Here is a 56679-nt window from a genome sequence, read left to right on the forward strand (position 1 = left end):
CAACGCGATACCAACGACCGCAACGGCCAACGAAACGACGATGGCGACAATCTGCATGGAGTGAGGCTCCTCGTGATCTGGTGCGCGTACGGGCGCCGGTGGGTCTGCGCGTCCGCGAGCCTATGCGCAGCCGCGGGGCACGTCAGTGCCGCCACGGCGTGAGAAGGATCCTACCGAGGGGTAACTTCAGCCGCGCAGGCCGACGACCCGGCCGCTCTGCGAGAAGTCCACGGTCATCATCACCTTCGGGTCGGCGGCCGTCCTCGCGCAGAACCGGTACGTCGTCCCGAGCCGCTCGTAGGGCTGGCCGACGGCCTTCATCACGGCCCTCGTGCTCATCCCGCGGTGGATCAGCCCGTCGACCTTCTTGACCCCCTTGCGGAGGCCGGGGTTGCGGCACGAGTCCGGGGCGATGCCCTGGGCCCGCTCCCACATCTGCAGGTAGGCCTCGGCGCCGCGCGCCATGTCGTCCTGGATCGCCGCGCCGTCGCCCCGGTGCTCGGCGTCGGCGACCTTGGTGAGGTCCTCGATCCAGTCCGGGTAGAGGCCGTACTGGGCGACGCCGTCCTTGTTGATGTCGTAGACGCGCTCGCCGGCGTGCTGCTGGCCGATGGTCACGCCGCCGAGACCGGTGAAGGGGTAGGTGACCGGGTTCGGGACGTCGGCTCCCCGGGGGTCGCCCTGGGCGCCGAGCCCGTTCATGTCCGCGCCGTACCCGATGCCCCAGTAGTAGTGCTTGTCGGCCCAGCCGACGTGCGCCTTCCACTTCTCGACGAAGCCGGTCGAGTCGCCGGCGTACGGCGTGATGAAGCCGCCCTCCTGGTAGATCCGCGGGTAGGCGTCGGCCGTCGACCACGAGTGCGAGGACACGATGCCCGGGTAGTTCATCTCGTCGACCTGGTCGAGCGACGACTGGCGGGCCTTCACGCTCATGTGGTCCGGGTCGAAGATCATGTGCCGCTTGGCGAGGCCCTTGATCGTGTACTCGCCCAGCGTCGTCAGGCCACGGCTGTTGCAGTGGTCGGGCGGCGGGTAGACCGGCGCGGCAGGCAGGTCGGCGAGCTCCGCGATCGCCCCGAAGAGCGCGTCCTGCTGCCCGGCCGAGATGTCCGGTGCCGCGATCTGGTTGTGGTCGTGCGCATCGGGGTTGGCCGGCTCGCAGTGCTGCATGTCCCAGTAGGTGCCGGTCTCCAGGAAGTTCGCCGAGTTGACCGCGGCACCCACCTCGCCGTTGTCACCGGCGATGCCGGAGAGCGCGTTGTCGAACTTGTTGACGAGCTCCATCTGGCGCACGCCCATCTTCTTGACCGCGTCCAGCTGCTGGTCGAGGTTCTCGGGCGTGCAGGCCGCCGCGGGGACGTCGCCACCGGGCAGCGCCTTGAACGTGCAGCCGAAGGGCACGCTGGTCTCGATGCCCATGATCACGGCCATCTTGCCGCTGTCGATCACCGCGCGGGCCTGGAACGGGTTCTTCACGATCCGGTAGAAGCCCTTGCCGGGTCCGCCGAACTGGGCGTCGATGTAGTCCTGCATCCGGTACATGTCCTTCGCCTGCAGGCGGATCGAGTCCATGTCGTCACAGGAGTTGTGCTTGATCGGGTAGAGCTGGCAGAGCTGGTTGTTCTCGACGAGCAGGTTCACGAAGATCCGCTGCCCGCCGCGCCAGGACCGCTCGAGCCACCGGTAGTAGGTGCCCTCGTGCGTCAGCGAGTTGGGGGCCGGCCAGTCCTTGAACGTGGGCCAGCCGATCGGGTCGTGGTGCGGCTCGCCGGACAGCACCGACTCGAGCACGCCGCCGTACCCGCCGGTCGTGGAGTGGTCGGGGCAGTCGACGAGGGCGTACGGCGCGCCGTACTGGTCCCACGGCTTGCCGCAGTGGGCGTCGCCGCCCAGGAACTCGAACGCCATGCCGTGGGTGTGGGCGTCGACGTAGCCGCGCACCTCCTGGTAGGGCGTGATGCCGGCGTGCGGGTCGCCGGAGATGTCGATCTGGGACTCCGGGTAGGCCGCGCAGCCGGTGGTGCGGGTCGGTCGGAAGCGGGTCGCGCCGTCGAAGGAGAGCCCGCCGGTCGCGTTGGTGAACGCGTAGCGGCCGTGGGCGAGCGGGGCGATCCTCCACACCGTGTCGGCGCTCGGGGTGTCGGCGCGCTCGCCGCCGGCGGTCACGAACGCCCGGTCGGTGTCGTAGATCAGATACCTGCCGAGGTCGGTCGGCTTGAAGTAGAAGGCCTCGCCGCCGGGGGTGAGCGTGTAGCAGCCGTTGGCGAGCGCGTAGCGGTTCTGCGGGTGCCTCAGCCGCGGACCGGTGAGCGGAGCGGTGGTGAGCTTCGGGTCGGGGAGGGCCCGCTCGCTGGCGACGTACGCCGCGCTCGCGGCCTTCTCGGCCGCGGTGGTCGGGTCCTGGGTGTCCTCGCCGAGGTCTCCGGCCCGGGAGAGGGCGTTCTTGTCCTGGCTGAGGTTGCCGAGGGCGTTCTGCGCGAAGGCGTAGCGGGCGTTCAGGCTGCCCTGCCGCAGGCCGGCCGCGCCGCCCAGGGAGATGGCCGTCGCCAGGACCGTGACACCCACGACCAGGGCCCAGGTCAGGCGCCGGACCGCACTCTTGTCTCTCACCGTGGTGACTCCTTCGCGTCCTCGTAGGCGTCCAACGAGCGGGGCGGACCCGGGTCATGGTCTTCCCGCTCCCCGCCGCGCCCAATCGCCCGGCGGTGCCCGGCCTAGGCCGGAGGTACGGCGGGCTCGCGGCGACCCAGCCCGGCGACCGCGGCCAGGATCAGGCAGGTGCCGACCACGCCGGCGACACCGAGCCGCTCGCCGAGGAACACCGCGGCCAGGACCGCAGCCGTCACCGGCTCCAGCAGGGTGGCGATCACCGCCGAGCTGCCGGGCGTGGTGCGCAGGCCGGCGTACAGCAGGCCGTAGGCGAGCGCCATCGTCAGCACGCCGAGGTAGACGAGCGTGCCGAGCACGAGCGGGTCACCGAGCGAGCTGCCTGCCGGGCCGGCGACCAGTGCGAACGGCACCAGCGCGATCGCCCCGACCGAGGTGGTCGCGGTCGTCAGGGTGAGGGGCCCGGTCGACTGGGCGAGCGGTCGCCCGAGCAGGGTCGTCGCCGCGTACGCCGTGCCGGAGCCGAGCGCCGCGAGCACGCCGAGGACCGGGTGCGGCCCGCCGCCCGCCGTCCCCGCGGACGCGCTGACCAGCAGCAGACCCGCCAGCGCGGCGCCCAGCACGGCCAGCTCGCCCGGGCGCGGCAGCACGCGGCGGTGCACGCTCTCCGCGATGGTGAGCAGCACCGGCGCCAGGCCCAGGCTGACCACCGTCGCGACCGTCACCCCGACCATCACGACCGAGGCGAAGTAGAGCGCCTGGTAGGACGCGGTGCTGACCCCGACGGCGACCACGTGCAGGGGACGGCGGCGCAGGAGGGCGACGACGCCGCCCAGCTGGCGCAGCGCCAGCAGGATCGCGATCAGGACGACCGCCGCGATGAGCATCCGGTAGGCGCTGATGGTGAGGACGGACATCGGGGTGACGTCGCGGATCACCTGGACGGCGAGGCCGCCGGTGCCCCACAGGACACCGGCGAGCGAGATCTGGAGCAGGCCGACGTGGGCCCGCGTGGTGTGTGACATGACGTGCTCCTGGCATCGGTTCCGACGGGTGGCGTGGGAGCACGCCGAGGCGGCTCCGGTCAGGCGACCGGAGGCGGCAGGATGCCGAGCTGCGTCACGAGAGGTGTCACGGGGCCATCGTGGCGGATCGGGACCTCCTTGGTCGAGCAGGTTGCTAGGCGGCGCCGCCGATGCGGCGGGTGAGCGCGGCGGCGGTGGCGGCCACGGCGTCGCTCAACCCCGCGGTGGCGTCGGTGTCGGGGTAGGTGACGGCGACCGCGGCGACGGGGTGCTGGTTGTGGTCGACCACGGCGACGGCGATGCTCGACAGGCCCGGCGTGATCTCGCCGTCCTCGACGGCGTAACCGCGCTGCCGGGTGTCGGAGAGGACGGTGCGCAGCGCGCTCAGCGACCGCGGCCCGACACCGTGCCGGTCGACGAACTCGGCCGGGCCGGGGTAGAGGGCGCGCACGTGGTTGGCGGGCAGCAGCGCGAGCACCGCCCGGCCGCTGGCCGTGAGGTGTGCCGGCAGCCGGACCCCGACGTCGGTGACCAGCGGCGGCCGCCCCGGTGCGCGCTCCTCGATCACGTAGAGCACCTCCCGGCCGTGCAGGATCGCGAGGTGTGCGGACTGCCCGACGCGGTCGACCAGGTCCGCCAGCGGGCGTCGCGCGATCCGCTGGAGCGGCTCCTGGCGGGCGTAGCCACTGCCGAGCTCGAAGGCCGCGAGCCCCAGGCCGTACCGGTGGTCGTCGACCAGGTGCACCACGAAGCCCTCCTCGATCATCGCGTTGAGGAGGTGGTACGTCGTGCTGCGCGGCAGGTCGCACGCGCGCATGATCCGGTCGAGCGGCACCGGGTCCGGCTGGCCCGCCAGGAAGCGCAGCACCCGCAGCGCGCGTGTGGCTGCGGGCACCTGGCTCATGCCCGGAGCCTACTGAGCGGCGGGGGTCAGGCGTCCCGGCTGCCGGCGGCCCCGGGACGGTAGCCGTCGGAGCGGTGGTCGACGTCCGGGTCGACGGCGTCGGCCTCGCGCAGCGCGTCCTCGCGGCGCGCCTCGTCGACGTCCAGGGTCTGCCGGGCCTCGGCTGCCTGCTGCTCGGCCCGTGCGGCCTCGGCCCGCGCGACCTCCGCCCGTGCCTCGGCAGCGGCGGCGTCCTGGGCCGACACGTCGACGGCGCCGAGCTGGGCGTCGGCGAGCGTGCGCAGCTCGCCGGCCTGCTGGCGGCGCTGCTCGGTGCGTCGCTTGCTCGCCGCGACCGCGACGGCGGCCACGATGGCGATGACGACGACGATGGCGATGACGAGAACGATGATCGCGGTGGTGTCCATGGGTCCCTCCCTGGGATGTCTTCGAGAGTCCGTACCCGGAAATACCGCGTCGAACCCTCAGGAGGGCCTAGCTGAGCTCGCGCTCCTCGCGCACGGGGACCAGCGGCGCCGCCAGGACCGGGAAGAGCGCGCCGATCGCGAAGGCCGCGGCGTACCCGGCGTGGGCCACCGCCAGGCCGGCCAGCGGGGGGACGGCGGAGGCGGTCAGGAACTGGGCGGTGTTCTGCACGCCGAGTGCCCGGCCGGACCAGAACGGGCCGGCCCGTTCGGCGACGGCGGTGAACGCAAGGCCGTTGTCGGCGACCGTCACCAGGGTGGCCACCACGACGAGCAGGACGGCCACCCCGAGGTCGAGGGCCGCGGTCAGGCCCAGCAGTGCCATCGTCGCCGCGGCGGCGAGCGCGACCCACCGCAGGGGGCGCATCCGCGAGCCCACGACGTCGGAGAGGTGGCCGGCGGCGATCCGCCCCAGGGCGCCCGCCACCTGGGCGATGGCGACCACGCCACCGGCAGCGGCCGGCTCCCAGCCGCGGTCCTGGACCAGCCAGACGAGGGCGAAGCTCCACACCAGGAACTGCGGCACGACCAGCAGCACCGAGACGCCGTGGATGCGGGCGAGGTAGGAGTCCTCGCGGTAGGGGTTCGCCGCGACGCCGTCCCGGGGCTCGGGGCGGGGCGGGTCGATGACGACCGCGGCCACCACGACGACTGCGAGGGCGCACGCGATCGTCGGCACCCACAAGGCGGCGTGGACTCCGGACGTGTCGGCGACGACGGCGATCGAGATCGCCGCGACACCGACGCCGACCGGTTGGGCCATCTGGCGGATGCCCATCGCGAGGCCGCGTCGCTCGGGTGGGAACCAGCCCACGACGACCCGGCCGCTCGCGGCGTTGGTGCTCGCCGCCGCGGCGCCGGCGAAGAAGAGGGTGATGGCGAGCAGGACGATGCCACCGCTCAGGGCCGCGGCCAGGCCGAAGACCACCGTGGTGCTGAGCCCGGTGAGCAGGACGAACCGCTCGCCCTGGCGATCGGTGACGGCGCCCCAGGCCACGAGCGTGAGCATCACGCCGATCGTGGGACAGGCGGCCACGAGGCCGGCCTGGGCGAGGTTCATGCCCTCGCGGTCGTGCAGGGCCGGGATCAGGAACGCCGGCCCGTGCATCATCACCGCGGCCGCCGCCTGGGCCAGCGTGCTGGCGCCGAGCATCGACCAACGACGCACGGCGCCGACGTCGTGCTGCTCGGCGGTCAGGGTCATGGACCCCAGTCAACGCCGAGCGGCACGACGTACGACGCCGTGTCTTGCAGGGTGGCCTGTGACAAACCCGTCACGCCGCTCCTGCGGGTGTGTCAGTGTGCGCGGATCGCGATCTTGGCCTGGCCCAGGTCGATGACCGAGCCGCTGCCGTCGAGCAGCGTGATCCGCAGGGCGATCACCGAGATGCCGTTGCGGGTCCTCTCGGTGATGAACCGCTCCAGCTTGGCCACACCGGGGATGGTGAACATGTCGGTGTCGGGGAACTGCTGCTCCTCGCCGTCCGAGGTGATCGTGCCGACCGTCGAACCCTTGATGGTCTTGGTGACCTTGCCGCCCTGGCGGATGGCCTTGGCCTTGCCGATGACGCCGTCGACGTCGAGCTGGTCGCCGCCGAAGGTCAGGTGGGAGACCGAGCCGCGCTCCCAGGCCACGCTCTTGTTGGCGCGGTCCTCGGCGAACTGCTGGGACTGCAGGTCCGAGGCGATCACGCCCCCGCCGAGGTCGCTGTGCTGGATCTTCTTGGTCGTCACCTGGCCGTCGGTGCTCTGGCACGGCATCAGCGAGAGCGGGGTGCGCCCGTTGCTGACGTTGCCGTTGGCGCTCAACGACGAGCTGCCGGCCGAGTAGCCGTGGAAGGTGCCGTGCGTGACGCCGTTGAGGACCTGGGCCTTCGCCTGGCCGACCTTCGACTTGGTGCCCGACGCGGTCTTCGTGATGATCAGCGCGTTGGCCTGGGCCTGGGCGCCGTCGGCGTCGACGTGCTTCTTGGACCGGCCGACGGTGATCGTCGCGAGGCCGGGGATCTCGAGGGGGTTGCCCGGGGTCGGGATGTCCATCTGCTGCGGCGCGCCGCCGCCCGGCGGGACGAACTGGATGCTGCCGACATCGGTCCTCGTCTCGGCGTGGAAGCCCTTCTGGTCGTGGAAGGAGTGGGCCCAGGCGGTGATGGCCTTGATCTGGATGCTGCCGGCGCCGCTCTGGGCGATCACCAGCTTGTTGGTGGTGTTCTGCGCGTACGTCGACACGACGCCGTTGACCTCGCGGGTCCACAGCTCGGTCTTGACGTCCGTGGCCTTGCCCAGGCCCGGGGCCGTCGACTCGGCCTCGTGGTTCTCCTTGTCGATGCCCACCTTGGTGGCACAGCCGACGGCCATGAACGCCGTCTGGCCGGAGTCCGTCGGGACCTGGCCGCCGGTGGTGGCCGAGCCGTAGCCCGACGCCTTGAGGGCGAAGTCCACGTAGTGAGGCTTGGCAGCTGCGCGCTGGTCAGCGGCCGCTCCGGTCGAGGGGCCCGCTGCCAGCAACGTGCCGGAGAGCGTGCCCACGGCCACGAGGGCCAGGGTGGTCGAAGTAAGGCGTCGCATAGTGCACATCCCGATCTGTCCGAGTTGGAGATCGTCCTCCCCTGCAAAACGATCCTTGCTAGGAGTGTTGTTTCCTTGGCTCCTACCCGGTAAACGGGAAGCACTGCGGTCGCGTTATGTCGTTCTGGGACAAGTCTCGGATGCCAGACCGAGGCGGACCGCGCGGTACGACACCGCGCGGCCCGCCGAAGGGGTCGGTCAGTGTGCGCGGATCGCCAGCCGGGCCTGACCCAGGTCGACCACCGCACCGGACCCGTCGAGGAGCGTGACGCGGAGCGCGACGATCGAGGCGCCGTTCTTGAAGGTGTCCTTGACGAACCGTTCGATCCTGGCGACGCCGGGCACCTCGATGACACCGGTGTCGGGGAACTCCAGGCGCTCGCCGTTGGCCGTGACGCGTCCGACGGTCGAGCCCCGGAAGCTCTTGGTGACCTTGCCTCCGTCGCGGGTGACGCTCACCTTGCCGACGATCGCGTCCACCGCGAGCCGGCCGTCACCGATGTCGATGCCTGCCACGGCACCTCGCTCCCACCCGGTGCTCTTGCCGGGACGCTGCACGGCCATGTGGGTGGCCTCCACGGCGGAGACGGCGACGGCGCCGCCCAGGTTGACGCTCGCCAGCTTCTTGCCGGTCACCTTGCCGTCCGTGCCCTGGCAGGGCATCAGTGCGAGCGGGGTGCGACCACTGGTGAGGTTGCCGTCCAGTCCGCGGGCCTCGGTGCCGGCCGAGAACCCGTGGAAGGTGCCGTGCTTGACGCCCGTGAGGACCTGCGCCTTCGCCTGGCCGACGGTGACCTTGCTCCCGGTCGCCAGCTTGTTGACGACCAGCGCGTTGGCCTTGGCCAGGGCGCCGTCGCTGGTGGCGCGCTTCTTGTTGACCCCGACGGTGATCTTGACCAGGCCCGGGATCTCGACGGGGCGGCCGGGAGCCGGCAGGGCGAGCTGCTGCGGCGCGCCGCTGGCGGGGACGAACCGGAGGCTGCCGAGATCGGTCCTCGTCTCGGCGTGGAAACCCTTCTTGTCATGGAAGGAGCGCGCGTAGGCGGTCACGGCCGAGAGCTCGACACGCCCCAGGCTGCTCTGCGCGATGACGACCTTCCCGATGGTGTTCTGGGCGTACGACGAGACGACGCCGCCGACCTCACGGGTCCAGAGCCGGGTCTTGACGGCGGAGACCTTGCCGAGGCCGGGGACCTGCACCGCGGCCTCGTGGTTCTCCTTGTCGATGCCCGCCCGGGTGGCGCACCCGACGGCCATGAACGCCGTCGGAGCCGATCCCGCCGGGAGCTGTCGCCCCTCCACCTTGGTCCCGAAGCCGGAGGCCTTGAGCGCGAAGTCGACGTTGTGCGGCGACCTGGCGCGAGCGTCCGAGGTCGCGCCCGACGCCGTCGCGGCACCGGCGGTGAGAAGGGTCCCGGCCAGGGCGCCCACCGCGCCGAGGACGAGACCTTGGGTGCTGATCTGTCGCATGTTCCACATCCCGATTCTGTAGAGCGCTGCCGTCTCGCCCTCCGCGAGACGGGTGGTGATGTGGACCCGTGTTTTCCGTCGGCCACCCTCCGTAAACATGGCGTAACCGGAACGTGATGTTGGGGGGCCGCAGTCTCGGATCCCAGACGGTCGCGGGTCGCGAGGTCTGGTCGGCTGCGGGCGCCGGCGGAAGGATCGAGGCATGAGTCAGTCGGTCGGTGTCGGAGTCGGTGCGGTGTCCTTCGACGAGCTCGTGGCGGTGGCCAGGCACGGGGCGCCGGTCACGCTGACGGACGACGCGCTCGCCGCGATCGCCCGGGCCCGCGACGTCGTCGACGAGCTCGCTGCGGCGACCACCCCGTCGTACGGGATCTCGACCGGGTTCGGCGCGCTCGCGACCCGACACATCCCGACCGAGATGCGAGCCCAGCTCCAGCGCTCGCTGGTGCGGTCGCACGCCGCGGGCTCCGGGCCCGAGGTCGAGCGCGAGGTGGTCCGGGGGCTGATGCTGCTGCGCCTGTCGACCCTGGCGACCGGTCACACCGGGATCCGCGCCGAGACCGCGACCCTGCTCGCGGCCCTGCTGGAGCACGGGATCACCCCGGTCGTACGCGAGTACGGCTCGCTCGGCTGCTCCGGCGACCTGGCCCCGCTCGCGCACTGTGCGCTCGCGCTGATGGGCGAGGGGGAGGTCCGCGACGCCGCCGGCACGCTGATGCCGGCTGCGGAGGCACTCGCGGCCGCGGGGCTGGAGCCGGTCGAGCTCGCCGCCAAGGAAGGCCTCGCGCTGATCAACGGCACCGACGGCATGCTCGGCATGCTGGTCATGGCGATCACCGACCTGCGGATGCTGCTGAAGACCGCGGACATCGCCGCCGCCATGTCCGTCGAGGGGCAGCTGGCCACCGACCGCGTCTTCGCCCCCGAGCTGCAGACGATCCGGCCGCACCCCGGCCAGGCCCTCTCCGCCGCCAACCTGACCGCGGTCCTGGCGGACTCGGGCGTCGTCGCCTCGCACCGCGGGCCCGACTGCAACCGGGTCCAGGACGCCTACTCCCTGCGCTGCTCGCCGCAGGTGCACGGCGCCGCCCGCGACACGGTGGAGCACGCCGCGACGGTGGCCGGCCGCGAGCTCGCCTCCGCGGTCGACAACCCGGTCGTGCTCGCGGAGGAGGGCCGGGTCGAGTCCAACGGCAACTTCCACGGGGCCCCGGTCGCCTACGTGCTCGACTTCCTCGCGATCGTCGCCGCCGACGTCGCGTCGATCAGCGAGCGGCGCACCGACCGCTTCCTCGACAAGTCCCGCAGCCACGGGCTCCCGCCGTTCCTCGCCGACGACCCGGGCGTGGACAGCGGCCACATGATCGCGCAGTACACGCAGGCCGCGATCGTCTCGGAGATGAAGCGCCTCGCCGTCCCCGCGTCGGTCGACTCGATCCCGTCGAGCGCCATGCAGGAGGACCACGTCTCCATGGGCTGGTCGGCCGCGCGCAAGCTGCGCCGCTCCGTCGACGGCCTCACCCGGGTCGTCGCGATCGAGGTGCTCACCGCCGCCCGGGCGCTGGACCTCCGGCGCCCGCTCGAGCCGTCGCCGGCCACCGGCGCGGTCGTCGACCTGCTGCGCTCGTCCGGGATCGAGGGCCCCGGCCCCGACCGCTACCTCTCGCCCGAGATCGAGGCCACCGTCGCGCTGGTCGCGTCGGGTGCCGTCCTGAAGTCCGTCGAAGCCGTGATCGGAGAACTCGCATGACCACCACCAACCCCCGCCTGCCGATCCATGCCGCGCGCGGCACCGAGCTGACCGCGAAGTCGTGGCAGACCGAGGCGCCGCTGCGGATGCTGATGAACAACCTCGACCCCGAGAACGCCGAGCGTCCCGAGGACCTCGTCGTCTACGGCGGCACCGGCAAGGCCGCGCGCAACTGGGAGTCGTACGACGCCCTGGTGCGCACGCTGACCACCCTGGAGGACGACGAGACGATGCTCGTGCAGTCCGGCAAGCCGGTCGGCGTGATGCGGACCAGCCCCTGGGCCCCGCGGGTGCTGATCGCGAACTCCAACCTGGTGGGCGACTGGGCCAACTGGGAGGAGTTCCGCCGGCTCGAGGACCTCGGGCTGACGATGTACGGCCAGATGACCGCGGGCTCGTGGATCTACATCGGCACCCAGGGCATCCTGCAGGGCACGTTCGAGACGTTCGCGGCCGTGGCCGACAAGCGGTTCGACGGGACGCTGGCCGGCACGATCACGGTCACCGCCGGGCTCGGCGGCATGGGCGGCGCGCAGCCGCTCGCGGTCACCATGAACGCCGGCGTCGTGATCTGCATCGAGTGCGACCAGAGCCGCATCCAGCGCCGGATCGACCACCGCTACCTCGACGTCCAGGCCGGCTCCCTCGAGCACGCCGTCGAGCTGGCCGTCGCCGCGCGCGACGAGCGACGTCCGCTCTCGATCGGCGTGCTCGGCAACGCCGCCGAGATGCTGCCGCAGCTGCTCGAGTCCGACGCCCCGATCGACATCGTCACCGACCAGACCTCGGCGCACGACCCGCTCTTCTACCTCCCGGTGGGCGTGCCGTACGAGGAGTGGGAGTCGCGCCGTACGTCGGACCCGGCCGGGTTCACGAAGGAGGCGCAGGCCTCGATGGCCGCGCACGTCCGCGCGATGGTCGAGTTCCAGGACCAGGGCGCCGAGGTCTTCGACTACGGCAACTCGATCCGCGACGAGGCCCGCAAGGGCGGCTACGACCGGGCCTTCGAGTTCCCGGGCTTCGTGCCGGCCTACATCCGTCCCCTCTTCTGCGAGGGCAAGGGCCCGTTCCGTTGGGCCGCGCTGTCCGGCGACCCGGCCGACATCGCCGCGACCGACAGGGCGGTCCTCGAGCTCTTCCCCGACAACGAGCGGCTGCGCACATGGATCACCATGGCCGGTGAGAAGGTCGCCTTCCAGGGCCTGCCGGCCCGGATCTGCTGGCTGGGGTACGGCGAGCGGCACCTGGCCGGCCTCAAGTTCAACGAGATGGTCGCCTCCGGTGAGCTCAAGGCGCCGATCGTGATCGGCCGCGACCACCTCGACTGCGGGTCGGTCGCCTCGCCGTACCGCGAGACCGAGGCGATGCTCGACGGCTCCGACGCCATCGCCGACTGGGCGATCCTCAACGCGCTGGTCAACACGGCCTCGGGCGCGAGCTGGGTGTCCTTCCACCACGGCGGCGGCGTCGGCATGGGCCGGTCGCTGCACGCCGGCCAGGTCTGCGTCGCCGACGGCACCGAGCTCGCCGCCCAGAAGATCGAGCGGGTCCTCACCAACGACCCGGGCATGGGCGTCATCCGGCATGTCGACGCCGGCTACGAGAAGGCGGCGGAGGTCGCGCACGAGCGAGGGGTCCGCGTGCCGATGCTCGAGGGCTGAGGCGGCTGTGCAGCACGTGGCGGAGGAGTACGGCCGCCCCTGACGCCCGAGGTCGTGTCAGAGTGGTCGTGTGACCCAGCAGCCGGCCCGCTCTCGGGCGACCCTGACCGACATCAGCTCCCGCGCCTGGGAGCACCCGGCCGACCAGGGCGCCCTCGTGGCGCTGCGCAAGCTCAAGGGCTTCGACACCCTGCTCAAGGCGATGTCGGGGCTGTTCAACGAGCGCGCCGTACGCCTGGTGTTCCTGGGCTCGGCGATCCGCGCCGACGAGCGGCAGTTCCCACGCCTGCACCGCCTGCTCGGCGAGGTCGGCCGCACCCTGGACGCCCCGGAGCTGCCCGAGCTGTACGTCGTCGCCAACCCGGTGCCCGCCGCGATGACGATCGGCATGAACAAGCCCTTCATCGTCCTCAACTCCGGCCTGGTCGACCTGCTGGACGAGGAGGAGCTGCGCTTCGTCGTGGCCCACGAGCTCGGCCACGCGATGAGCGGGCACGCGGTCTACCAGACCCTGCTCCAGAGGCTGATCCAGCTCAGCGGGGTGCTGAGTTCGGTGCCGATCGGCGGGCTCGGCTTCCGCGCGATCATGGCGGCCCTCTACGAGTGGTCGCGCAAGTCGGAGCTCTCGGCCGACCGTGCGGGGCTGCTCGCGACCCAGGACCCCGCGACGGCGTTCCGGGTGCACATGAAGCTCGCCAGCGGCGGCCACCTCGACGACCTCGACGCGACCTCGTTCTTCGCGCAGGGCCAGGAGTACGACGACGCCGACCTGCGCGACTCGGTGCTCAAGATGCTGTTGGTCGAGAACCGCTCGCACCCGTTCCTCGTCGTCCGCGCCACCGAGCTGCGCCGGTGGGTCGACTCGGGTGACTACACCCGGATCCTCGGGGGCGACTACCCCCGCCGCCAGGACGACGACCAGGCCACGGTGTCGGAGGCCGCCAAGGCTGCCGCGCGCAGCTACTCCGAGACCTTCAGGCAGAGCCAGGACGCGATCGGCAAGATGGTCCACGACGTCGCGGGTGTGCTCGGCAGCGTGAAGCTGTGGCTGGACGACGCGTTGCGCCGGGGCGAGGACTGAGAGTCCGGCCGAGACGGTGCACGCCGTCCTGCGCGGAGTCACCCACACGCACGACGACCCCGGAGTGAGTGCTCCGGGGTCGTGATGCGTGGGGTCCGAGTGTCTGTCAATACACCCGGCGGCTGCTGCCGCCGATGGGCACGAAGTTCAGGATCAGACCGACGACCAGCAAGATGGCGCCGATCGTGGTCAGGATCGGGATGTGAGCCACCAGCCCGATGATGAGCAGGATCAATCCGAGAACGACCATGTCTGTTATTCCTCTCCCTTGCCCCCGCTTGGCCCCGGTCGGAGCCTCGGATGGGTTACCCATTGCGCGGCGACGGGAAAACCACCCGAAAGGGTGAGGGCTAGACCAACGCCTGGATCGCCTCGTGCATCTCGAGGGTCCGGCGGGCCGACTCGACGTGGAGGTTCTCGACCATCCGGCCCTGGTAGGTCACGACGCCGGAGCCCTTGCCGTCCTCCCACGCCTGGATCAGACCGCGCGCGTCCTCGACCGCCTGCTCGGACGGCGCGAACGCGGCGTTGGCGCCCTCGACCTGTCCCGGGTGGATGAGGGTCTTGCCGTCGAAGCCCATCTCGCGGCCCTGGCGGCACTCGGCCAGGAAGCCGTCGGTGTCCTTGACGTCGTTGTAGACGCCGTCCAGGATCGCGATGCCGGCGGCGCGGGCGGCCAGCAGCGCGGTGTGCAGGGACGCGACGATCGGGGCGCGGCCGGGCACGTGCTCGGCGTACAGCTCCTTGACCAGGTCGTTGGTGCCCATCACCAGGGTGCTCAGCCGCTCGTCGGCGCGGGCGATGCTCAGCGCGTCGAGGATCGCGACCGGCGTCTCGACCATCGCCCAGAGCGCGGTGTGGTCGGGGGCGCCGGCCTGCTCGAGGGCGGCGACGAGCTGGTGCACCTCGGCCGCGCTGTTGACCTTGGGGACGACCACGGCGTCCGGCCCGGCGGCGGCCGCGGCGGCGAGGTCGGCGTCGTGCCACTCGGTGCCGATGCCGTTGACCCGGATCGTGAGGGTGCGCCGGCCGTACTCGCCGCTGGCGACGGCAGCGGCGGCGGCCTCGCGCGCGGCCGGCTTGGCGTCGGGCGCGACGGCGTCCTCGAGGTCGAAGATCACGGCGTCGATCGGCAGGGTCTTGGCCTTCTCCAGCGCCTTGGCGTTGGAGCTGGGCATGTAGAGGACGCTGCGCAGCGGGACGAACTCGCTCATGCCGTCTGCTCCTCGATCGCGTCGTAGGCCTTCTTGAGCTCGGGGTCGATCGCCGCCAGCTGCTCGGCGAGCTCGACCATCACCAGGCACTGCTTGAGGGAGGCGTCGTCCTCCATCTTGCCGTCGAGCATCACGGCGCCGGTGCCGTCGCCCATCGCGGCGGCGACGCGGCGCGCGTGCGCGACGTCCTCGACGCTGGGGCTGAACACCTTGTTGGCGATGGCGATCTGCTTGGGGTGCAGGCTCCAGGTGCCGACGCAGCCGAGCAGGAACGCGTTGCGGAACTGGTCCTCGCACGCCACCACGTCGGCGATGTCGCCGAACGGCCCGTAGTAGGGGTAGATGCCGTGCATCGCACAGGCGTCGACCATCCGCGCGATCGTGTAGTGCCAGAGGTCCTGCTGGTACGTCGAGCGCGGCGCCTCGAGGTCGGTCACGCCGAGCTCGTTCTGGGGCGGGTCCTGGCGGACCAGGTAGCCCGGGTGGCCGCCACCGACCCGGGTGGTCTTCATCCGGCGGTCGGCGGCCAGGTCGGCCGGGCCGAGGGAGAGGCCCTGCATGCGCGGGCTGGCGCCGCAGATCTCCTCGACGTTCACCATGCCGCGAGCCGTCTCGAGGATCGCGTGCACGAGGATCGGCCGGTCGAGGCCGGCCTTGGCCTCGAGCTGGGCGAGCAGCCGGTCGACGTAGTGGATGTCCTCGGCGCCCTGCACCTTGGGCACCATGACGACGTCCAGCCGGTCGCCGATCTCGCCGACGAGCGTGGTCAGGTCTTCGAGCGCCCACGGGCTGTCGAGGGAGTTGATCCGGGTCCACAGCTGGGTGGGGCTGCCCGGCCCACCGAGCCGGGCGGTGCTCTGGGCGATGTCGACCAGGCCCTGGCGGGCGGCCAGCTTGTTGTCCGCCTTGATCGCGTCCTCGAGGTTGCCGAGCAGGACGTCCACGGTGCCGACCAGGTCCGGGATCTTCGCGGCCATCTTGGGGTTGCTCGGGTCGAAGAAGTGGATCGCCCGGCTCGGCCTCGCCGGGATCTCGGTGAGAGGCGTGGGCGCCCCCACCGCGAGGGGTCGGAAGAAGTCCTTGGCGCTACGGGATCCGCTCATGGGCCGGAACGTAGCAGCGGACCGCTACTCGTCGGTATGACGGATCTGACAGCGGGCTGCGGGTTTCACCGGTCGGCCGCCGGAACCCGCACGACACGCCGATCTCCCGCGGCGTGTCGTGCGGGGGTCGGCGGCCAGCCGGTGAATCCGGTGACGGACGAGGTCAGCCGTAGGTGTAGAAGCCGCGGCCGGACTTGCGGCCGAGCAGGCCGGCGTCGACCATCCGCTGCAGGAGCGGCGGGGCGGCGTACAACGGCTCCTTGAACTCCTCGTAGAGCGACTCGGCCACGGCCTTGGTGGTGTCGAGGCCGATCAGGTCGGCCAGCGCGAGCGGACCCTGCGGGTGCGCGGCGCCGAGCACCAGGCCGCGGTCGATGTCCTCGGCGGTCGCGAACCCGGACTCCATCATCCGGATGGCGGAGAGGATGAACGGGATCAGCAGCGCGTTGACCACGAAGCCGGCCCGGTCCTGGCAGTCGATGGCCTGCTTGCCGAGCTCGCCCTCGACGAAGGCGCGCGAGCGCGCGGTCGTGTCGTCGGAGGTCAGCAGCGAGGGGACCAGCTCGACGAGCTGGAGCACCGGCACCGGGTTGAAGAAGTGGATGCCGATGACCTGGGTCGGCCGGCTGGTGGCCACACCGAGCTTCATGATCGGGATGGAGGAGGTGTTGGACGCCAGGATCGCGTCGGGAGCGGTCACGATCTCGTCGAGCCGCTTGAACAGCGCCACCTTCGCGGCCTCGTCCTCGAGGATCGCCTCGACCACGACCTCGCGGTCGGCCAGCGCGTCGAGGTCGGTGACGACCTGGATCCGGGCAAGCACCTCGGCTGCGGAGTCCAGCTTGCCCTTGGCCTCGGCGCGCTGCAGCGACTTCTCGAGCCGGGCGACCCCGGCCTTCGCCGCGGCGTCGGACGACTCGGCGACCACCACGTCGAGTCCGGCCCGGGCACTCACCTCCGCGATGCCTGCACCCATCAGGCCGCAGCCCACCACGCCGACGTTCTTCATGTCCGTGCCTCTCGGTCAACGCTCCCTAGCGACGTCGATTCCACCAGTGTCGCTTCGGGGGTGCGGGAGTGGGGTCCGGCTTCGGCGGGGTACGGCGGGCCGCCCGGCGTTCGCGCCAGGCCTCGACGGTCGCGTCGACGTCGCGCGGCATCGTGATCAGCGGCGGCCCGTCGACCGGGGTGTAGCGGGCGCGGATGACCCGGGCGTTGAAGTCCTCGACCTCGCGCCGTACCTCGGACTCGACGTTGTGGCGGTCGAGCCGGTCGTCGAGCTCGGCGTCGTCCTTGCGGAGCGCGAGCGCGGGCGGGAGGACGGCGATCTTCTCCCGCTCGACGAGCTTCTTGAGCCACCAGTCGGGGTCGTGCTCGGTGCCGAGGCCCTCGATGGGCTTGCCGGCGCCGGGCAGGTTGTCGAACTCGCCGCGCTCCATCGCCTGGCGGACCTGGAGGTCCACCCACGTGTGCTGGTGCTGGATCCGGGCGGCGGCCGCGCTGCTCCCGGTGCGCGGATCGCGCTCGGGGGACCGGTCGGGCACCCGGGGCTGGTCGTCGTGCTCGTCCTGGGGCATCGGGGATCACCTCCTGCCCGGTCGAGGATAGTCGGCTACCGAAGCAGCGGCGTCGGCTCCTCCGCGACGGTCTTCGGCATCATCAGCAGCGCGCCGGCGGCGAGCAGCGCGGCGACCGCGCAGACCGACCAGACGGTGAGGTAGCCCGCCAGCGGCGCGTGGCCCTCGGTCGGGTCGTCGATGGAGCCGGTGGCCGACAGTGCGATGGCGAAGACTGCCGACGCGATCGCGCCCCCGACGGTCTTGGTCGCGTTGGTCATGCCGGTCGCGAAGCCGGTGCGCTCCGGCGGGGCTGCTGCGGCGGCGGTCGCGGGCAGGGCCGCCACCAGCGCGCCGGACCCGACGCCGGCGACGGCCATGTTGACCAGCGCCTGCCAGGTGGCGTGGTGGAACGGCAGCCACAGCGCGTAGCCCAGCGCCACGAGCAGCGCGCCGAGCACCAACGCGCCGCGGGGGCCGAGCAGCCGGCTGGTGAGCGGCAGCGTGAAGGCGCCGACGGCCAGGAAGATCACGTAGGCGCCGACCAGCGTGGAGACGAACGACGCGTCCGCGCCCAGGCCGTAACCCGCGACGTCGGGGTCGGTCCGGGCGAAGGTGGACAGCGGGATCTGCGCCCCCAGCACGGACATGCCGAAGAGGAAGGCGGTCAGCTGCACCGGCCACTGGCCCGGGCTGGTGAGCACCGCGATGTCGATGAGCGGCTCGGTCTGCGTCCGCTCGTGGCGGACGAACGGCACCAGGAGCGCGAACCCGGCGAGCACCAGCGCCCAGGCCAGCACGCTGCCCACGCCCTCGAGCCGCACCACGATCAGGCCGCCCATCACGAAGCCGAGGACCGCGGTGATCAGACCCAGGCCACCGAGGTCGATGCCCCCGGTGGAGGTGCCGGGGAGGTCCTCGATGCCGAACCAGATCACCGCGAAGCAGATCGTCACGGCGATCGCCGGCAGCGACAGCAGCACGGTCATCGAGGTCGCCTCGACCAGCGCGCCGCTGGTCAGCGCGCCGATGATCACGGCCAGCTCGAGCGCACCCACGAGGATCGCGGCCGATCGCCGGGTGAGGTGGTGCTGCCGGCCGGTGCCCGCCGTACGCCGGTAGATGATCGCGACCTCGAGCGGCAGCCACACGACGTACGCGCCCTGGATCGCGGCGCCCACCAGGAACGTGGAGAACGACGGCGCGAACGCCATGATCCACGAGCCGAGCGCGGTGACCGCCGTCGACAGGAGCAGCACCTTCTTGTGGCCGACGATGTCGCCGAGCCGGGCCAGGGGAGGCACGACGAGCGCCGAGACGATCAGCTGCGCGGCCTCGAACCAGTTGACGTCGGCGTCGGCGATGTCGAGGTGGTCGGCGATGTCGCTGAAGATCGGCGTGTAGTAGCCCTGCAGGATGCCGCTCGCGAGCTCGACGCAGACCAGGAAGCCGACGATCGCGAAGAGACCCTTGGCCTTGGGGTCGAGAGTGGTGGTCACGGGATCCTCTCGATCAGGCGGCGGTACCAGTGCACGCCGTCGACGAAGGCGGCGACCCCGAGGTGCTCGTCGTAGGAGTGGATCGACTCGCGCTGGGCCTTGGTCATCCGGAACGGCGCGAACCGGTAGACCCGGTCGCAGATGGAGGTGAAGAACCGCGAGTCGGTGGCGGCCATCATGACGTACGGCGCGGGCACGGCGTCGGGGAACACCTCGGAGATCGTGGACTCGATCAGCCGGAAGGCCTCGTCGTCGACCGGGGACACCGGGCTGGGCTCGTGCTGCTCGATCACGTCGATCTCGACCTGGTCGTCGGCGACGACCTTGCGGACATGGGCGAGCACCTCGGCCACGGTGTCACCGACCATGATCCGGATGTTCACGCCGGCCCGGGCGGTGCTGGCGATGACGTTGAGCGCGGGGGAGCCGGACAGGGTGGTGACGGCGAACGTCGTGCGCGTCATCGCCGCCGACTCCGGGCCGGCGACGACCAGCGCCTTGGTCAGGACCGGTCGCAGGCGGTCCGCGTTCGCCATCAGCGGGCGCAGCGCCCAGGAGGCGTGGGGCGCCATCCGGCGCAGCAGCTCGACCGTCGGCGCTGGGACGCTCGACGGCATCGGGGACCGGTCGAGCCGGGTGATCGCGCGGGCCAGCCGGGCGGTCGGGCCCATCCTCACCGGGGTGGACGCGTGCCCGCCGCGTCCCTCGACGCGGAGCTCCAGCGAGGTGACGCCCTTCTCGGTCACGCCCACGACGCCGATCGGTGCGGCCACGCCGGGGAAGGCCTCCGCCGCGATCGCGCCGCCCTCGTCGACCACGAACCAGGGCTGCACGCCGCGCCGGGTGAGCTCCTCGACCGCGAGGCGGGCGGCGGGGCCGGAGACCTCCTCGTTGCAGCCGAACGAGAGCCAGACGTCCTGCGCGGGTGTGAACCCCCGCTCGAGGAGGGCCTCGGTGGCCTCGCAGATCGCGACCAGCGGGCCCTTGTCGTCGAGCGTGCCGCGACCCCAGACCGCACCGTCGTGGATCTCAGCGCCGTACGGCGGGTGCTGCCAGGGCGCGCCGTCGTCGGTGGGCACGACGTCGAGGTGCGCCATCAGCACGACGGGGCGCTCGTGGCTCGCCCCGGCCCACCGGAAGAGCAGGCCGTGGGTGTCGACCCGGGTCAGCTCCAGGCGGTCGTGCAGGACCGGGAACTGACGGGCCAGCTCGGCGAGGAACTCGTCGAAGGCGGCCGTGTCGACGAGCGCCGGGTCGCGGTGGGAGACGGTCGCGATCCGGACCAGTGCCTGCAGCTTGGCGACGGCACGGTCGCTGTCCTCGGCAGCCATGCGGCGCAGGCTACTCCCGGGCGTCAGTCTCGGATGCGAGACCCTTCGCCCGGTGTGGGGCGTTGACCGCCGACCCTCACACCGATGGACTGGAGGGGTGCCCCCACCGTCCGCGATGAACGACGTCCGAGACCGGCTTGCGCTGCCGCTTCGCAGGCGACCCGGCGGCCCCGTCGTCGGAGACCCGGTGCCCGATCGTGACCACGCCCACCGGGTCGAAGTCGTCGGGGATGCCGAACGCCGTACGCACCGCCGCGTCCTTGTCGGGCGGCACGCCGATGAAGCAGGAGCCGAGGCCCTCGTCGACCGCGGTCTGCAGGATCAGCAGGCTCGCCATCGCGGTGTCCATGTCCCAGAAGGGCTTCGGCCAGCGCGCCTCGTCCTCGTCGGTCCAGCCCTTGTCGGGCTCGGCGTACCGGCGCAGGTAGGCCGCCTTGCTGGAGCACGGCAGGATCACGACCGGCGCGCGCATCATGCCGGTGAGCCACTCGTCGGGGTGGTCGATGTCGTCGGCGGTCGCCTCCCAGAACCGCCGTACGTCGTCCGGGGTGTCGAGCACCAGGAACGCCCAGCCCTGGCTGAAGCCGGCATTGGGCGCGCGCACCGCGTTGCGCAGGGCGCGGTCGACGACGGCCGGGTCGACCGGCGTCTCGGCGTAGTTGCGGACCATCTTGCGGCGACGGACGACGTCTTGGAACTCCATGGGGTGAAGCGTGCCCGATGACTTCGAGCGGATGTGGGGCGACCTCGCTCCCGTCGGTCTCTCGCGCGCGTCGGGCGGCTACTTCCGGCAGCCGTTCACCTCACCCGAGCGCGAGCTGTCGGCGTGGTTCGTCGAGCAGTGCGAGACGCGCGGGCTGCGGGTGGAGACCGACTCGTACGGCAACGTGGTCGCGTGGTGGGACGTCCCCGCGGCGACCGGGCCCGGCGTCCTGACCGGGTCGCACCTCGACTCCGTGCTCGACGGCGGCGCGTACGACGGGCCGCTCGGCGTGGTCTCGGCGCTGGCCGCGGTCGACCTGCTGCGCTCGCGCGGCTTCGTGCCGGCGCGGCCGATCGGGGTCTCGGTGTTCGTCGAGGAGGAGGGGTCGCGCTTCGGGCTGGCCTGCCTGGGCTCGCGGCTCGCGGTCGGGTCGACCTCCTGGTCGGACGCGCGGTCGCTGCGCGACCGGGACGGGGTGGCGTTGGGCGATGTCGTCGAAGGCGGGTCGTCGTCGCTGCTGTCCTCGGTCGGGACCTTCGTCGAGCTGCACGTCGAGCAGGGACGTGACCTCGTCGACCGCGGCGCGGCGGTCGGGGTGGCGAGCGAGATCTGGCCGCACGGGCGCTACCGCTTCGAGTTCACGGGCGCGGCCAACCACGCCGGCACCACCCGGATGGAGGACCGCGCCGACCCGATGCTGACCTACGCGTTCACCGCGCTCGGCGCCAACAAGCAGGCCCGGCTCGCCGGCCAGCGGGCGACCTTCGGGCGGGTGTCGGTCGAGCCGAACGGCACCAACGCCGTGCCGTCCCGGGTCACCGCCTGGCTCGACGCCCGCTGCTCGTCGGACTCCGGTCTCCGCGACCTGGTCGCGGCCATCTCGGGCCAGGCGACCGAGCGCGCCGGCCGCGACGGCACCTCGCTCGCGGTGACGGCGGAGTCGGTGTCGGCCTCGGTGTCCTTCGACCCCGCCCTCGCGGCGGCGGTCGCGGCCGACCACGGGGTCGGCGACTGGCCGATCATCGCGACCCAGGCCGGCCACGACGCCGGCGTCCTCTCGGCCGCCGGCATCCCGACCGCGATGCTCTTCGTGCGCAACCCGACCGGGGTCTCGCACTCGCCGCTCGAGCACGCCGAGATCGCCGACTGCCTGGTCGGGGTCTCCGCGCTGGCCGACACCCTCGAGCGGCTGACCCGGTGAGCGGCTCGTCGTACCTGCTGGAACGGGCCTGGGTCGACGGCGCCGTCCGCGACGACGTGCTGGTCGAGATCCAGGACGGGCGGTTCACGTCCGTCACGCCGGGCGGGCAGAGCTCGACGTCGTCGGCCGAAGCTTCCCTCGTCGACGTCCAGGCTCCCCGGCCGACCGGGGGAACCGCCCGGCTCCCGGGCCTCACGATCCCCGGGCTGGCCAACTGCCATAGCCATGCGTTCCACCGGGCGCTGCGGGGGCGGACCCAGCGGGAGCGCGGGACGTTCTGGACCTGGCGCGAGCAGATGTACGCCGTCGCCGGGCGGCTCGACCCCGACACCTACTTCGCGCTCGCCCGGGCGACCTACCTGGAGATGGCCGCCGCCGGGATCACGACGGTGGGCGAGTTCCACTACCTGCACCACCAGCCCGACGGCACGCCGTACGACGACCCGAACGCGATGGGCCACGCGCTGGTCGCCGCCGCGGCGGAGGCGGGCATCCGGATCGCGCTGCTCGACACGTGCTACCTGTCCGGCGGCTTCGGGCGGCCGGTCGAAACCGCGCAATTGCGCTATTCCGACGGCTCCGCGGCCGCCTGGGCGTCCCGAACGGCGCAATTGCGCGGTTCTGGCGCGCCGGACCACGTCGTCCACGGGTCCGCGATCCACTCCGTCCGGGCGGTGCCGCGAGACGAGATCCCGACGGTCGTGGCCGCCGCGGAGGGACGGCCGCTCCACGTCCACCTCTCCGAGCAGGTGGCCGAGAACGACGCCTGCGTCGCGACGTACGGCGTGACGCCGACCCAGCTCCTCCACGACGCCGGCGCGCTCGGCCCGCTGACGACCGCGGTGCACGCCACCCACCTGACCGGCGCCGACATCTTCCACCTGGGCAGCACCCGGACCCGGGCCTGCTTCTGCCCGACCACCGAGCGCGACCTCGGCGACGGCATCGGGCCGAGCCGGGCGCTGCACCACGCCGGCAGCCCGCTCACGCTCGGCTCCGACAGCCACGCGGTCATCGACCTCTTCGAGGAGATGCGCGCCACCGAGCTCGACGAGCGGCTCGCCACGCAGCAGCGCGGCCACTGGACCGCCGCCGAGCTGCTGGGCGCCGCGACCGCCCACGACTCGCTCGGCTTCGACGACGCCGGTGCGATCGCGGTGGGGCGCCGCGCCGACCTGGTCACGATCGACACGAGCACCCCGTCGACCGCCGGCACCGGCGCCGACGAGAACACCGCGGTCTTCGCGGCCACCGCCGCCGACGTCGTCCACGTGGTCGTCGACGGCCGGGCCGTCTTCGCCGCGGATGATCGCGAACAGATCGGCCTCGAGCTCGCGGCCGCGATCGGGAAGGTCCACGACGGATGACGAGCACCCTCCTCACCAACATCGGCGAGCTCGTGACGAACGACCCCGCAGCGGACGACCTGCTGGGGGCGATCGCCGACGCTGCGATGGTCGTCGAGGGCGGCCGGGTCGCGTGGGTCGGACCCGCGGCCGAGGCGCCTGCCGGCGACGAGCTCGTCGACGTGGGCGGCCGCACCGTGCTGCCCGGCTTCGTCGACAGCCACTCCCACCTGGTCTTCGCCGGCGACCGGTCCCAGGAGTTCGCGGCCCGGATGACCGGCACGCCGTACGCCGCCGGCGGGATCCGCACCACGGTCGCCGCGACCCGCGCCGCCACCGACGAGCAGCTCACCAGCCACGTCGCCCGTCTCGTCGGGGAGATGCGCCGCCAGGGCACGACCACCGTCGAGATCAAGAGCGGCTACGGCCTGACGGTGAAGGACGAGGCGCGCAGCCTGATGGTCGCGCGGCAGTTCACCGAGGAGACGACGTTCCTCGGCGCCCACGTGGTGCCGGACGGCGACCCCGCGGCGTACGTCGAGCTGGTCACCGGTCCGATGCTCGACGCCGCCCGGGAGCACGCCCGCTGGATCGACGTCTTCTGCGAGGAAGGTGCCTTCGACGACGACCAGGCGCGCACGATCCTGGCGGCCGGCGAGCGGGCCGGGCTGCGCGGCCGCCTCCATGCCAACCAGCTGACGTTCGGTCCCGGCGTCCGGCTCGCCGCCGAGCTCGGCCTGGTCGCGGTCGACCACTGCACCCACCTCGCCGACGAGGACGTCGACGCGCTGCGCGAGTCGGGCACCATCGCGACCCTGCTCCCCGGAGTGGAGTTCTCGACGAAGCAGCCCTACCCGGACGCCCGCCGCCTGATCGACGCCGGCGTCCGGGTCGCGCTCGCCTCCGACTGCAACCCCGGGTCGTGCTTCACCAGCTCGATCCCGCTGTGCATTGCGCTCGCGGTCCGCGAGATGGGGATGACGCCGGCCGAGGCCCTCCACGCCGCGACGTACGTCGGCGCCCAGGCCCTCGACCGCGACGACGTCGGCGCCCTCACGGTCGGCCGGCGGGCCGACTTCATGCTCCTCGACGCCCCCAGCCACGTGCATCTGGCCTACCGCCCGGGCGTCCCCCTCGTCGCCGGCACCTGGGTCGGCGGCCGGCCGGTCTGAGCCGACGGCCCACCTCAGATGCCGACGGGCCACCTCAGATAGGGCACATACCCGATGTGCGGGCCTACCTCAGACGGCGAGTCTCGTCTCACCAACGAGGAGCTGAGGAGCCCACCATGTACGACAACACCAACCAGCGCGACTACCTGAAGGCCGAGATCGAGTACCGCGCCGGCCGCATCCGGTCCGACATCGCGGGGCGCCGCAAGCGCCGCACGATGACGCTGGCCCGCCGATGGGGCGTGGACGAGACCACGGTCACGGGCCGCTGACCGGCGACCGCGATGGGTGACCGCGCCCTGATGACCCACGGCCGCGCGCTCGGCCCCGGTATTCAGGAGCATCCGACAACAGAACACGAGAGCATGGACGGCGTGGCGACACACACGAGCCGGACCCTGGTCGGACGAGACGCCGAGCTGACGGAGATTGTTTCGTTGCTCGGCGTCTCGTCTGTGTCCGGAGCTACGACGGGCACCGAGCCGCGCGGCGTCGTGCTCCTGTCCGGGGACGCCGGCGTCGGCAAGACGCGGCTCCTCACCGAGCTGCGCGACCTGGCCTTCACCGAGGGGTGGCAGGTCTTCGCCGGCCACTGCCTCGACTTCGGCGACAGTGCGCTGCCCTACCTCCCGTTCTCCGAGGTGCTGGGCCGCCTCGCCGTCGACCTCCCGGACATCGTCGACCAGGTCGCCACCCAGTACCCCGCCCTCGCCCGCCTCCAGCCCGGCCGCCGGGTGATGGGCCAGGAGCGCGCCACCGACGCCAACGGCCCGCTCGACCGCGCGGACCTCTTCGAGGCCGTGCACACCCTCCTCGAGACCGCCGCCGAGAAGGCGCCGCTCCTCCTCGTCATCGAGGACACCCACTGGGCCGACCAGTCGACCCGCGACATGCTCAGCTTCCTCTTCTCCCGCCCGTTCCACGGGCCGGTCGCCGTGGTCGCGTCGTACCGCTCCGACGACCTGCACCGCCGGCACCCGCTGCGCCGCCAGGTCGCCGAGTGGTCGCGGATCCGCGGCGTCGACCGGGTCGCCCTGTCGCCGCTGTCCGACGACGCCGTCCGGGCGCTGATCGCCGAGCTGGTCCCCGAGGGCCTCGCCGAGAAGGAGCTCGTCGACATCGTCGACCGCGCCGAAGGCAACGCGTTCTTCGTCGAGGAGCTCACCAGCGCCGCGTCCGGCCCGAGCCGCTGGGTCCCCGCCGACCTCGCCGACGTGCTCCTCGTCCGTCTCGACCGGCTCGACGACACCGCGCGCCAGGTGGTCCGCGCCGCGAGCGTCTCGGGGCGCAAGGTCTCCCACGACATGCTGGCCGCCGCGTCCGGGCTCGACGCGGGGGCGCTCGACGAGGGCCTGCGCAAGGCGGTCGAGATGAACATCCTCGTCGTCGGCGACGGCAACTACTCCTTCCGGCACGCCCTGCTCGGGGAGGCGGTGTACGACGACCTGCTCCCCGGCGAGCGGGTCCGGCTGCACGCGCAGTACGTCGCCGCGCTCCAGGCCGGCACGGCCCGCGGCACCGCGGCCGAGCTCGCCCGGCACGCCCGGCTCGCGATGGACCTCGACACCGCGCTCAGCGCCAGCGTGCAGGCCGGCGACGAGGCCACCCAGGTCGGCGGCCCCGACGAGGCGGCCTACCACTACCAGCAGGCGCTCGAGCTCCTCGTCGACCGCAGCCGCTCCGCGACCGTCGACCTCGACCTCTCCAAGCTGGTCGTCAGCGCCGCCGAGGCACTCACGGCGAGCGGCGACCCGCAGCGCGCGGTCGCCCTCGTGCAGGAGCAGCTCGACCGGCTGCCGGCCGACACCCCGCCGGCCTGGCGGGCCCGGATGCTGACCGCGCGCGCCACCACGCTGATCCTGATCGACACCGACGAGGACCCCGTCGTCGTCTCGGCGGAGGCGCTGGCGCTGGTCCCCGAGGGCGACAGCGGGCTGCGGGCCCGGGTCCTCAACAACCACGCGCGGGTGCTCTCCGGGATGGGCTACTACGACGAGGCGCAGATCTTCGGCATGGACGCGCTCGCGCTCGCCGAGCGGCTCGACCTCCACGAGCTGGCCTCCGAGGCGATCACGACGCTCAGCGGTCTGAAGAAGGCCGGCCCCAAGGAGGGCCTGCGGGCCGCGCTCACCGACGCCGTCGCCCGCGCGGAGGAGTCCGACGCCGTCAACGCCGAGCTCCGCGGCCGCTTCCTGCTCGGCCGGTCCTTCGAGGACTGGGCGGAGTTCGACGAGTCCGAGGTGTGGTTCCGCAGCGCGATCGACCGGGCCGCGCGGGCCGGCGTGCCGTGGGCGCCGTACGCCTTCGAGTCACGCATCCAGCTCACGTGGATCAAGCTCGTCCGCGGTGAGTGGGACGACGTGCTCGCCCTCACCGACCTGAGCCACGAGTCCGCACCGCCGATCCCCAAGGCCAACGTCGACGCGCTCCGGATGACCGTCGAGCAGGGTCGGGGCGCCGACGTCGGCGCGGCGGCCCGCAAGCTGCGCCGATTCTGGGCGCGCGAGGGTGCGATCGCGATCCACACGGCGTCGCTCGAGATGGTCCAGGCGGGCCGCGCCGGCGACGCCGCCGGCGCGATCCAGGTGTACGACGACGTCGTCGCCGTGCTCAGCCGCACCTGGCACGAGTGGTTCAGCGCCCGGATCCGGCTCGGCGCGGTCACCGTGGCGGCGGTCGCCCGGACGATGCCGACCCTGTCGGCGGCGGAGCGCGCGACGTACGTCGAGCGCGTCGACCGGATCAACGCCGACGGCCACGTGGTGCTGGACCGCTACTCCGACCCGTCCGGGCACTGGGGTCCCGAGGGCCGCGCGTGGATGAAGCGCCTCGACGCCGAGACCCTGCGGGTGCGCTGGCTGGCCGGCATCGACGCGCCGCCGTTCGACGCCCTGGTCGATGCCTGGCGCGACGCGATCGCCCTCTTCGAGGACTTCGGGCACGTGTCCGAGCTCGCCGAGGTGCGCACCGCGCTCGCCGGGATCCTCCGCGCCAGCGGCGACCTGGCCGGCGCCCGCGAGCTCGGTGACCAGGCACGCGAGGTCGCGCACCGGATCGGTGCCCAGCCGATCCTCGACGAGCTGAGGTCGATCGGCACCACGGCGGTCAGGGAGGGCTCGGCGCCCGACGCGCTGACGCCCCGGGAGCGGGAGATCCTGGCCCTGGTGGCCGAGGGCCGCTCCAACGGCGAGATCGGCAAGCAGCTCTTCATCAGCGCCAAGACCGTCTCGGTGCACGTCTCCAACATCCTCGGCAAGCTCGACGCCGTCGGCCGCACCGAGGCCGCGGCGATCGCGCGCCGCCGCGGCCTCATCGACTGACCACCGGTTCAGGCGCAGCAGGTCGCATCGCCGGCGATGCTCTCGACCTGGCTGTCGGCGAGCACCGTGTAGACCTCCCACTGCTCGCCGTTCGGGGTGCCCTGGACCCAGAACTTGTCCTGCTTGGCGTAGCAGCAGGTCGTGCCGCGCTCGTCGACCGACGCGAGGCCGGCGGCCGCGAGCCGGGTCTGCTCGGCGTCGACGGTGTCGGTGTCGGCCACCTCGACGCCGAGGTGGTTGAGCGAGCCGCCCTGGCCGGGGTTCTCGATCAGCACCAGCTTGAGCGGCGGCTCGGCGACCGCGAAGTTCGCGTAGCCGGGCCGGATCTTGGCCGGCTCGGTGGCGAAGATCTGGGAGTAGAAGGCGATCGAGGCGTCGAGGTCGTCGACGTTGAGCGCCAGCTGCACGCGGGACATGGGTCCTCCTGAGGAATAGATGAACTTCTATGTCTCGAAGGTCGCACAAGACATTGATATTTGTCAATATCGACGTATGTCGAAGTCTGTCCGTGAGCGCACGCCGGTCCCGGCCGTCGCCGGCTGCTCTCGCTGGTCGCGTCCCACGCCGACGGCGGCGGGAAGTATTCGTCGGGGGATCGTGGAACCGGACGGAGCGCTCCAGACTCAGTAGAGACATGAGCGTGGAGCAGCACGGCCCCCGGGTGCCGGCGTGGGAGAGCGCCTACTGCGACTACTTCCACGCCCGGCAGCGCGGGTTCATGCGCACGTCGTACGCGATCCTCGGGAGCTGGCCCGCGGCCGAGGACGCCACCCAGACGACCTTCACCCAGCTGTACGTGCACTGGCCGCGGATCCGGCCCGGTGGCCTGGACGCCTACGCGCGACGGATCCTGGTCAACACCTGCTTCAGCGCGGTGAGGTCGCGCAGGCGCGAGCTCGTCGTCGAGGAGGTGCCCGAGGCCAGCGAGCCCCCGCCCGCGCACGACCAGCGGCTCGACCTGTTCGACGCGCTGCGCACCCTCTCGCCCCGTGACCGTGCGGTGCTCGCACTCCGCTTCCTCGACGACCTGCCCGTGGCCGAGGTGGCCGCGGTCCTGCGCCTCCCCGAGGGCACCGTCAAGAGCCAGACCTCGCGCGCCCTGGACCGTCTCCAGGCCGTCCTCGCCACTCCCCAGGAGACCAGTCATGACCATTGAGCAGCAGCTGCGCGACCAGCTCGACCGCGCGACCCGGGACGTCCCCACGGCGCCCCACCTCGCCACCTCCCTCAGTCGAGGTCGCACCCGGCGCCGACAGCGCAACGGCCTCGTCGCGGGCGCCGGCCTGGTCGCAGGTACGGCGGCCGCAGCGCTGGTGCTCGTCGCGGCGCTCGGAGGGATCTCCCACGACGCAGGCACCACGGTCGCCACCGACCCGACGTCCGGTGCGCCGGCCGCGGACGACGGCAGCTTCGTGAGCGGCACCGACGTCGACGAGATGCTCGAGGCGGTCGTCGCCCGACACCTGCCGAGCCTGGGCCGCGCCGACGACGTCTACCCGAGCGACTGGGACCACGACGGGCCGATGCCCGACGCCGACCACGCCGACGCGACCGACTGGCAGGCCGTCTACACCGTGAGCCCGCGCGACCAGCTCCTCGTCATCATGGCCTACCCGAAGCCGGGTGAGGACGTGGTCCCCGGGGTGATCGCCGACGACAGCTACCAGGACGACGAGGGCCACTTCACGTTCTACTCGTCGTACGTGTCCGACTCGGGCTTCACGGTCAACGCGCTCGAGACCGTCGCCGCGACGTCGTTGCAGCAGGCCGTCGCCGAGCGGGTGTTCTCCGGTCAGGACCTGCGTCCGCTGGTGACCGACCCCGAGCTCACCTTCCCGTTCCCCGCGTCGCGGCAGTGAGGAGAGGCCCGGCAGACTCCTCCGGGTGAGCGACCTCGACCCAGCCTTCCGCTGCTCCCGTGTCGACCCGGTCGACCCCGAGCCGATGGCGGGCACCGCACCGACCGACGCCGCGTGGCTCTTCGTGGAGCACGCCGGGCCGTGGGGCCGCCAGGCGGTCGCGGAGAGCAAGCTGCCCGACGCGGTGCGCGAGCACCTGGCCGGCCTGGACGGCGTCCGGGTCCAGCTCATCCGCCGACACGGCGGCGAGTCCGGCCCCGGCGTGCGGGTGTTCTCGGCGACCCTCGGTCCCACGCCCGTCGTCCGGACCGCGGTCCTCGGCGACGTCACCGAGCTGCTGGGCCCGATCGCCTGGGAGGCGCACGACGAGCCGCTCTGGTTCGTCTGCACCAACGGCCGGCGTGACGTCTGCTGCGCCGAGGTCGGCCGGCCGGTGGCGGCCGCGCTCGCCGCACGGTGGCCCGAGGAGACGTGGGAGACCACGCACCTCGGCGGGCACCGGTTCTCCGGCACCCTGCTCGCGCTGCCGAGCGGCATCGCCCTCGGCCGGCTCGACGCCGAGACCGCCGTACGCGCGGTCACCGACCTCGAGGCCGGGCGGCTCCCGGTCGCGCACGCCCGCGGCCGCGCCGGGGCCACGGGTGCCGCGCAGGTCGCCGAGCTGCACCTGCGCACCGAGCTCGACCTGACCGGCAGCGCCGACGTCACCGTCCTGGCCGTGGGGGCCGGCGAGGTGGTCCTCGATGCCCGCGGCGAGCGGTACCACGTCCGCGTCGAGGAGTCGGTGGGCGAGCCGCGCCGGCAGAGCTGCGCGGATCTGAAGACCAAGCCCTCGACGGTGTACGTAGTTGGCGCCTGGGTACATGATCGGCACATCAGCACCCCGATCCAGGAGGACGCATGGCACCCGAAGAGCCCCTGAACGACGACGACATGACGACCGGCCCCGGCGGCGACGTGCCCACCGGCTCCGGCGGTGACGCCGACGGCACCGACGGCGACGCGACCGACACGACCGACGGCGACGCCTCGGACGGTGACGGCACCGACGGTGGCGACAGCGACGGCACCGACGGCGACGCGACCGACACGGTCGACGGCGACGCCTCGGACGGTGACGGCACCGACGGTGGCGACAGCGACGGCACCGACGGCTGAGTGTCCGCACTCGACCTGCTCAGCGGTGACGCCCAGACCTTCCTCGGCAAGGTCTGGGCGTCCCGCGTGCACCTCCACCGCACCGACCCGGCAGACCTGGTCGGGCTGCTCTCGCTCGACGACGTCGACGAGCTGCTGACCTCGACCGCGATCCGCACCCCGTCGATCCGGGTCGCCCGGGACGGCACGGTCCTTCCCGAGTCGGCGTACACCCGCAGCGCCACGCTGGCCGGCAAGCCCCTCACCGGGCTGGTCGACGCTCGCAAGGCCCTGGCGCTCTTCGACGGCGGCGCGACCGTCGTCTTCCAGGGCCTGCACCGCTACTGGCCGCCGCTCACCCGGCTGATCGCCGAGCTGGAGCTCGAGCTCGGTCACCCGTGCCAGGCCAACGCCTACCTCACGCCACCGGGTGCGCAGGGGTTCGCGGTGCACTCCGACTCCCACGACGTGTTCGTCTTCCAGACCGCCGGCTCCAAGCTCTGGGAGGTGCACGGCGAGGACGGTCCCGAGGACGTGCTGCTCGAGCCCGGGCTCTCGATGTACCTGCCGACCGGCACGCCCCACGCCGCCCGCGCGCAGGAGACGGTCTCGCTCCACGTCACCCTCGGCATCAACCAGCTCACCTGGCGCGGCCTCCTCGAGCGCACCGTCGCGCCGGCGCTCGCCACCGTCCCCGACGACCACCTCCCGGCCGGCTACCTCGACGATCCCGCCGTGCTCGCCGGTGCGCTCGCCGACCGGCTCGAGGCGTTGGCCGACGAGGTACGCCGTACCGATGCGACCACCGCCGTGGAGACCGAGATCCGCCGGTTCCTCACCTCGCGCCCGCCGCGCCTGTCCGGCGGACTGCACGACGTCCTGGCCGTCGACGCCATCACCGACACGACCCCGTTGCGTCGGCGACCGGGCCACCCCTGTGTGCTGCTCGACCGCGGCGAGAGGGTCGAGGTGCTGCTCGGCGACCGCACGATGACCGTGCCCGCCTGGATCCGCCCGGCGCTCGACGCCGTCCGCAGCCGTGGCGACCTGACGCCGGCCGACCTCCCTCTCGACGAGCAGAGCCGGCTGGTGCTCTGTCGGCGCCTGATCCGGGAAGGGCTGCTCGAGGTCGTCCGATGACCGCGGCCGACCCGGCGTTCCGGTGCGCCGCGGCGAGCCTGCTGCGCGACGAGCCCGTCGCCGGCACCGCCACCCACGTCCGCACCTGGCTGGTGCTCGAGCACACCGGGCCCTGGGGCAACGACGCCCTGCTCGACGCACGCCTGCCCGAGGGACTCGGCGCCGAGCTCAAGAAGCGGGCGCGGACCCACCGGGCCAAGGTGCTGCTGGTCCGGCGCTTCAGCTCGAAACCCGCCGGCGCCGGCGTCCGCGTGTTCGCGGCGTACGCCGACCCGGTGCGGCCGCGCATCGAGTCCGCGACGCTGTCCGACCCGCGCGAGGTGCTCGACGTCGACCTCGGTGCCCTGCGCGCCGGCGGTTCCTCGGGCCTCGCGGCACACGACGGCTCCCTCTTCTGCGTCTGCACCAACGGGCGCCACGACGTGTGCTGCGCCGAGAAGGGACGACCGGTCGCCAAGGCGCTGGACCAGGCCCACCCCGAGGAGACCTGGGAGGTCTCGCACATCGGCGGGGACCGCTTCGCCGCCAACATGGTGGTGCTCCCGCACGGTCTCTACTACGGCCGGCTCGACCCGGCGTCGGCGATCTCGGTCGCGGGCTCGCACCTCGCCGGAGAGCTCGACCTCGACCACCTCCGCGGCCGCGCGTCGCACCCGATGGCGGTCCAGGCCGCCGAGATCTTCCTGCGCCGCGACCTCGGCGCGACGCGGGAGGACGCGGTCCTGCTGGACCGTCGCTCGGCCGGCGACGGCCTCACGTCCGCCACGTTCACGGTCGCCGGCGCGGCGTACGACGTCGTCGTGCGCAGCACCACCGACCCCGCGACCGCCACGCAGCTCACCTGCAAGGCGCTCCGCCCCAACCCGGTGCCCACGCACGAGCTGGTGTCGGTCAGCCGCCGGTCCTGACCGCGGCCGGCTGTCAGGCGGATGCGATCGCCCGGCCGTCTGTTTCGCCGGAGTGCTGGCGGGTACCGGCCCCAGCGACATGGACAGCGATGAGAGGGGCCGGGTGTGACCGCCGACCTCGTCTATCTCGTCGCCGGGGCGAGTCTCCTGCTCGCCATCGTGCTGCCGGCGCTGCTCGATCGGTGGGCGATCTCCGCCCCCATGGTGCTGGTGGCGGTCGGCATCGCGGTGGGGTTCACCTCGCTGCCGGACGGGCTGCCGCTGGACCCGCAGACCAACCGTGCCGCGATCGAGCACGTCACCGAGCTCGCCGTCCTGGTGGCGCTGATGGGCGTCGGCCTGGCGCTCGACCGCCCGCTGTCGCTGCGCCGGCGCGCGTCGTGGGCCCGGTGGGGGACGACCTGGCGACTGCTCGGCATCACGATGCCGCTCTGCATCGGCGCGGTGGCCCTGCTCGCGTGGGGGGCGGGCGTGGCCCCGGCCGCCGCCCTTCTCCTCGGGGCCGTGCTCGCTCCGACCGACCCGGTGCTGGCCTCGGACGTCCAGGTGGCGGGTCCGGAGACCGGGGACCACGAGGTCGACGAGTCCGACGAGCTCCGGTTCGCGCTCACCTCGGAGGCCGGGCTCAACGACGGGCTGGCCTTCCCGTTCGTGTACGCCGCGATCCTGCTGGCGACCGAGGGCGCGGTGCAGAACTGGGCGCTCGAGTGGGTGGGCTTCTACCTGATCGGCAAGATCGTCCTCGGCGTGCTGGCGGGCATCGTCGTCGGGCGGGTGCTGTCCTACGTGGCCTTCCGCTCGGCCAACCCGTCCCTGCGGGTCGCCGAGCGGGGCGAGTCGCTCATGGCGCTCGCCGCCCTCGTCTCGGCGTACGGCGTCGGCGAGGTGATCGGCGGCTACGGCTTCCTGTCGGTGTTCGTCTGTGCGATGACGTTCCGCTCCGCCGAGCGCTCCCACGACTACCACGCCGCCATGCACCAGGTGGCCGAGCGGCTGGAGCGGCTGCTGACGCTCTTCGTGCTGCTGGTCCTCGGCATCGCGCTCTCCCGCGGCCTGCTGGCCAGCCTGGACTGGCGCGGCGTCACGATCGGGCTCGCGCTGATCTTCGTGGTGCGGCCGGTCGCCGGCCTGGTCGCCCTGTCGCCGCGGCTGTTCGGAGGGTCGCGGCTGACCGGCCGCCAGCACTGGGCCGCTGCGTTCTTCGGGGTCCGCGGCGTCGGCTCGATCTTCTACCTGGCCTACGCCGCGGGCGAGGCGGACGAGCTGGGCACCGACTGGCTGTGGTCGACGGTGGCGTTCACCGTCGTGGCCTCGGTCCTGGTGCACGGCGCCCTCGCCTCGCCCGTGCTGCGGCGCGTCGACGAGGAGCCCGCGCCCGGCTGACGGCCACCGGCCGCTGCTGGTGCAGAGCGCGGACTTCGACCGCAGCGCCCCGCCGCACGCCTCCGCGAAGGGCGCCTTCGCCGGGCCGCGTCCTCGCGCCGACCTGACCCTTGTAACGCGGGGTTAGGACCACTAGGAACCCGTTAGAACGGGGTCACCAGAGGTCCTAACCCCGCGTTACAGCCGCGGGCGGAGCTGCGGGGAGACACCCCTATTGACGTCTGTTCAATAACGGGCGTAGCGTCGCCGCCATGGCCACCCTCGATGACGTGAGCGAGCTGACCGCCGAGCGGTTCCGGCGGATGAGCCCCGGCAACGGCCCGAAGCTCCCGCCGGTGGACCTGACCGGGCTCCCGCCCGGACCGAGCTGGCCGGTGCTGATCCAGACGGCGTGCCTGCTGCGGTTCCGGCACTGGTTCCACCCCTACCTGCGCCGCACGTACGGCGACGTCTTCACCGTGCGGATCGCCCCGGGCGGCCGGCCGTTGGTCTTCTTCACCCGGCCCGAGCACGCCAAGGAGATCTTCGCCGGCGACCCCGAGGTCTTCCACGCCGGCAAGGCCAACGGGATCCTGGGTCCGATCATGGGCGAGCACTCCCTGCTGCTCCAGGACTCCGGCGAGCACAAGCGCGCCCGCAAGCTGCTGATGCCGGCGTTCAACGGGCACGCCCTGAGGGAGTACCAGGCGCTGGTGACCGAGGTGGCGAAGGCCGAGGTCGCCGACTGGCGCACCGGCGAGGAGTTCCGCTCCCTCGACCGGATGAACGCGCTCACCCTCGAGGTGATCCTGCGCGTCGTCTTCGGCGTCACCGACGAGAAGCGGTTGGCCGCGCTGCGGCCGCGGGTCAACAGGACCGTCAACATCAGCCCGGTGGTGCTGCTCGGCTGGGGCTACCCGAAGCTGCAGAAGTTCGGGCCCTGGAAGCGGACCGTCGACAACCAGGGCGAGCTCGACGAGCTGATGTACGCCGAGATCCGCGAGCGGCGCTCGGCCTCCGACCTCGCCGAGCGCACCGACGTGCTGTCGAAGCTCATCGTCCAGGGCGAGGCGGGGGACCAGCTGACCGACACCGAGCTGCGCGACCAGCTCGTCACCCTCCTGCTCGCCGGCCACGAGACGACCGCGACCGCGCTGGCGTGGGCGCTCTACGAGGCGGGCCGCGACCCCGAGCTGCTGGCCCGCTGCCGGACCGCCGCGACCGAGGGCGACGACGACTTCCTGGACGCGGTGATGAAGGAGTCGATGCGGCTGCACCCGGTGATCCCGATGGTGGTGCGCACGCTGATGAAGCCGGCCACCATCGCGGGCTACGACCTGCCGCAGGGCACCACGGTCGGGCCGTCGATCATCCTGGCCCACCAGCGCGAGGACAACCACGAGGACCCGTGGGCGTTCCGGCCCGAGCGCTTCCTCGGCCACAACCCGCCCACCAACACGTGGATCCCGTTCGGGGGCGGCGTGCGCCGCTGCATCGGTGCCGGCTTCGCGCTGATGGAGGGCGTCGCGGTGCTGCGCGAGGTGTTCGCGGCGTACGACGTCACGACGGTCGGCGACGACGAGCCGAAGGTCCGCAACATCACCAGCGTGCCGCGCAACGGCGCCCGGATCCGGGTCACGGCCCGATAAATCCGGTCGCGGAGCGCGCGCTCCGCTGCGACGATCCTCCCTTGTGATCGACCGCCTCAAGGCACTTCGCCTGGACACCACCCCGCTGCGGACGTCGCGCGACTTCCGGCTGCTGTTCCTGGCGGGCACGGTCTTCTACTTCGGCGCGATGGTCAGCTACGTCGCGATCCCCTACCAGGTCTACACCCTGACCGGCTCCAACTTCGCGGTCGGCGCGATCGGCCTGGTCGAGCTGGTGCCGCTCGTCGTCTTCGGCCTGTACGGCGGTGCGCTGGCCGACCACGTCGACCGGCGCAAGCTGCTGATCTCCACGGGCATCGCGCAGGCCGCGTTCACCGCCGTGCTCGCCGGGAACGCGTTCCGCGACGACCCGAACCTGGTGGTGATCTTCGTGGCCTCGGCGTTCCTGGCCGCGAGCTCGTCACTGCAGCGGCCGTCCCGCGAGGCACTGATGCCGCGGACCGTGACCCACGACCAGATCCCCGCCGCCAACGCACTGACGAGCCTCGGCGTCCAGCTCGGCGTGCTGGTCGGCCCGGCGGTCGGCGGCCTGCTCGTGGCGTACGTCGGGATCGGCTGGTGCTTCCTCATCGACATCGGCGGCCTCGGGATCGCGACCTTCCTCTTCGTCCTGATGCGGCCCTACCCGCACCGCTCCGAGACCACGCCGCCGAGCCTGGCCGGCATCGGGCAGGGGCTCACCTACGCGTTCCGGCGCCGCGACCTGCTCGGCACCTACCTGGTCGACATCGCGGCGATGTTCCTGGCCATGCCGGTGGTGCTCTTCCCGGCCGTCGCCGAGGAGGTCTTCGGCCAGCCGCAGGTGCTCGGCCTGCTCTACTCCGCCGAGACCGTCGGCGCGCTGGTGGCCACCGCGCTCAGCGGCTGGACCAGCCGCATCCACCACCACGGCCGGGCGATCGTGATCGCGGCCGCGGCGTACGGCGGCTTCGTCGCCCTGGCCGGGCTGATGCCGTCGATCTGGCTGATGGCGGTCTGCTTCGCGTTGTCCGGGTCGGCCGACATGATCTCGGGCGTCTTCCGCGGCACGATCTGGAGCCAGACGATCCCCGAGAACATGCGTGGCCGGCTGGCCGGCATCGAGATGCTGTCCTACTCGATCGGACCGCTCGGCGGCCAGGTCCGCGCCGGCATCACCGCCGACCTCTGGTCGGTGCGCGGCGCCATCACCAGCGGTGGGCTCGCGTGCGTCGCGGGCGTCACGATCACGGCCGCCTGCCTGCGCGACTTCTGGACCTACGACAACCGCACCGACGAGTACGCGATCGCGGAGCGGGAGACCCGGGCGGCAGCCGGCGGGAGCTGATGCGGATTCGGAAACCTCGCCGACGGGTACGATGGTGGTCACAAGGCAACCGTCGAGTGTCTCTCGGCCGGTGATCAGCAACCATCAGGTGCCTCGACCGAAGGCACTCCATGCAGCGTCGTACCCGTCAGATCTCCACTCGGACCCGAATCGCTGGTGTGGCTCTCGGGACCTGCGCGCTTCTCCTGGTGGGCCCGCTCGGGGCAGCGCCGAACGCGAGCGCCGCCGCACCGGCGGTGGCGCGGGCGGCCACGTTCGTGGACCTCGGCACCGCGGCGTCGTACTCCGTGCTGGCCGGCACCGGCGTCACCAACACCGGTGCCGCCACGGTCCTGGCAGGCGACCTGGGACTCAGCCCGTCGGGTGTGATCGCGGGCTTCCCGCCGGGCACGACCAACGGCACGATCCACGACAAGGACGCCGCCGCCGAGCAGGCGCAGGCCGACCGGCAGCAGGCGTACGACGACGCCGCCGGCCAGACGAGCACCGGTGCCTTCGCCGGTGACCAGGCCGGCGCGGTCTTCAAGCCCGGCGTCTACACCAGCAGCGCGGCCGTCACGAACACCGGCACCCTGACCCTGGACGCCGACGGCGACCCGAACGCGGTCTTCGTCTTCCAGGTCGGCGCGGCGTTCAGCACCGCAGCCGCCAGCAAGATCGTGCTGACCGACGGCGCGCTCGCCAACAACGTCTACTGGCAGGTGCTCGGCGCGGTGTCCTTCGGCGCCGGCGCCAAGGCCGTCGGCACCTTCCTCGGTGCGGGCGCGATCTCGTTCGGCGAGGGCGCCTCGATCAAGGGCCGCGCGCTCACCCCGAGCACCGTCGGGCTGGCGAACAGTCCCTTCGCCATCTCCAAGGACGACCTGACCGCTCCGGTCGTCACCATCGACGGCGGAGCGACCCGCTCGACCGACGACACGACGCCGACGATCTCGGGCACGACCGACGAGCCGGCGGGCGGTTCGGTGGACGTCACGGTCGCCGGGCAGACGCTGACCTCGGTCATCGGCACCGGCGGCACCTGGGCTGTCGGTGCAACCACCCTCGCCGAGGGCTCGCACGACGTCGTCGCCTCGGTCACCGATCCGTCCCAGAACACCGGCACCGCCCAGCAGGTGCTCACCGTCGACGTGACGGCACCCGGCGTGACGATCAACGGGGGCCCGCAGCGCTCGACGAAGGACGAGACGCCGGCGATCTCCGGCACCAGCGACGAGCCGGCCGGCAGCACCGTGACCGTCGCGGTGGCCGACCAGACCCTCACCACGACGACCGTCGAGGGCGGCGCCTGGTTGGTCACGGCCGCCACGCTCTCGGAGAGCTCCCACCAGGTCGTGGCCTCGGTCGACGACCCCGCCGGCAACACCGGTACGGCGACCCAGGTCCTCACCGTGGACGTCACGGTGCCGGTCGTGACGATCGACGGCGGCGCCACCCGGTCGACCAACGACACCTCGCCGTGGACCTACGGGACGACCGCCGAGAAGGCCGGCACGATCGTGCACGTCAGCATCGGTGGCCAGGACCTGACCGCGACCGTGCACCCCGGTGGCACCTGGGGAGTGAGTGCGGCCGACCTGAAGGCCGGTCGCTACCAGGTCGTCGCCTCCGTGACCGACGCGGCGAACAACCGCGGCTCCGCCACCCAGATGCTCACCGTCGGCAACCCGGGTCCGGCCGACCAGCGCTACCAGCCCGACGCCGCGATCCGGGTGAAGAAGGGCGACTTCGTGGGCGTCGGCTCCTACGGCGCCGGCCAGCGCGTCGTCGACGACCTCGGCAAGCGTGCCCGGACGGCCGTCTTCGAGGTGCGCCTGACCAATCGCGGTGACGCCGCCGACGCGATGACCCTGCACGGCACCGCGAAGAGCGCGGCGTTCGGGGTCACCTACCTGGTGGGCGGCCGCGACGTCACCCGCGCGGTCACGGCCGGCACCTACGAGACCGGCAACCTGGCGCCCGGGAAGTCGGTCCTGATGACCGTCAAGGTCACCCGGACCAAGGCGGCCAAGGCGGGAGCCCAACGGACCTTCCAGGTCCGCACCGTCTCCGCGCACGCGTCGACCAAGCACGACAAGGTCACAGCCGTCGTACGCCGCTGACTCCACGGTCGAGATCTGGCTGGCCGTCGACGGCCACGAGTCGGCGGTCCGCCTCGCCTGGGGGGCCTCAGCGGATGGTGCCGACCCCGGGGATCAGCGGGAGGTCGAGCGCGGTGACCCAGCCGGGTGGCAGGTCGTTGACGGCGGGCACGGCGTTCAGCGCGCGCAGCCCGGTCGCCAGGCAGCCGGCGACGGCCGGGGCGCGGCCGGAGCCGTCGGTGAACCGGAACGCCGTCTCCTGGCTGATCGACGGCGAGCCCTCGATGTCGACGCGATAGACGTCGTCGGCGGAGCCGGCGGGCCAGTCGGGGGCGGCGTCGAGACCGATCCGGTTCACGTGCTCGAGCGAGATCACCTCGCGGCCCTGGAAGATCCCGTTGATCGTGAAGCGGATCGCCGCGACCGTGCCGGCCTCGATGACCCCCTTGGCCGTCGTGCGGTCCTCCGGGGTCACCCACTTCTCCCAGGTGGTGGTGATGTCGTCGAGCTCGATGCCGGCGGCGTGCGCGATCATCGGCACGGTCGCGCCCCACGCCATGATCAACAGGTCGGGGATCTCGAGCAGCGGCGTGAACTCGGGCGGTCGCCCGATGCCCATCTCGTCCTCGTAGTCGCCCTCGTAGTCGGTGTAGTCGAGCAGCTCGGAGGCGCGCACCGATGTGACCTCGCCGCAGAGGCCCATCAGCGTCAGCGGGAAGAGGTCGTTGGCGAAGCCCGGGTCGATACCGGTGGTGAAGCAGGAGGCCCCGCCGTCCGCGCAGGCCTCGGTGATCGGGTCGATCCAGTTCGGCGGGTTCTGCTTCATCTGTGGCCACACCCAGGGCGTCATCGCGGTCGAGCAGACGTCGATGCCCGCGCGCAGGAACGCCGACATCACCCGGATGTTGTCGTCCGCGTGCTGCGCGGTCGGGCCGTAGTGCACCAGCGCGTCGGGGCGCAGCGCGATCAGGTCCTCGACCGAGGTGGTCGCGACGATCCCGGTGGGGGAGTCGAGGCCGCAGAGCTCGGCCACGTCCTTGCCCGCGCGCTCGGAGCGTGAGACCCCGACGCCGACCAGCTCGAAGACCGGGTGCTCGAGGATCTCCGCGATCACCATCGACCCCACGACGCCGGTGCCCCAGACGACCACGCGCTTCCTGTCCATCACAGCTCCTCCATCGCGATAGTCCCTGACGTTCTCGGGGTCGGGCGGCGGGTTCGACCCCCGAAACGTCAGGGACTACCGGAAATAAGTCGGTCTACCGGTCGAAGGCGGCCCGGACCCGCGCCTCGGTGAGGCCGTAGTCCTTGAGCGTGTAGGTGTGCGAGGGCTTCGCCTTGCCCTGCTTGGACTCCTGGTCGACCGCCTCGATCGCCGCCTGCACCTCGGGGGTCCAGTCGAGCCCGAACTGGTCGTAGACCCGCCGGGTCACGCCGAGCGGGTCGGTCACCAGGTCCTCGAAGGCCACGTCGACGAACTGGCTCTGGTCGTACGCCGGCCGCGCGTCGTGGAAGGCGTGGAAGGCGCGCGACCACAGGTCGAGCTGGGTGTGGCCGATGACGCCGCCGACGTACGTCGAGCTGTGGCCGGCCGTGGTCTCGGCCGAGAGCGAGCACGACGACGCGATGCAGGTGACCGGGTCGCGGTGCGTGTAGACGATCAGCGCGTCGGGGTAGACGGTCATCAGCGCGTCGAGCGCGGTCATGTGCGACGGGTTCTTGAGCACCCAGCGCTTCTCCTGGTCGTTGAGGCCGACCAGCTGGAGGTTCTCCTTGTGCCGCGCGTAGGCGTCCGTCCAGTCCTGCCGCTTCAGCCACTCGGTGTAGCGCGGCAGGTTGGCCAGCGACTCGTAGGAGTTGGACTTGCCGGTCTGGCGCAGCAGCCGCCAGCACTCCTCCACGGTGGTGGCATCCATGTAGTGGATGCCCATGAACTCCGGGCTCTCGACGTGGTGCGCCGAGAACGCCTGCTGCATGGCGGTGAAGATCGGGTCGGTGTCCCACGTCTCGCGCGGCGGCCGCGGCTGCGGGTACTGGGTCAGCCACATCTCCAGGCCCTGGGCGCGCGGGTCGGCGTGCAGGTAGCGGTGCAGCGCGGTGGTGCCGGTGCGCGGCAGGCCCATCAGGAAGACCGGCCGCTCGATCGGGACGTCGCGATGCTCCGGGTGGGCGGCGAACTGCGCCTGGGTGAGGAGTACGCCGACCAGCGCCGACTTCACCTCGGAGCGCTGGAAGTAGTTGCCCCGCGGCGTCAGCCCGGCCTCCGGGGATGCGAGGTCCTCGACCAGGACCCGCAGCCCCTCCTCGTGGGCGGTGCCCCCGAAGTCACTCATCCCGGTGGTGCGGACGGCGGCCGCGACGATGTCGTCGTACGTCCCGAGGTCGGGCCGCTCGCGCACCATGATGTTGTCCGACATGGTCAGCTGTGGAACTCGCCGCAGTCGACGGTCAGCATCTGACCCGTGACCGCGGAGGCCAGGTCGCTGGCGAGGAAGAGCGTCGCGCGGGCGACCTCCTCCGAGGACGCGAGCCGCTTGAGATCGGTCGGCGCCGCCTTCTCGGCGTACACCTCCTCGTGCGTCTTGTTCTCGACGGCACCCAGGAAGTCGAAGTAGCCGCGGTTGACGTCCTCGTAGATGTACGACGGGGCCACGCTGTTGACCCGGATGCCGCGCGGGCCGAGCTCGGTCGCGAGCGAGGAGGCGAGGTGCTCGAGCGCGCCCTTGGAGAGCTTGTAGCCGGCGTACTCCGGCTGCGAGGAGAAGGAGACGCAGGAGTTGAGCATGATGATCGAGCCCTTGGTCTCCGAGAGCGCGTCGGCGAACAGCGCCGAGAGCCGCAGCGGCGCGAACACGTTGGTCTCGTTGACCTTCGCGAGCTTGTGCGGGCTGATCTGGGTGATCGGGTCCATCGGCGGGATCGTGAACGCGTTGTTGATGACGCAGTCGACGCGGCCGAACGCCTCGAGGGTCTTGTCGCGCAGGTTCACGCGGGAGTCCTCGTCGGTCACGTCGGTGACCACGCTGACGACCTTGACGCCGTGGCCCTCGAGCTCCGCCTGGAGCTCGAGCAGCCGCGACTCGGTGCGGCTGGCGATCACCAGGTCCGCGCCCATCTTGGCGGCCTCCTCGGCCAGCGACCGGCCGAGACCGGGACCGATGCCGGAGATGACGACGACCTTCCCCTTCAGCAGGGGTACGGCGGTGTAGCGCTCCTCGATCGAGGTGTCGTGGGCCTCGGCGTAACCGAGCTCGCTCAACCCAGTCTCGTCTTTCAACTCAGCATCCTTCGGGCAACGGAGCGCTGCCGGGCGGCGATCCGCTCGGCGTACTCCTCGGTGGTGATGGGGGTGAAGTGCGGGAGCCTCTCGGGGACGTCGGCGAGCAGGACGTGCTCGACGACCGGACCGTCCTCGGGGCCGAGGTCGCGCTCGAGCCGCTGCCAGCGCAGCATGATCGCACCGGTGCGGTGGCCGGTGCACTCGAGCCAGTTGGCGATGCCGGGGTTGCCCTCCGAGATCACGAAGCGCATCTTGCCGTCGGGGTCGGTGACCGCCTGGGCCTTGGTCAGCGAGGTCTGGTGGGTCTCGTAGTCGGTCGACGCGTACCAGTCCGAGCCGATCTGGATCGCCTGGTAGGAGCAGTCGGTGCACTCCGGCACGGTGACGATCAGCGCCTCGTCGTCCTCGAGCGCGTAGTGGCCGATCGAGGAGCGCTGCGACGACAGGCCGCCCGGCGTGGACTGCGGCGCGGTCGGTTGGTTGACCGGCTCCTGGTACTGGAAGAACTGGGGGAAGGCGAACCAGGTCTGGATCGACCCGGTGAGCAGCTTGGCGGCCACCTCGTACTTCTTGGCGAGGCGGTCGCGGCTCAGTGGGGTGGCCGGCTTGCCGACCGTGTCGGTGCGCTCGATCCAGAGCTGGCCGCGCTCCTCGGTGTCCCAGTCGTTGAAGACCTCGCGCACGATCATCGTCTTCGCGCCGGGCTCGGCGACGTAGGTGAACTCGAAGGAGCCGTCGGGTCGGATGTCGAGCTCGCGGTCGTCGAACGCCATCAGCGACGTCGCGGCCGAGTCGGCCGTGTAGGCACCGCCCATGACCTGGAAGGACAGGTCGGCGCTGGTGCCGCGCCGGCCGCGCACGACGTACTCGACGCCCTCCTTGAGGTAGGCGTTGAAGTAGATGGCGTCCGGGTTGTCGAGGCCCTGCCGCGAGAACTGGTGCGTGGGGTTGATGAAGAGCGGGCGCTCGAGGTCGTGGTCGAAGGCCATCTGCATCGCCATCCGGATCCGGCCGGACAGGTAGTCGTAGCCCTCCAGCAGGTCCTGCTCGGTGCGGATGAAGGGCGCGTTCGCGATCAGCTCCTCGGCCTCCGCGATCGCGTCCTGGAGCGGCTTGGTCAGGCCGGAGGACTGGCTCATTAGCTTGCCTTCGCGATGATCTGCTCGGCGTACCGCTCGAGGTGCTCGATCTTCTTCTCGAGCGGCTCGGTGTCGGGGCCCTTGATGTAGGGCACCCGGAAGCCGACGATGCAGTCGGTGACGCCCTTGTCCTCGAGGCGCTTGATGCCGTCGAGGTCGTAGGCGTCGTACGAGATCACGTGCACCTCGAAGTCGTCGCGGGTGTCGCCCTCCTCCTTGCGGATCTCGGCTAGGCGGGCCAGCAGCCGGTCCAGCTCCTCACCGTCGCCGCCGGCGTGCATCCAGCCGTCGCCCTTGAGGACGGCGCGGCGCAGCGCGTTGTCGACGTGGCCGCCGACCAGCAGCGGGATCTTCTCCGTCGCTCCGGGGACCTGCTTGAGCTCGTCGATCTGGTAGAACTCGCCGTCGTAGCCGAAGAACTCCCCGGTCGTCAGGCCGCGCAGGATGTCCATGCACTCGTCCATCCGCTTGCCGCGCTTCGCCCAGTCCACCTGGAGGTTGGCGAAGTCCTCGGGCCAGGGCGAGATGCCGACGCCGAGCCCGAGCCGGTTGTTCGAGAGGAACGCCAGCGACGACGCCTGCTTGGCGACCAGCACCGGCGGGCGCACCGGCAGCTTCAGCACGAACGGCGTGAGGCGCAGGGTCGTGGTGTGGGCGAAGAGGTGCGCGCACAGCACCATCGTCTCGATGAACTCCTTGCCGTCGAGGAACTCCCGGTCGCCGGTGTCGGTGTAGGGGTACTTCGAGTCGGAGTTCTTCGGGTAGATCAGGCTGTCGGCGACCGTCATCGACGTGTAGCCGGCCTGCTCCGCGGCCTGGGCCAGGGGGGCGTAGTACGTCGCCTGGGTCATGGCCTCGGCGTAGGTGAATCGCATGGGCCACACACTAGAACGTGTTCCAGTTGTGTGCCAGAGTTGGGCCGTGACCGACCAGTTGCCGCAGCGCCACGTGGACCGGCTCGACATCGAGGACGTCCTGATCCGCTACACCCGGGCGATCGACACCGGCGAGTGGGACGAGCTGGACGACGTCTTCACGCCCGACGCCGAGATCGACTACACGGAGTCCGGCGGGATCGCGGCCACCTATCCGACGATCAAGCCCTGGCTGGCCGAGAACCTGCCCATCTTCTCGAAGCGGATGCACTCGCTCGCCCAGGTCGCGATCGAGCTCGACGGCGACGAGGCGGTCGTGTCGGCGTACTTCCACAACCCGATGATGTTGCCGACCGGTGGAGGCAGGGAGGTCTTCGTCGAGATCGGCGGGATCTACCACCACACGATGGTCCGGACGCCGGCCGGCTGGCGCAGCCGCAGGCTCCACGAGGAAGTCGTCTGGAAGCAGGGGATCTAGCCGCGCCGCCCCGTCCCCGTTTGGCCGGCTTGGCCCCGTCATCGACAATGGCTGCGACGCACCACACCAGCAGGGGGAGATGACCGCACGTGGCCGAGCAGCTGCCCGACCGCCCTTCCGAGGGGCACCCGATCCTCACGGGCCTCGTCGCGCTCGTGGGGGTGACGGTCGTGGTGGGGCTGATCCTCGGTTTCGCCGTGGTCGCCGGCAGCCGGGTGCTCGGGATCGGCGGCGACGGCGGCGGGTCGGGCTCCAGCTCCGAGCGGTCGATGTACCTGCCGAGGCCGGAGAAGACGCCGACCGAGAGCGGCCCGCTGGTCAGCCTGCAGCCGGGCGAGTCGTCGGGCTCGTCGGAGCCCTCGAGCACCCCCGAGCCGACCGAGTCGGAGTCGCCCGAGTTCGCGATCTCGCTCTCCGCGGGCCAGGTCTCGGTCGGCCCCATGGAGCGGATCGACCTGACCGGCACCTACCCGGGTGGCGAGGGCGCCATCCTCCAGGTCGAGCGCTTCGTTGCCGGCTCGTGGACCGAGTTCCAGGTGACCGCCTCGGTGAGCAACGAGACCTTCTCCACCTACGTGCAGACGGGTCAGACCGGCATCAACAAGTTCCGGGTCCGCGACACCGACACCGGCGTGCGGTCCAACGCGGTCACCGTCACCGTCGGCTGATCACGCAGCCCGACTGAGCTCCCGGGCGGGTGCCGGTACGACGACCGGCGCGCGCCGGCGCAGCAGCGCGGCGACCGACGGCTGGCCGGCCAGGATGCCCCCGAGGACCATCAGCAGGCCGAGCGCCTCGACGGCGCCGAAGGTCTCGCCCGCGAGGACCACCCCGACGACGGTGCCGGAGACCGGGTTGAGCAGGCCGACCAGGGACACGGCCCCGGCCGGGAGCCGGCGCAGGCCGCGGAACCACACGACGTACGCCAGCGCCGTGCCGACGAGGCCGAGGTAGAGGAAGCCGCCGACCGCGCGCAGACCGAGCGGCGGCGGGGCGCCTTCGACGACCAGCGCGATCGGCAGGAGCACCAGGCCGCCAGCGACCAGCTGCCAGGCGGTGAAGGTGGCGAGGCCGACCGGGGGCTTCCAGCGCTTGACCAGCACGAAGCCCACCGACGACATGGCGACCGCGCCGAACGACGCGGCGATGCCGATCGGGTCGACGGTGACCCCGGAGCGCAGCACGAGCAGGGCGACCCCCGCGACCCCGACGGCCGCACCGGCCAGGGAGGCCGCGCGCGGGCGCTCACGGATCAGGCCCCAGGCGATCAGCATCACCAGGATCGGCGAGGTCGCGGTGAGCGTGGCGGCCATCCCGCCGGGCAGTCGGTAGGCCGCGACGAAGATCAGCGCGAAGAACGCGCCGATGTTGAGGGTGCCGAGCACCAGCGACCGCCACCACCAGATGCCGCGAGGGAGCCCGGGACGCAGCGCGAGCAGCAGCAGGCCGAACGGCAGCGCACGGACGGTCGCCCCGAAGAGGGGGCGGTCCGGCGGCAGGAACGTCTCGGTGACGTAGTAGCCCGAGCCCCACGCGATGGGGGCCAGCGCGGTGAGGCTCAGGGTCCGCCAACTAGCTTCCATGGAAACCATTGTATCTTCCGCGTGAGATATATTCACATCCATGGGCAGCGATCTCGATCACGTCGGCCGGATCATGGCGAAGTGGAGCGAGGCGCGACCCGACCTCGACGTCTCGCCGCTCGGCATCATCGGTCGGTTGCACCGGCTCGCCGCCCGCCTCACCGAGGAGCTGGTCGCGGTCTACGCCGAGTACGGCCTGGGGGAGGGTGAGTTCGACGTCCTGGCCACGTTGCGCCGCGAGGGTGCGCCGTACGAGCTCACGCCGAGCGACCTGGCCGCCTACACGATGGTGTCGTCCGGCGCGGTCACCAAGCGGGTCGACCGCTGCGTGGAGCGCGGCTGGGTCACCCGCCGGGTCGGCGACGGCGACGCCCGCGGCCGCGTCATCGCCCTGACCGACGCCGGTCGCGACCTCATCGACCGCGCCTTCGCGGCGCACATCGCCAACGAGCACCGGCTGGTCGCGTCGCTCGACGAGATCGAGCGGGCCCGGCTCGCACGCCTCCTGGAGACGTGGGGCCGGGCCGTCGACGCGTGAGCGTGCCGGTGGTCTCGATACGCCGTCGCTCGTTCCTCGCGACGGCTACTCGACCCACGACGGCCAGCGACGATCGGTCGTCGGTCGGGCGGTGACGGCTACTCGACCCACGACGACCAGCGACGATCGGTCGAGCGGCGACGGCTCCTCGACCCACGACGATCGGTCGTCGGTCGAGCGGCGACGGCTCCTCGGCCCACGACGGTCGGTCGTCGGTCGAGTAGCGAGCGCCAGCGAGCGTATCGAGACCCGTCAGCCAGGCACGTAGTCGAACGTGTCCGGGTTCGGGCCGGTGCGGCCGGCCTCGCCCTGGTCGAGGGCGCTGATCTCGGCGACCTCGTCGGGGGTGAGGGTGAAGTCGAAGATGTCGAAGTTCTCGCGCATCCGCTCCTCGCGCATCGACTTCGGGAAGACGATGTCGCCGCGCTCGACGTGCCAACGCAGGGTGACCTGCGACGGCGTCTTGCCGTGCGCGGCCGCGATCTTGCCGATCACGGCGTCGTCGAGCACCGCGCCCTGCGCGATCGGTGACCACGCCTCCACCTCGATGCCGTGCCGGATCGAGGCGGCCCGGGCGTCCTCGTTGGTGAAGTAGGGGTGCACCTCGATCTGGTTCACGGCCGGCACGACGCCGGTCTCGGCGACGATCCGGTCGAGGTGGGCGGGCTGGAAGTTCGAGACGCCGATGGACCGGGCCCGGCCGTCCTCGACGAACTCCGTGAGGGTCTGCCAGGTCGAGACGTAGTCGCCGTCGTACAGCGTCGGCAGCGGCCAGTGGATCAGGAACAGGTCGATCTGCTCGAGGCCGAGCTTGTCGAGGGTCTCGTCGAACGCCCGGCGGGCGTCGTCCGGGCGGTGGAAGCCGTTGTTGAGCTTGCTGGTGATGTAGAGGTCGTCCCGGGCGAGGCCCGAGGCCTTGAGCGCCTCGCCGACCTCCTGCTCGTTGCCGTACATCTGCGCCGTGTCGATGTGGCGGTAGCCGACGGTGAGCGCTGTGGTGACGGTGTCCGCGGTCTGCGCCGGCGGAACCTGGTAGACCCCGAAGCCCAGCTGAGGGATGGTCGTCTGGTTGTTCAGGGCGATGGTCGGAACAGTCATGGTTGGTTCAGTGCCCGAGGACCGGTGAACTATTCCGAATCCGCCCCGGCCGCGACAATGCTCACGTGACCGACCAGCCGCATTACACGGAGTACGACACCCGGCTCGGCGCCTACGCCGTCGTCGTGGACACCGTCGACGGGCGCGCGCAGGTCCTGCTGGCGCTCTGGAACGAGCCCTCCCGCCCGCAGTGGACGCTCCCCGGCGGTGGGGTCGACCTCGACGAGACCGTCGAGGAGGGCGCGGTGCGCGAGCTGCGCGAGGAGACGGGCTACGACGTGGAGCTCGTCCGCCTGCTCGGCGTCGACACGTGGGTGATCCCCGTCGAGGACCGCACGACGGGCTCCCGTCGCCCGCTGCGCAACGTGCGCGTGATCTTCGAGGCGCGGATCGTCGGCGGCGAGCTGACCCACGAGGTGGACGGCAGCACCGACGAGGCGCAGTGGTTCCCGGTCGACGAGGTGGCCGGGCTCGACCGGGTCGCGCTGGTCGACGTCGGGATGCGGATGGCCGGGCTCAGCCCGGGTCGCGCCGGGTCATGACGGCCAGCACCATCGCGAAGGCGGGCGGCACGGCCGTCAGGGCGGCCAGGTAGACCACGTCGAGCGCCGGGACGTCGTCGACCACGAAGAGGACCGCGCCCAGCGCCAGGGAGACCAGCAGCGCGGCGCCGACGTACGTCGCGGCGCGCGCCAGGCCGTCGCGGGCTCGCGGTGCCAGGTTGGCGAGGACGACCAGGACCTCGACGACCACGCCCACGGCGACCGACCACTGCAGCCAGGTGGTCGCCCCCTCGCTGGTGAGTGCCTGGGGGACCAGCCAGCCGACGGCGACCGCGACCGGCACCAGCACCAGCGCGGCGAGGGCGCGCAGCCCCGACCGCCCGCGTGCGGTGCGGGACAGGGCGCCGGTGGCGCGGGTGTCGGAGGACGTGTTCATGCCGTGAGGATCGCTCCCGGCGGCCACGTGCCTCCCGGGAAGCCCGTCTTGTCGCTCATGGTCGCGACCAGATCGGTCTGGGCGCTGGTGCAGTCGCTCTTGAGCAGCGTGCCTCCCGTGTAGAAGGCGCCGATCGCGATGAGGCACGCGCCGGCGGCGATGACGATGCCGGCCGGGATGCCCACGATCGTGCCGGAGGCCGCCAGGGCGCCGATGAATCCGGCGACGAGAGCGCCGAGGGCCGTGATCAGGCCGGCGTAGAACTTCGTCAGGCCGCCGCGGACGGTGTCGAGCACTCCGCTCACGCCGTCGACGTAGTTGGTCTGGATCTTCTCCATGGCGGTCTTGTGCAGCTGGGACTTCGGGAAGTAGTTGTCCGCGGCCTGGCCGGTCCAGTGGTCGTCGGACTGGAGGAGTGCCCGGTCGGCGTTGCCCGCCTGCGCGCTGACCGGCGAGCCGACGCCGGTGCTCCAGCTCTGGGACGCGGACTCGAGCGCGTCGGGCGACCCCATGTTGCCGAAGATCAGCTCGGCGGAGTCCCAGAACTCGTTCCACTTGTCGACCAGGCTGTCCCACGCGTCGTGGATCTTGTCGACGACCCAGCCGAGGCCCCAGGGCACCCAGCTCAGGGCGTCGTTGATCTTGTTCTGGAGGCTGTCGAACTTCGCGCGGAGATCGTCGACGAGGTCGAGGATCTCCTGGATGAGGGGGTTCATGGTCTGCCTTCCTGGTCTACGGGCGACGGTGGGCGGTCGGCCTCATTCGGACACGGCGTCCCAGAGGCCGTCCATCTCGTCGCGGGCGTGGGCGTCGGTGCTCTCGTAGGCGCTCTTCACGGCGCGCAGCCCGTCGGCCAACGTCGAGGTGTTCTTCTCTCCCTCGCGCAGGCGGTCGGCGACCTGGGTCTGGAACTCGGCGTACGTCGTGGTGAGGCCGGTGACCTCGGCGGCCCAGGAGAGCTCCGGAGTCCCGAGGGAGATCCCGTCGGCCGAGGACGCCGCCGCGCTGAGGGTCGAGGAGATCGTGTCCCAGGTGCCGGCGTCCGTCTCGAGCGCCTTCAGGTCTGCTTGCAGTGTCATCGCGTGCCTCCTGTGTCGTGGGTAGGAGTCGGTGGGGTGGGTCAGGTCAGCCGCAGCCGGTCGGCGAGCGCGTGGGGGTCGGCCGTGAGCCGCTGGAGCTCGCCGATGCTGCTCTCGGCGACGAGGTCGTCGACGGCGCGCTCCCGCGCCTGCCGGCGGGCGTCGCGATAGGCGCCCATCAGCCGGGCGCCGAGGTTGGCGGGATCGGTGGTGGCGGCCCAGTCGGGGTCGACGTCCGCGCCGATCAGCGCTCCGGTGCCGGTGAGGGTCACCCGCGCACCCTGCGCCTCGCCGACCAGGCGACGTGCGCCGAGCGCCTCGGCCTCCGCGGAGACCCGGTCGAGATCGGCGCGCACGGCGCTGAGGATCTCGACCATGGCGCGCAACGACGCCTCGGACCGGCCCGCGAGCGCCTCGGGCGAGGCCACCTCGCTCAGCTGGGCGTAGACGCTGTCGTGGGTCGAGGGGAGCGGGCGGGTGGGTGGAGCGGGCTCACTGGCCGCCTCGGCGACGGCCCGTCCCCACTCCTGGGCCCCGGTGAGACCGGCGTTCGAGAAGGCCTCCAGGACCGCGGAACCCAGCTCCTCGGGATCGAGGCGGGCGGTCCAGCCACGCTCGACGAGGATGTCCTCGATCGTGCCGTCGGCCGCCATCCGGACCGTGACCTGCCCGCTGGTGTCGGCGGCGGTCACGGTCTCGCGGCGGGCGGCGGCCCGCTCGAACGGTTGGGCGGCGCGGTCGAGGCCGTCGCGCGCCCTGGCAATGCGGTCCATCGGGTCGACCATGGTTCCGAGCTCTCTCGTCGACGTCTGCTGCGTTCGTCGACTCCTGCCCGGCGGGGCCGGAGACCAAACTCCGGTCGGGGCGCTCGAGCGCCGAAGTCGGCCCGTCGACCGGGAACAACGACCGGTACTGCCTGCGTTGGACCCGATGAACGAAGTTGAGTTGGTTCGACTCAACTTATTTGCAACACTGGCCGGGTGGTCGCCTAGAGTGCCCACGCGGCACCACCCACAGATTTCTTGTTCAGCAACCAGAGGAGTTCAACCATGGCACGTGCGGTCGGCATCGACCTCGGCACGACGAACAGCGTCGTCGCCGTCCTCGAGGGTGGCGAACCCACCGTCATCGCAAACGCAGAAGGTGCCCGCACGACCCCGTCCGTCGTCGCCTTCGCCAAGTCGGGCGAGGTGCTCGTCGGTGAGGTCGCCAAGCGGCAGGCCGTCACCAACATCGACCGGACGATCCGGTCCGTGAAGCGGCACATGGGCACCGACTGGAAGACCAAGATCGACGACAAGGACTTCACGCCGCAGCAGATCAGCGCGTTCATCCTGCAGAAGCTGAAGCGCGACGCGGAGGCCTACCTCGGCGAGACCGTCACCGACGCGGTGATCACGGTCCCGGCGTACTTCTCCGACGCGCAGCGCCAGGCCACCAAGGAGGCCGGCGAGATCGCGGGCCTCAACGTGAGCCGGATCGTCAACGAGCCGACGGCGGCCGCGCTGGCCTACGGCCTCGACAAGGGCGACGACCAGACGATCCTCGTCTTCGACCTCGGCGGCGGCACGTTCGACGTGTCCCTGCTCGAGATCGGTGAGGGCGTCGTCGAGGTCAAGGCGACCTCCGGCGACAACCACCTCGGTGGTGACGACTGGGACGCCCGCGTCGTCGACTGGATGGTCAAGAAGTTCAAGGACAACAACGGCGTCGACCTCGCGGCCGACAAGATCGCCAAGCAGCGCCTCCAGGAGGCCGCCGAGAAGGCGAAGATCGAGCTGTCGTCGTCCTCCGAGACCACGATCCACCTGCCGTACATCACGCACGGCGAGTCCGGCCCGCTGCACTTCGAGGAGAAGCTCACCCGCAGCGAGTTCCAGAAGCTGACCTCCGACCTGCTCGACCGCACCAAGGCGCCGTTCCAGAGCGTCCTCAAGGACGGCGGCGTCGCGGTCTCCGCGATCGACCACGTCGTCCTCGTCGGCGGCTCGACCCGGATGCCGGCGGTGACCGAGCTCGTCAAGGAGCTGCTCGGCGGCAAGGAGCCCAACAAGGGCGTCAACCCCGACGAGGTCGTCGCCATCGGCGCGGCCCTGCAGGCCGGCGTGCTCAAGGGCGAGGTCAAGGACGTGCTGCTCCTCGACGTCACCCCGCTCTCCCTCGGCATCGAGACCAAGGGCGGCGTGATGACCAACCTCATCGAGCGCAACACCACGATCCCGACCAAGCGGTCCGAGATCTTCACGACCGCCGACGACAACCAGCCGTCGGTCGAGATCAAGGTCGCCCAGGGCGAGCGCCAGATGTGGGCGCAGAACCAGCCGCTCGGCAACTTCGAGCTGACCGGGCTGCCGCCGGCACCCCGGGGCATCCCGAAGATCGAGGTCACCTTCGACATCGACGCCAACGGCATCGTCCACGTGTCCGCGAAGGACCAGGGCTCCGGCAAGGAGCAGTCGATGACGATCTCCGGCGGCTCCGCGCTGTCGAAGGACGAGATCGACCGGATGGTCCGCGACGCGGAGCAGTACGCCGAGGAGGACGCCAAGCGGCGCGCCGCGGTGGAGGCCCGCAACCAAGCCGACCAGCTCGTCTACACGACCGAGAAGTTCCTCGCCGACAACGCCGAGAAGCTGCCCGAGGACGTCAAGACCGAGGTCCAGGCCGACGTCGACGCGCTCAAGGCGACCCTGGAGAACGCCGAGGCCAGCGCCGAGGAGCTCCAGGCCGGCGTCACCAAGCTCGGTGAGTCCAGCCAGAAAATGGGCGCGGCCATGTACGCCGCGGCCGAGGCGGACGCTGCTGCCGCCGGTGGCTCCGACGGTTCGACGGGCGAGGCCGACGACGACGTCGTCGACGCCGAGATCGTCGACGAGGGCACCGACGACGCTGCTGCTGAGGGCGAGACCAAGTGACCGACTCGCCGTACGACGAGGACGTCACGCCGCAGGGGGAGGAGCCGACGCCGGCTCCTTCCCCCGCGGGGGCCTTCCCGGAGGAGGCTGCCGAGATGGCCAACGAGACCGAGGTCGAGGAGGAGCCGGCTTCGGCCGCGCCCTCGACCACCGAGGACGAGCTCGTCGTCACCCAGATGGCGCTGGCGGAGCGGACCACCGACCTCCAGCGCCTCCAGGCGGAGTTCGTCAACTACAAGCGCCGGGTCGACCGCGACCGCGAGCTGATCCGCGAGAACGCGACGTACGCCGCGCTCGCGCCGATCATCGAGGTCCTCGACACGATCGACCGGGCCCGCGAGCACGCCCCGCTGGAAGGCGGCTTCAAGGCCGTCGCCGACCAGCTGGAGCGCACCGTGGAGGCGGTCGGCCTGACCAAGTTCGGTGCCGTCGGCGACGCCTTCGACCCGACCGTCCACGAGGCCCTCTCCCACATCGGCGAGGACCCCGAGGTCGCGGTCACCACCTGCAAGGTGATCGCCAAGGCGGGCTACCGCATCGGCGACCGGGTGGTCCGGGCCGCGCAGGTGCTGGTGGTCGACCCGCCGACCGCATGACGACTGGAACGACTGAGAGAGGGGAGGTGACCGCGTGAGCACCACGGACGGGTTCCGGGCCGACTGGGCCCAGAAGGACTTCTACGCCCAGCTGGGCGTCAAGAAGGACGCGTCGAACGACGAGATCAAGAAGGCCTACCGCAAGCTGGCGCGCGCCAACCACCCCGACTCGAACCCCGGCGACACCGCCAAGCACGACAAGTTCAAGGCCGTCGCCGAGGCCTACGACGTCGTCGGTGACCCGGAGAAGCGCAAGAAGTACGACGAGATGCGCTCGCTCTACGGCTCCGGCCGCAGCGGCTTCCCGGCGGGCTTCGGCAGCGGTGCTCCCGGGGGCGGCGGCGCGGGGTTCGACATCAACGACCTGCTCCGCGAGCGGGCCGGCGGTGGCGGTGGCGGCGGCTTCGGCGACATGTTCGGCGACCTCTTCGGCGGTCGCGCCCGGCAGTCCCGGCCGCGCCCCCAGAAGGGTTCGGACGTCGAGACCACGGCGACGATCAGCTTCACCGACGCCCTCGACGGCGTCACGATCTCGCTGCGGCTGACCTCGGACGCGCCCTGCCCGGACTGCAACGGCACGGGCGGCAAGCCCGGCACCAAGCCGCACGTCTGTCCCGAGTGCGACGGAGCGGGCTTCGTGGTGGCCTCGGTCGGTGGTGCGTTCTCGATGAACGAGACCTGCCCGGCCTGCGGTGGCCGCCAGCTCGTCTACGACGAGGCCTGCCCGACCTGCCACGGCAGCGGCCGCGGCATGTCGGCCCGCTCGATCCAGGCCCGCATCCCCGCGGGCGTCAAGGACGGCCAGCGGATCCGGCTGCGTGGCAAGGGTGCGGCCGGTGAGAACGGCGGCCCGGCCGGCGACCTGTTCGTCACGGTCAAGGTCTCCGCGCACCGGTTGTTCGGCCGCAAGGGCGACAACCTGACGCTCGACGTGCCGGTCTCCTTCGACGAGCTCGCGCTCGGCGCCGAGATCAAGATCCCGACGCTGGGAGGCGCCCCGGTGACCCTGAAGGTCCCCGCGGGCACGCCCAACGGGCGCACCTTCCGCGTGCGCGGCAAGGGCGCCACCAAGTCCGACGGCACCAAGGGCGACCTGCTCGCCACGGTCGAGGTGCAGGTGCCTGCGGTGCTCGACGGGGCCGCCCGGGAGGCGGTCGAGGCCTACCGGGCCGCGACCGCGGACAAGCCGCTGCGTGCGAACCTCTTCGAGGGAGCGTGAGCGGCATGGGTGGGCAGCGTCCGCCGTTCCAGCCCCTTGGGCCGGACGCCGCGGTGTTCGTGATCAGCGTCGCCGCTGAGCTCAGCGGCCTGCACCCCCAGACGCTGCGCACCTACGAGCGGATGGGCCTGATCACGCCGGGCCGCACCGGCGGCGGCGGGCGGCGCTACTCGCACCGCGACATCGAGCTGCTCCGCGAGATCTCCGACCTGACGTCGTCGGGCATCGGGATCGAGGGGGTGCGCCGGATCCTCGACCTCGAGAACAAGGTCGCCGCCCTCGCGCAGCGCAACCACGAGCTCGCGGCCGAGCTCGAGGCCACCCGCGACGCGCTGCGCCAGGCCCTCGCCGTACGGCGTGCCGACGGGCTGCCCAACAAGCTGCCGGTCCTCCGGCAGCCCGACGCCGGACAGTCGATCGTGGTCTGGCGCCGGGGTCGCTAGCCGCCGCCGACCCTCGCGCGGCCCCGGGCTGTGTCCCGGGATGGGTGGACCCGCCCGATGCGGGTACCGCGGTCACATGCGCATCTTCTTCACCGGCGGCAGCGGCAAGGCGGGCAAGCACGTCGCCCCGTACCTCGCCGCCCAGGGCCACCAGGTCACCAACGCCGATCTCGTCCCGCTGGGCCACCCGGACGTGGCCGACCTCCGGGTCGACCTGACCGACGCCGGTGAGACCTACTCGGCGCTGGCCGGGCTGGCCACCTTCGAGGAGCTGGACCTGCCCGAGCAGCCGAGCTACGACGCGGTCGTGCACTTCGCCGCGGTGCCGGCGATCCTGCTGCGCTCGGACGCCGCGACGTACGCGACCAACGTGCTCAGCACCTACCACGTGCTCGAGGCCGCGACCCGTCTCGGCGTGCGCAAGATCGTCTTCGCCTCCTCCGAGACGACGTACGGCGTCTGCTTCGCCCAAGGCGAGCGGCGCCCGCTCTACGTGCCGGTCGACGAGGAGCACCCGACGGTCCCCGAGGACTCCTACGCGATGTCGAAGGTCGCCGGCGAGGTCACGGCGCGCTCGTTCCACGCGCGCACCGGGGCGGACATCTACGGCCTGCGGATCAACAACGTCATCGAGCCGCACGAGTACGCCGAGATGTTCCCCCCGTTCCTCGCCGAACCGTCGCTGCGGCGGCGCAACCTCTTCGCCTACATCGACACCCGTGACCTGGGCCAGATGGTCCAGCGCTGCCTCGAGACCGACGGGCTCGGCTACGAGGTCTTCAACGTCGCCAACGCCGACATGTCCGTGGCCGCGACGACGCAGGAGATCCGGGACCGCTTCTACGACGGCGTGCCGGTGCGCCGGGAGATGGGCCGCGACGAGACCTTCTACGCCATCGACAAGGCCCGCGACCTGCTCGGCTTCGCTCCGCAGCACTCCTGGCGAGACGTCCTGCCCGCCTGAGGTCCACGCGCCGGGGTGTTCATGGACGCCGCCGCGCGGGGTACCGGGGGTCATGACGATGACGATGACGATCCCCAAGCGCACGACGACGGACG

55 protein-coding genes (1 of these 55 only partly in view) are annotated in these 56679 nt (G+C 71.8%); 28 read left to right on the forward strand and 27 right to left on the reverse strand.

Features of this window, described 5'->3' with window-relative positions:
• Nucleotides 1-186: 186 nt before the first annotated feature.
• The 7 genes from PD653B2_RS19355 to PD653B2_RS19385 form a co-directional block, all read right to left on the reverse strand.
• The gene (locus PD653B2_RS19355; RefSeq protein ID WP_085874055.1) at nt 187-2610 is read right to left on the reverse strand and encodes a hypothetical protein; all 2424 of its coding nucleotides are present in this window, start codon (nt 2608-2610) and stop codon (nt 187-189) included.
• 104 nt (nt 2611-2714) lie between these two features.
• On the reverse strand, nt 2715-3632 hold the full coding sequence (locus PD653B2_RS19360; RefSeq protein WP_085874056.1) for an EamA family transporter: 918 nt from the start codon (nt 3630-3632) through the stop codon (nt 2715-2717).
• Nucleotides 3633-3786: 154 nt separating this feature from the next.
• Complete coding sequence (locus PD653B2_RS19365; RefSeq protein WP_085874057.1) at nt 3787-4536, reverse strand: IclR family transcriptional regulator; 750 nt, start codon at nt 4534-4536, stop codon at nt 3787-3789.
• 26 nt (nt 4537-4562) lie between these two features.
• Nucleotides 4563-4943, reverse strand: coding sequence for a hypothetical protein (locus PD653B2_RS19370; protein ID WP_085874058.1), 381 nt, complete (start codon nt 4941-4943; stop codon nt 4563-4565).
• Nucleotides 4944-5010: 67 nt separating this feature from the next.
• Nucleotides 5011-6204 (reverse strand): MFS transporter, encoded by a 1194-nt coding sequence (locus PD653B2_RS19375; protein WP_085874059.1) that lies wholly within the window; start codon nt 6202-6204, stop codon nt 5011-5013.
• A 92-nt stretch (nt 6205-6296) separates the two neighbouring features.
• Complete coding sequence (locus PD653B2_RS19380; RefSeq protein WP_133059001.1) at nt 6297-7568, reverse strand: choice-of-anchor P family protein; 1272 nt, start codon at nt 7566-7568, stop codon at nt 6297-6299.
• Nucleotides 7569-7766: 198 nt separating this feature from the next.
• Nucleotides 7767-9038, reverse strand: a complete 1272-nt coding sequence (locus PD653B2_RS19385; RefSeq protein ID WP_133059000.1) for a choice-of-anchor P family protein — start codon at nt 9036-9038, stop codon at nt 7767-7769.
• Nucleotides 9039-9240: 202 nt separating this feature from the next.
• On the opposite strand from PD653B2_RS19385, the gene hutH reads away from it, so the two are divergent.
• The 3 genes from hutH to PD653B2_RS19400 all read left to right on the forward strand — a co-directional run bounded on the left by hutH (nt 9241) and on the right by PD653B2_RS19400 (nt 13530).
• Nucleotides 9241-10788, forward strand: coding sequence for a histidine ammonia-lyase (hutH, locus tag PD653B2_RS19390; protein ID WP_085874062.1), 1548 nt, complete (start codon nt 9241-9243; stop codon nt 10786-10788).
• The gene (gene hutU, locus PD653B2_RS19395; RefSeq protein ID WP_085874063.1) at nt 10785-12449 is read left to right on the forward strand and encodes a urocanate hydratase; all 1665 of its coding nucleotides are present in this window, start codon (nt 10785-10787) and stop codon (nt 12447-12449) included. Before hutH ends, hutU begins: the two co-directional genes overlap by 4 nt.
• A gap of 70 nt (nt 12450-12519) precedes the next feature.
• On the forward strand, nt 12520-13530 hold the full coding sequence (locus PD653B2_RS19400) for a M48 family metallopeptidase (RefSeq protein ID WP_085874064.1): 1011 nt from the start codon (nt 12520-12522) through the stop codon (nt 13528-13530).
• Nucleotides 13531-13636: 106 nt separating this feature from the next.
• On the opposite strand, the gene PD653B2_RS25165 is transcribed toward PD653B2_RS19400, so the two are convergent.
• From PD653B2_RS25165 to PD653B2_RS19435, 8 genes are all read right to left on the reverse strand, one after another.
• A complete protein-coding gene (locus PD653B2_RS25165; RefSeq protein ID WP_165763548.1) occupies nt 13637-13780 on the reverse strand; it encodes a hypothetical protein in 144 nt (47 codons plus the stop codon).
• Nucleotides 13781-13880: 100 nt separating this feature from the next.
• Complete coding sequence (locus PD653B2_RS19405) at nt 13881-14744, reverse strand: HpcH/HpaI aldolase/citrate lyase family protein (protein WP_085874065.1); 864 nt, start codon at nt 14742-14744, stop codon at nt 13881-13883.
• Nucleotides 14741-15847, reverse strand: coding sequence for an HpcH/HpaI aldolase/citrate lyase family protein (locus tag PD653B2_RS19410; protein ID WP_085874066.1), 1107 nt, complete (start codon nt 15845-15847; stop codon nt 14741-14743). The genes PD653B2_RS19405 and PD653B2_RS19410 overlap by 4 nt, the downstream gene beginning before the upstream one ends.
• Nucleotides 15848-16010: 163 nt before the next feature.
• Entirely contained in the window at nt 16011-16856 is an 846-nt protein-coding gene (locus PD653B2_RS19415) for a 3-hydroxybutyryl-CoA dehydrogenase (RefSeq protein WP_085874067.1), read from the reverse strand.
• A 25-nt stretch (nt 16857-16881) separates the two neighbouring features.
• Entirely contained in the window at nt 16882-17424 is a 543-nt protein-coding gene (locus PD653B2_RS19420; protein WP_085874068.1) for a DUF1992 domain-containing protein, read from the reverse strand.
• A gap of 35 nt (nt 17425-17459) precedes the next feature.
• Nucleotides 17460-18902, reverse strand: coding sequence for an MFS transporter (locus PD653B2_RS19425; RefSeq protein ID WP_085874069.1), 1443 nt, complete (start codon nt 18900-18902; stop codon nt 17460-17462).
• Nucleotides 18899-20233 carry a M20 family peptidase gene (locus PD653B2_RS19430; RefSeq protein ID WP_085874070.1) on the reverse strand — a complete coding sequence of 445 codons (1335 nt, stop codon included), beginning with the start codon at nt 20231-20233 and terminating at the stop codon, nt 18899-18901. Before PD653B2_RS19430 ends, PD653B2_RS19425 begins: the two co-directional genes overlap by 4 nt.
• 76 nt (nt 20234-20309) lie before the next feature.
• Nucleotides 20310-20936 (reverse strand): nitroreductase family protein, encoded by a 627-nt coding sequence (locus PD653B2_RS19435; protein WP_085874071.1) that lies wholly within the window; start codon nt 20934-20936, stop codon nt 20310-20312.
• 10 nt (nt 20937-20946) lie between these two features.
• On the opposite strand from PD653B2_RS19435, the gene PD653B2_RS19440 reads away from it, so the two are divergent.
• From PD653B2_RS19440 to PD653B2_RS25930, 5 genes are all read left to right on the forward strand, one after another.
• Entirely contained in the window at nt 20947-22137 is a 1191-nt protein-coding gene (locus PD653B2_RS19440; protein ID WP_085874072.1) for an allantoate amidohydrolase, read from the forward strand.
• Nucleotides 22134-23504 carry a formimidoylglutamate deiminase gene (locus PD653B2_RS19445; protein WP_085874073.1) on the forward strand — a complete coding sequence of 457 codons (1371 nt, stop codon included), beginning with the start codon at nt 22134-22136 and terminating at the stop codon, nt 23502-23504. The genes PD653B2_RS19440 and PD653B2_RS19445 overlap by 4 nt, the downstream gene beginning before the upstream one ends.
• Complete coding sequence (hutI, locus tag PD653B2_RS19450) at nt 23501-24655, forward strand: imidazolonepropionase (protein WP_085874074.1); 1155 nt, start codon at nt 23501-23503, stop codon at nt 24653-24655. The genes PD653B2_RS19445 and hutI overlap by 4 nt, the downstream gene beginning before the upstream one ends.
• Before the next feature lie 116 nt (nt 24656-24771).
• Nucleotides 24772-24927 (forward strand): hypothetical protein, encoded by a 156-nt coding sequence (locus PD653B2_RS25170; RefSeq protein ID WP_165763549.1) that lies wholly within the window; start codon nt 24772-24774, stop codon nt 24925-24927.
• A gap of 102 nt (nt 24928-25029) precedes the next feature.
• Nucleotides 25030-27975: a helix-turn-helix transcriptional regulator gene (locus PD653B2_RS25930; RefSeq protein ID WP_165763550.1), complete on the forward strand. Its 2946-nt coding sequence runs from the start codon at nt 25030-25032 to the stop codon at nt 27973-27975.
• 8 nt (nt 27976-27983) lie between these two features.
• Here PD653B2_RS25930 and PD653B2_RS19460 read toward each other — a convergent pair whose 3' ends face one another.
• Entirely contained in the window at nt 27984-28391 is a 408-nt protein-coding gene (locus PD653B2_RS19460) for an ArsI/CadI family heavy metal resistance metalloenzyme (protein WP_085874076.1), read from the reverse strand.
• A gap of 218 nt (nt 28392-28609) precedes the next feature.
• Here PD653B2_RS19460 and PD653B2_RS19465 point away from each other — a divergent pair, with 218 nt between their 5' ends.
• From PD653B2_RS19465 to PD653B2_RS19510, 10 genes are all read left to right on the forward strand, one after another.
• Nucleotides 28610-29131 carry a SigE family RNA polymerase sigma factor gene (locus tag PD653B2_RS19465; protein WP_085874077.1) on the forward strand — a complete coding sequence of 174 codons (522 nt, stop codon included), beginning with the start codon at nt 28610-28612 and terminating at the stop codon, nt 29129-29131.
• A complete protein-coding gene (locus PD653B2_RS19470; protein WP_085874078.1) occupies nt 29121-29834 on the forward strand; it encodes a hypothetical protein in 714 nt (237 codons plus the stop codon). Before PD653B2_RS19465 ends, PD653B2_RS19470 begins: the two co-directional genes overlap by 11 nt.
• Nucleotides 29835-29859: 25 nt before the next feature.
• Nucleotides 29860-30756, forward strand: a complete 897-nt coding sequence (locus tag PD653B2_RS19475; protein WP_085874079.1) for a sucrase ferredoxin — start codon at nt 29860-29862, stop codon at nt 30754-30756.
• The gene (locus tag PD653B2_RS19480) at nt 30735-30992 is read left to right on the forward strand and encodes a hypothetical protein (RefSeq protein WP_085874080.1); all 258 of its coding nucleotides are present in this window, start codon (nt 30735-30737) and stop codon (nt 30990-30992) included. Before PD653B2_RS19475 ends, PD653B2_RS19480 begins: the two co-directional genes overlap by 22 nt.
• A complete protein-coding gene (locus PD653B2_RS19485; protein ID WP_085874081.1) occupies nt 30993-32111 on the forward strand; it encodes a cupin domain-containing protein in 1119 nt (372 codons plus the stop codon).
• On the forward strand, nt 32108-33019 hold the full coding sequence (locus tag PD653B2_RS19490) for a sucrase ferredoxin (protein ID WP_085874082.1): 912 nt from the start codon (nt 32108-32110) through the stop codon (nt 33017-33019). The genes PD653B2_RS19485 and PD653B2_RS19490 overlap by 4 nt, the downstream gene beginning before the upstream one ends.
• A 105-nt stretch (nt 33020-33124) precedes the next feature.
• Nucleotides 33125-34402: a cation:proton antiporter gene (locus tag PD653B2_RS19495; RefSeq protein ID WP_085874083.1), complete on the forward strand. Its 1278-nt coding sequence runs from the start codon at nt 33125-33127 to the stop codon at nt 34400-34402.
• A 251-nt stretch (nt 34403-34653) separates the two neighbouring features.
• Complete coding sequence (locus PD653B2_RS19500; RefSeq protein WP_085874084.1) at nt 34654-36030, forward strand: cytochrome P450; 1377 nt, start codon at nt 34654-34656, stop codon at nt 36028-36030.
• Nucleotides 36031-36073: 43 nt separating this feature from the next.
• Entirely contained in the window at nt 36074-37357 is a 1284-nt protein-coding gene (locus PD653B2_RS19505; RefSeq protein WP_085874085.1) for an MFS transporter, read from the forward strand.
• A gap of 158 nt (nt 37358-37515) precedes the next feature.
• On the forward strand, nt 37516-39459 hold the full coding sequence (locus PD653B2_RS19510; RefSeq protein WP_165763551.1) for an ice-binding family protein: 1944 nt from the start codon (nt 37516-37518) through the stop codon (nt 39457-39459).
• Between the two features lie 67 nt (nt 39460-39526).
• Here the strand turns inward: PD653B2_RS19510 and PD653B2_RS19515 are convergent, their stop codons facing one another.
• From PD653B2_RS19515 to PD653B2_RS19535, 5 genes are all read right to left on the reverse strand, one after another.
• On the reverse strand, nt 39527-40603 hold the full coding sequence (locus PD653B2_RS19515; protein ID WP_085874087.1) for a dihydrodipicolinate reductase: 1077 nt from the start codon (nt 40601-40603) through the stop codon (nt 39527-39529).
• A gap of 94 nt (nt 40604-40697) precedes the next feature.
• On the reverse strand, nt 40698-41855 hold the full coding sequence (locus PD653B2_RS19520; RefSeq protein ID WP_242665354.1) for a sulfotransferase family protein: 1158 nt from the start codon (nt 41853-41855) through the stop codon (nt 40698-40700).
• Between the two features lie 2 nt (nt 41856-41857).
• A complete protein-coding gene (locus PD653B2_RS19525) occupies nt 41858-42697 on the reverse strand; it encodes an SDR family oxidoreductase (protein WP_207559393.1) in 840 nt (279 codons plus the stop codon).
• A 14-nt stretch (nt 42698-42711) separates the two neighbouring features.
• Nucleotides 42712-43857 carry a hypothetical protein gene (locus tag PD653B2_RS19530; RefSeq protein WP_085874088.1) on the reverse strand — a complete coding sequence of 382 codons (1146 nt, stop codon included), beginning with the start codon at nt 43855-43857 and terminating at the stop codon, nt 42712-42714.
• The gene (locus PD653B2_RS19535; protein ID WP_085874089.1) at nt 43857-44732 is read right to left on the reverse strand and encodes a TIGR03619 family F420-dependent LLM class oxidoreductase; all 876 of its coding nucleotides are present in this window, start codon (nt 44730-44732) and stop codon (nt 43857-43859) included. The genes PD653B2_RS19530 and PD653B2_RS19535 overlap by 1 nt, the downstream gene beginning before the upstream one ends.
• Nucleotides 44733-44778: 46 nt before the next feature.
• Here PD653B2_RS19535 and PD653B2_RS19540 point away from each other — a divergent pair, with 46 nt between their 5' ends.
• A complete protein-coding gene (locus PD653B2_RS19540) occupies nt 44779-45210 on the forward strand; it encodes a nuclear transport factor 2 family protein (protein WP_242665355.1) in 432 nt (143 codons plus the stop codon).
• 89 nt (nt 45211-45299) lie between these two features.
• Nucleotides 45300-45878, forward strand: a complete 579-nt coding sequence (locus PD653B2_RS19545) for a hypothetical protein (RefSeq protein WP_085874091.1) — start codon at nt 45300-45302, stop codon at nt 45876-45878.
• Here the strand turns inward: PD653B2_RS19545 and PD653B2_RS19550 are convergent, their stop codons facing one another.
• Entirely contained in the window at nt 45879-46793 is a 915-nt protein-coding gene (locus PD653B2_RS19550; protein ID WP_085874092.1) for an EamA family transporter, read from the reverse strand. It abuts the gene before it with no gap.
• Between the two features lie 40 nt (nt 46794-46833).
• Here PD653B2_RS19550 and PD653B2_RS19555 point away from each other — a divergent pair, with 40 nt between their 5' ends.
• A complete protein-coding gene (locus PD653B2_RS19555) occupies nt 46834-47331 on the forward strand; it encodes a MarR family winged helix-turn-helix transcriptional regulator (protein WP_085874093.1) in 498 nt (165 codons plus the stop codon).
• 252 nt (nt 47332-47583) lie between these two features.
• Here the strand turns inward: PD653B2_RS19555 and PD653B2_RS19560 are convergent, their stop codons facing one another.
• Nucleotides 47584-48429, reverse strand: a complete 846-nt coding sequence (locus PD653B2_RS19560) for an aldo/keto reductase (protein WP_085874094.1) — start codon at nt 48427-48429, stop codon at nt 47584-47586.
• Between the two features lie 65 nt (nt 48430-48494).
• Between PD653B2_RS19560 and PD653B2_RS19565 the strand changes: the two genes are divergently transcribed.
• The gene (locus PD653B2_RS19565) at nt 48495-48971 is read left to right on the forward strand and encodes an NUDIX hydrolase (RefSeq protein ID WP_085874095.1); all 477 of its coding nucleotides are present in this window, start codon (nt 48495-48497) and stop codon (nt 48969-48971) included.
• Here PD653B2_RS19565 and PD653B2_RS19570 read toward each other — a convergent pair.
• From PD653B2_RS19570 to PD653B2_RS19585, 4 genes are read right to left on the reverse strand one after another with little or no spacing between them, the layout of a single operon-like run.
• Nucleotides 48946-49368, reverse strand: coding sequence for a hypothetical protein (locus PD653B2_RS19570; RefSeq protein WP_085874096.1), 423 nt, complete (start codon nt 49366-49368; stop codon nt 48946-48948). The two genes, PD653B2_RS19565 and PD653B2_RS19570, sit on opposite strands and share 26 nt — an antisense overlap.
• Entirely contained in the window at nt 49365-50084 is a 720-nt protein-coding gene (locus PD653B2_RS19575) for a hypothetical protein (RefSeq protein ID WP_085874097.1), read from the reverse strand. The genes PD653B2_RS19570 and PD653B2_RS19575 overlap by 4 nt, the downstream gene beginning before the upstream one ends.
• 42 nt (nt 50085-50126) lie before the next feature.
• Nucleotides 50127-50447 (reverse strand): hypothetical protein, encoded by a 321-nt coding sequence (locus PD653B2_RS19580; protein ID WP_085874098.1) that lies wholly within the window; start codon nt 50445-50447, stop codon nt 50127-50129.
• A 41-nt stretch (nt 50448-50488) separates the two neighbouring features.
• Nucleotides 50489-51220, reverse strand: a complete 732-nt coding sequence (locus PD653B2_RS19585; RefSeq protein ID WP_133058999.1) for a YbaB/EbfC family nucleoid-associated protein — start codon at nt 51218-51220, stop codon at nt 50489-50491.
• Between the two features lie 276 nt (nt 51221-51496).
• Between PD653B2_RS19585 and dnaK the strand changes: the two genes are divergently transcribed.
• The 6 genes from dnaK to PD653B2_RS25175 all read left to right on the forward strand — a co-directional run.
• Nucleotides 51497-53362 carry a molecular chaperone DnaK gene (gene dnaK / locus PD653B2_RS19590; protein WP_085874100.1) on the forward strand — a complete coding sequence of 622 codons (1866 nt, stop codon included), beginning with the start codon at nt 51497-51499 and terminating at the stop codon, nt 53360-53362.
• Nucleotides 53359-53958 carry a nucleotide exchange factor GrpE gene (gene grpE, locus PD653B2_RS19595; RefSeq protein ID WP_242665356.1) on the forward strand — a complete coding sequence of 200 codons (600 nt, stop codon included), beginning with the start codon at nt 53359-53361 and terminating at the stop codon, nt 53956-53958. The genes dnaK and grpE overlap by 4 nt, the downstream gene beginning before the upstream one ends.
• A gap of 34 nt (nt 53959-53992) precedes the next feature.
• Entirely contained in the window at nt 53993-55177 is a 1185-nt protein-coding gene (gene dnaJ, locus PD653B2_RS19600; RefSeq protein WP_085874101.1) for a molecular chaperone DnaJ, read from the forward strand.
• A 5-nt stretch (nt 55178-55182) separates the two neighbouring features.
• Nucleotides 55183-55620, forward strand: coding sequence for a heat shock protein transcriptional repressor HspR (locus tag PD653B2_RS19605; protein WP_085874216.1), 438 nt, complete (start codon nt 55183-55185; stop codon nt 55618-55620).
• A 76-nt stretch (nt 55621-55696) separates the two neighbouring features.
• On the forward strand, nt 55697-56584 hold the full coding sequence (locus PD653B2_RS19610; protein ID WP_085874102.1) for an NAD-dependent epimerase/dehydratase family protein: 888 nt from the start codon (nt 55697-55699) through the stop codon (nt 56582-56584).
• A gap of 64 nt (nt 56585-56648) precedes the next feature.
• A protein-coding gene (locus PD653B2_RS25175; protein ID WP_165763552.1) for a hypothetical protein crosses the window boundary here: on the forward strand, nt 56649-56679 show its beginning. The gene runs 119 nt beyond the window's last position; 31 of the gene's 150 nt are visible here — the first part of the coding sequence; it begins with the start codon at nt 56649-56651; the stop codon falls past the right edge of the window.

This window comes from Nocardioides sp. PD653-B2 (assembly GCF_002117935.1).
Taxonomy (GTDB): Bacteria; Actinomycetota; Actinomycetes; order Propionibacteriales; family Nocardioidaceae; genus Nocardioides.

What these genes read in the sequence shown, in the direction of transcription:
- PD653B2_RS19360 (WP_085874056.1), bottom strand. Translation starts at nt 3,632, where the DNA reads ATGTCACACACCACGCGGGCCCACGTCGGCCTGCTCCAGATCTCGCTC.
- PD653B2_RS19365 (WP_085874057.1), bottom strand. Translation starts at nt 4,536, where the DNA reads ATGAGCCAGGTGCCCGCAGCCACACGCGCGCTGCGGGTGCTGCGCTTC.
- PD653B2_RS19370 (WP_085874058.1), bottom strand. Translation starts at nt 4,943, where the DNA reads ATGGACACCACCGCGATCATCGTTCTCGTCATCGCCATCGTCGTCGTC.
- PD653B2_RS19375 (WP_085874059.1), bottom strand. Translation starts at nt 6,204, where the DNA reads ATGACCCTGACCGCCGAGCAGCACGACGTCGGCGCCGTGCGTCGTTGG.
- PD653B2_RS19380 (WP_133059001.1), bottom strand. Translation starts at nt 7,568, where the DNA reads ATGCGACGCCTTACTTCGACCACCCTGGCCCTCGTGGCCGTGGGCACG.
- PD653B2_RS19385 (WP_133059000.1), bottom strand. Translation starts at nt 9,038, where the DNA reads ATGCGACAGATCAGCACCCAAGGTCTCGTCCTCGGCGCGGTGGGCGCC.
- hutH (WP_085874062.1), top strand. Translation starts at nt 9,241, where the DNA reads ATGAGTCAGTCGGTCGGTGTCGGAGTCGGTGCGGTGTCCTTCGACGAG.
- hutU (WP_085874063.1), top strand. Translation starts at nt 10,785, where the DNA reads ATGACCACCACCAACCCCCGCCTGCCGATCCATGCCGCGCGCGGCACC.
- PD653B2_RS25165 (WP_165763548.1), bottom strand. Translation starts at nt 13,780, where the DNA reads ATGGTCGTTCTCGGATTGATCCTGCTCATCATCGGGCTGGTGGCTCAC.
- PD653B2_RS19405 (WP_085874065.1), bottom strand. Translation starts at nt 14,744, where the DNA reads ATGAGCGAGTTCGTCCCGCTGCGCAGCGTCCTCTACATGCCCAGCTCC.
- PD653B2_RS19410 (WP_085874066.1), bottom strand. Translation starts at nt 15,847, where the DNA reads ATGAGCGGATCCCGTAGCGCCAAGGACTTCTTCCGACCCCTCGCGGTG.
- PD653B2_RS19415 (WP_085874067.1), bottom strand. Translation starts at nt 16,856, where the DNA reads ATGAAGAACGTCGGCGTGGTGGGCTGCGGCCTGATGGGTGCAGGCATC.
- PD653B2_RS19420 (WP_085874068.1), bottom strand. Translation starts at nt 17,424, where the DNA reads ATGCCCCAGGACGAGCACGACGACCAGCCCCGGGTGCCCGACCGGTCC.
- PD653B2_RS19430 (WP_085874070.1), bottom strand. Translation starts at nt 20,233, where the DNA reads ATGGCTGCCGAGGACAGCGACCGTGCCGTCGCCAAGCTGCAGGCACTG.
- PD653B2_RS19435 (WP_085874071.1), bottom strand. Translation starts at nt 20,936, where the DNA reads ATGGAGTTCCAAGACGTCGTCCGTCGCCGCAAGATGGTCCGCAACTAC.
- hutI (WP_085874074.1), top strand. Translation starts at nt 23,501, where the DNA reads ATGACGAGCACCCTCCTCACCAACATCGGCGAGCTCGTGACGAACGAC.
- PD653B2_RS25170 (WP_165763549.1), top strand. Translation starts at nt 24,772, where the DNA reads ATGTACGACAACACCAACCAGCGCGACTACCTGAAGGCCGAGATCGAG.
- PD653B2_RS19460 (WP_085874076.1), bottom strand. Translation starts at nt 28,391, where the DNA reads ATGTCCCGCGTGCAGCTGGCGCTCAACGTCGACGACCTCGACGCCTCG.
- PD653B2_RS19465 (WP_085874077.1), top strand. Translation starts at nt 28,610, where the DNA reads ATGAGCGTGGAGCAGCACGGCCCCCGGGTGCCGGCGTGGGAGAGCGCC.
- PD653B2_RS19470 (WP_085874078.1), top strand. Translation starts at nt 29,121, where the DNA reads ATGACCATTGAGCAGCAGCTGCGCGACCAGCTCGACCGCGCGACCCGG.
- PD653B2_RS19480 (WP_085874080.1), top strand. Translation starts at nt 30,735, where the DNA reads ATGGCACCCGAAGAGCCCCTGAACGACGACGACATGACGACCGGCCCC.
- PD653B2_RS19490 (WP_085874082.1), top strand. Translation starts at nt 32,108, where the DNA reads ATGACCGCGGCCGACCCGGCGTTCCGGTGCGCCGCGGCGAGCCTGCTG.
- PD653B2_RS19500 (WP_085874084.1), top strand. Translation starts at nt 34,654, where the DNA reads ATGGCCACCCTCGATGACGTGAGCGAGCTGACCGCCGAGCGGTTCCGG.
- PD653B2_RS19515 (WP_085874087.1), bottom strand. Translation starts at nt 40,603, where the DNA reads ATGGACAGGAAGCGCGTGGTCGTCTGGGGCACCGGCGTCGTGGGGTCG.
- PD653B2_RS19520 (WP_242665354.1), bottom strand. Translation starts at nt 41,855, where the DNA reads ATGTCGGACAACATCATGGTGCGCGAGCGGCCCGACCTCGGGACGTAC.
- PD653B2_RS19530 (WP_085874088.1), bottom strand. Translation starts at nt 43,857, where the DNA reads ATGAGCCAGTCCTCCGGCCTGACCAAGCCGCTCCAGGACGCGATCGCG.
- PD653B2_RS19535 (WP_085874089.1), bottom strand. Translation starts at nt 44,732, where the DNA reads ATGCGATTCACCTACGCCGAGGCCATGACCCAGGCGACGTACTACGCC.
- PD653B2_RS19550 (WP_085874092.1), bottom strand. Translation starts at nt 46,793, where the DNA reads ATGGAAGCTAGTTGGCGGACCCTGAGCCTCACCGCGCTGGCCCCCATC.
- PD653B2_RS19555 (WP_085874093.1), top strand. Translation starts at nt 46,834, where the DNA reads ATGGGCAGCGATCTCGATCACGTCGGCCGGATCATGGCGAAGTGGAGC.
- PD653B2_RS19560 (WP_085874094.1), bottom strand. Translation starts at nt 48,429, where the DNA reads ATGACTGTTCCGACCATCGCCCTGAACAACCAGACGACCATCCCTCAG.
- PD653B2_RS19570 (WP_085874096.1), bottom strand. Translation starts at nt 49,368, where the DNA reads ATGAACACGTCCTCCGACACCCGCGCCACCGGCGCCCTGTCCCGCACC.
- PD653B2_RS19575 (WP_085874097.1), bottom strand. Translation starts at nt 50,084, where the DNA reads ATGAACCCCCTCATCCAGGAGATCCTCGACCTCGTCGACGATCTCCGC.
- PD653B2_RS19580 (WP_085874098.1), bottom strand. Translation starts at nt 50,447, where the DNA reads ATGACACTGCAAGCAGACCTGAAGGCGCTCGAGACGGACGCCGGCACC.
- PD653B2_RS19585 (WP_133058999.1), bottom strand. Translation starts at nt 51,220, where the DNA reads ATGGACCGCATTGCCAGGGCGCGCGACGGCCTCGACCGCGCCGCCCAA.
- dnaK (WP_085874100.1), top strand. Translation starts at nt 51,497, where the DNA reads ATGGCACGTGCGGTCGGCATCGACCTCGGCACGACGAACAGCGTCGTC.
- PD653B2_RS19605 (WP_085874216.1), top strand. Translation starts at nt 55,183, where the DNA reads ATGGGTGGGCAGCGTCCGCCGTTCCAGCCCCTTGGGCCGGACGCCGCG.
- PD653B2_RS19610 (WP_085874102.1), top strand. Translation starts at nt 55,697, where the DNA reads ATGCGCATCTTCTTCACCGGCGGCAGCGGCAAGGCGGGCAAGCACGTC.